Genomic DNA, 55,314 nt, shown 5'->3' on the forward strand with positions numbered 1-55,314 from the left:
GTCACCGATTGCCGGCGTCGCCCGTCAGACGGGCCAGAGCAGACAGTATCTTTTTCGATAATTTCAAGAGAAGTATTATGTTCTCCGAGGAGTCACGTCGATGTGAAGTCATCGCCTCCCCGGAGTCGGCCGGGGCGAGGGCCGGGGGCGCGACCGGAGGAGACCACTCATGACAGAAACGACAACTTCGAACGGAGCGGGCGGGACCACGGGAACGACACGCGTACGCGAACGGACGACCATCGAAATCGCGTCCCTCGTCGCGGACGCGAAGGGATGCGAACCGTGGGAACTGGAACCGCTGTCGCAGGTGACCGACCCGGACGCCATCGAGGAGTTGTTGAACGGCGACCGCGAGGTGGCGTTCGAAATCGCCTTCGACTACGAGGGCGGGCGCGTGACGGTCACCTCGGACGGCGACGTGGCGTACGAGGTACCCGCGTAGGGAGCGCAGTCGCCGGTTACGGCTTGACGAGGACTTTCACCGCCTCTCGTTCGTGCATCGCGCGGTAGCCCTCGGGCACGCCCTCGAGGTCCACCGTCTTCGTGAACACGGGCGAGGGGTCGAGCGTCCCCTGTAGCACGTCGGCCATCAGTTCCTCCGCGTAGGCGCGCACCGGAGCGACGCCGCCGCGGAGCGAGATGTTGTCGCCGAAGAAGTCGAACACGTCGAGGCCGCCCTCCATCCCGTGCGGGACGCCGACGTAACCGACGGTGCCGCCGGGACGGCAGACGCCCGTCGCCGTCTCCATCGCCGAGGCGGCGCCGACGCACTCCAGCACGTGGTTCACGCCGCCGTGCGTCATCTCGTTCACGCGTTCTATCGCCTCGTCACCGCGCGCCGTCACGAGGTCCGTCGCGCCGAACCGTTCCGCGATGTCGAGTCGGTCCTCGTGGTGGCCGATGGCGACGATGCGCTCCGCACCGAGTCGCCGCGCCGCGAGGACGCCGCAGAGGCCGACGGCACCGTCGCCGACGACGGCGCAGGTCGAACCGGCTTCGACGCCGGCGCTGACGGCGGCGTGGTGGCCCGTTCCCATCACGTCGGTCAGCGGCATCAACGCCTCCAGCGTGTCCTCGTCGTCCGCGTGTCGGTCGGGGACGCGGACGAGCGTTCCGTCGGCGTGGGGACAGCGGACGTACTCGCCCTGCCCGCCGCCGTTCTCGCCGCCCCACGAGTCGCCGTTGACGCAGGAGGTGTGGAGCCCCTTCCGACAGAACTCGCAGTAGCCGCAACTGATGGTGAACGGCGCGAACACCCGGTCGCCGGGGTCGACGGACCGAACGTCGTCGCCGACTTCCTCGACGATGCCCATCGGTTCGTGACCGACGCGAGAGCCCTCCTCGCGGTCGCTCTCGCCGCGGTAGAACCAGGGGTCGGAGCCGCAGACGGCGGTGTGCGTCACGCGGACGATGGCGTCCGTCGGCGAGGCGAGTTCGGGGTCGGGCACGGACTCGACGCGGACGTCTTCGGGACCGTAGTAGACTGCTGCGCGCATAGTCCATGTGGATGCGACGGGCGGAAAAAAGATTCTCGACGGCGGAGACCGCTTCGTACGGCCGACGGGGCGTCGTTGGCCGTCCGCGCTCAGAGCGCCGACTCGACGAACTGTTCGACGATTAGGTCCTCCGCCGTCCGCAGACGGTACTGGACGGTCGAACGCGGCACGTCCAGCACCGACGCCAACTCGGCGACGGTCACGTCGCGGGGACGGTCGTAGTACCCGTGTTCGACGGCCGCTTCGAGCACCTCCCAGTGGGCCGGTGACAACTGCGCGGCGACGCGCGAGTCCACGTCCCAGTTGCCGGCCCGCGAGAGGTGGGAGACTTCGAGTTCGAGGCCGTCGCGGAGGTTCGACTCGATGTCGTCGTACAGGTCGCCGATGGCCCGTTCCCCGGGGTAGAGGATGCGCCACCGGTACTCCCCCCGCGTCCGGCGAGACTCGAAGACGACGCCGTCGCCGAGGTGGTCGGTGACGTGGTGCGGGATGGAGTGACAGCGGTGTACCTCCCGCCGGTCGGTGTACACCGTCCGCGAGTTCGCCTTCCGGTCGAGGACGTGGTACGTGCGCGTCGTATCGCAGTTCACGACGTCGAAGCACTCGTTGCAGCGCCGTTCGTCCAGGAACACGTCGTCGAACGCGTCGAGGGCCTCGCGTTCGCCCTTCACGTGGTCGATGCGCCACATCCGGTCGTCCGTGGTGAAACACGTCGAGGAACGGGCCGACAGCGACGGATACTCGGAGAAGACGTCCATCAGGTCGTCGGCCCCCGGTTCGAAGGTGACGGTGAACTCGAACTCTCGCATCTACGCGACGGTCGAAGTCCATTCACTTTAGCGTATACTAATCGGCTCGGCAGAACTGCGGTGAAGCCGCGGTAAGACGTTTGGAGTCGCTTCACGAGAGTTGGCATCTGCTAACGACAGGTCGATATACGAGGGCCCGAAACGACGACTGTGAGTCAGAGGACACCCCGTTCGGAGACGCCGCACCGTCACGGAACCGTCGTTTCTCCGCAATCTCGGGAGGCGCGCAGATGAACGGCGACGTGACGCGATACGAGAGCGACCACCTCAAGGCGACGGCGGGGTACGGCGTCAGGAAGCGGAATATCCAACTCGTCTTCTTCGACGGGAAGTTCCCGCGGCGGGCGCACGCGGACGGATTGACAGTCGGGGAGCAGACCGTCGACGCCCTCGAACGCGTCGAAACCGCCGTCGTTCGGGCGGGCGTGGAGATGGACGACGTGCTTCGAACGACCGTCTACACCACCGACGCGGACCGCGTCGACGACATCGAGGCGGCGTACGAGCGCTACTTCGAGGAGCGCCGACCGGCGATGACCGTCGTCGGCGTCGCGGACCTGCCGGGCGACGCCGCCGTGCAGATAGAGGCGACGGCCGTCGAACGGTAAGAATTCTTACTATTCGAGCACCGACACTCGTCGGGAACGAGAAGCTTAGAGGGCCGTATCTCAATCACCCTATCGGCCGAACATATAACTGATTTCACACCTAGCTCCGGTATGGCTGATTCAGCCACCCCCGAAGACCGAATCGACGAGACGACGACGTGGCCGGACCTGGCGATCGGTCTGTACGACCGTCTGACCGGCCGCGGAGCGGAGATAGTGTACGAGTTCGAAGAGATGGAGGTGGACGTCCCGAGCGGGACGGGCGAAGACGCCGAGCACGCCCACTGGCGACTCGACGGGACCCTCCGCATCACGACCCGAGAGCGTGAGTGACAGCGAGACGGAGGCTCGGGCGCCGCTGACGGTCCAGACCGACCTGACGCTCAGCGTCGACGGCCGCCCCGTCGACGTCAGTTCGACGGGGGAGCGACTGTTCGTGGAGTTTCCGTCGCTCTCGGCCGCGGTGCGTGCGTTCGCTCGGTCGCCGCCGACGGCCCGCCGACGGCTCCACGAACTGCTGACGACGACGGACCTGACGGTCGAACTGCGCGTCCGCGACCGGACCGTCGCTCTCGTCGGGGCAGAGGCCCGCCCCGGCGGCCTCTCCAAGCGGGCGGGGGTCGCCCCGGTGGAACTCCGGGTCGGCGGCGTGTTCGGCGCGGTCGGACAGGAGCTTTCGGCGGCGGGACGGAGGCTCGGGAGACTGAACCGGCGGCTGCGCGGACGGTAGCCGGTTCCGGGATATGCCCAAATCGACGGAGCGAGTACCACCACACATGGACCAGCCGACCCGACGCCGCGAATCCGAAGAGTCGTGGATGCGTATCGTAGACAAGCTACTCGACGAAGAGGTGGAGAGTAGCGAGGAACTGCGGGTGACGGTCGACGACCTGGAGGTCGACGTCCCCCTGTCGTTCGGCGAGGACGCCCAGCGGGCCACGTGGCGCTTCGACGGGACCGTGAACGTCTCCGTCGACGGGAGGCGAGGCCCGCTGGCCGACTGGTTCGCGCTGTGGCTCCGCGACGCGCGCGAGCGCTCGTCCGACGACTCGAAGGCCTCCCGGTGAGCAGCGACGGGACCCGGCCGTCGACCCGCCGCGGTGTTTTTGCGGCCGCCATCCCTAGCCCGCTCGACGGAGTACGCCGCTCTCGCGGACGTGGACGACCGCCTCGCGGCCACGGACTCGAACACCGAGAAACGCGACCTACTGGCCGCGACGTTCCGCTGTTCGTCCTCGTCCTGTGGTACCTGCGTTCGCCGTCGTTTCAGGTCGCGTTCGACGCGTTCGCCGTCGTTTCAGGTCGCGTTCGACGCGTTCGCCGTCGCGCACGCGGGACTGCACCTCGCCCTGCGGAACCGGCCCGAGTTTCGCCCTGCGGAACCGGCCCGAGTTGTCGTTCGATAGCTGGTTCTCGTGGGTCTGGATACTGGGCGCGGCGGTTCTCGGCGCGCTTCACCTCGTCGCCGTGGCGCTGTGAGGGTCGCGTGCCGTTCTACCGCGAACGGGGGAAAGTCGGCCGGGTTACTCCACGCCGCCGACGCCGCTCTCGGCGTCCGGCAGGTCGTACGCCGTCGCGTCGAGACCGAGTTCCGTCAGCGCTTCGGCGAGGTGTTCGTCCTTGGCGTAGTCCGCGCCGTCCGCCTCGCGAATCTCCTGCGTCTTCGCCAGCACGTCCGCGCGTCTGTCGTCGGGGATGTCGTACTTGTCCGTCGAGAGTTCGATGACGAGGCCGTTGTTGTCGTGGGTGTACAGCGAGAAGAAGATGCCCCGGTCGAAGATGTTGTAGTTCCGCCCGTCGTCTTCGATGGCCTGCACTACCTCCTCGAACTCCTCGGGGTCGACGCTGAAACAGAGGTGGTGGACGGCGCCGACGCCGCCGCGTTGGCCCGTCCTGTTCGACTGCCGGTCGTCGCTGACGAAGAACGTCAGGATGCGGCCGTCGCCGGTGTCGAAGAACAGGTGCGTCTGGGAGGGGTCGTCGAGGTTCGGCTGTCGGAGAACGAGGCGCATCCCCAACAGGTCGCGGTAGAAGGCGACAGTGTCCTCCTCGTTGCTCCCCCAGATGGTCACGTGGTCGGTGCCGGTGGTGTGGAACGGACTGTCCGGATACTCGGCGGTGACTGGATTCTGGTCGCTCACGTCGCCACAGTACGGACGCAAATCGGATAAGTCGGGTAGTAACACCCGAGTCTCCCCGTGAGACGCCCGACATCGGGACGGCGCGGCGAGACGAAGCGCTTTTGCGTCGATACGGGAGTTCTCGACCGTGCGAAGATTGGCGAGGTTTCTGGTCGGCGTCCTCCTCGGCGGCGGCGCGTTCGCCGGCTACCTCGCGTCCGTCGGCGCCGGCGACGTGGCGGGCCGCGTCGCCGAACTCCCGCCGTGGGCCGTCGCCGCCGTCGTCCTGTTCGTGGTCGGCGAGGGCCTCGCGGACGGCATCGGCGTCTGGGCGTCGGTGAACCCCCTCGGGCGCGGCCTCTCGAAGCGCCAGAGCGTGCAGTTCGCGATGGCTGGGGACTTCTTCGACACGCTCAGCCCCGCCGGACCGGTGAGTTCCGAGCCCATCATGGCGCGGTTCATCGGCGTCACGACGGAGACGTCGTACGCCGACGCCCTCGCGGTCCGGGGCGTGGCGAAGTACGTGAAGTCGGGCGCTCAACTCCTGCTCTCGACGGTGCTGGCGCTCTCGATAACCGTCGGCGGGAGTTCGCCGCGGTTCGTCCTCGTCACCCTCGCCGGAGCCGTCGGCACCCTGCTCGTCGGCGGCCTCGTCGTCCTCCGGTTCCGGGCCGCCGTCTCCCGCGCCGCCGTCGCCGTCGCCGCGCCCGTCGTCGCGTGGGCGTCGTCGCTCTACCGGGACGACCCGCACGACAGAGCGGTCGTCGCGTCCGCGGTCGAACGGTTCTGGGCCCGCGTCCTCCTGTTCCGCGACCGACCGGGACTGGTCGCACTCGTCGCCGTCGGCGGCGTCGTCGAACAGGTGCTGACGGCGGCGGCCCTCTACGTCGCGCTCCTCGGAATCGGCTCCGGGACGGGGGCGGCCGTCGCCCTCCTCCCCATCGTCGCCGTCGTCCCCCTCCCGCAGGCGTCGAGCATCGTCCCGATTCCGGGGAGCATCGGGGCGTACGACGTGGTCCTCGGCGGCGCACTCACCCTCGTGACGGGGGCGGCACCCGCGGCGGCGGCCGCCGCCGTCCTCGTCGTCCGGACGGTCACGCTCCCGTTCGGCCTCTCCGTCGGCGGCCTCTCCGTCGCCTTTCTCCGCGGGTGGCGGCCGTAGCGTGACGCCGGGGTCGGCGGCGAGACCGAACCGGTCGCGTCTCCGGACGGTTCAGCGTCGTGGGTACCGGCGAATCGCTCGGTTGCGAAAACGCATTTCACGTCGCCGTGCGAACACGTTGCCATGGCACACGTCATCGTCGTCGGCGGAGGCGCCGCCGGACTGAGCGCCGCGCTGTTCACCCAGAAGAACGGGCTGGAGACCACCGTCTTCGACACGGACAAGACGTGGTTGCACAAGGCCCACCTGTTCAACTACCCCGGCATCGGTTCGCAGGACGGTACCGTGTTCCTGGAGACGCTCCAGCGACAGGCCGAGACGTTCGGCGTCGAACGCGTGAGCGCCGAGGTGTCGGACGTGTCCGAGTCGGGCGACGGGTTCACCGTGACGGCCGACGGCGAGGACCACGACGCCGACTACGTCGTCCTCGCGACGGGAGCGAACCGGGACCTGGCCGAGTCGCTGGGCTGCGACTTCGACGGTGACCTCGTCGACGTCGACGTGACGATGGAGACGAGCGTCGACGGCGCGTACGCCACGGGCGCGATGGTCCGCGCCGAGGAGTGGCAAGCGGTCATCAGCGCCGGCGACGGCGCCGCCGCCGCGCTCAACATCCTCTCGACGGAGAAGGGCGAGAACTACCACGACTTCGACGTGCCCGCCGACGCCGACGAGGCGTTCGGCGCGATGGCCGACGAGTCGTAGAGCGCAGAGGACAGACGGCCCCTCTGGCTACGGGTCGACCGGTTCGGAACTCGGGAGCGATATCGAGACGACGTTCCCCCGCGGCGTGTTCTCCTCGAATTCGAGTTCGCCGCCGAGCGAATCGACGCACCACTGCATGACCCAGAGACCGACTCCCGACCCGTGGTACGTGCTGCTGGCTTCGACTTCGGTTCCGAGCACGTCTATCTCGACGTCCGGAATCGGCGGCCCGTCGTCGGCAACGCGAATCACCCCGCAGCAGTCCGCCCGGTCCTCGGCCACCGACACGGTCACCTCGGGCGTGCGCCGGTCGTTGTGTTCGACCGCGTTCTCGATGGCGTGTTCGACGGCGTAAGTGACCCCCTCGTCGGCGATGACCGAGACGCTGGCCGCGCTACCGAGACGGATCGTCGCGTCGTCGTACTCGCGCCGCGCCCGTTCGACAGCCGATTCGACGACGTCGCGAAGGTCGGTCGGCGAACGTTTCGTCGCGTCGGGTTCGGCTATCTCCTCTATCTGGCGGACCGAGTCGCTGAGCGTTCCGACCTCGTTCGTTATCTCCACGACGGTCTCCAGTTCCGACTGAAGCGACTCGTCCTCGACGGCCGATCTGATGCGGTCGGCGTACCCCAGAAGGACGTTCATCTTGTTCCGGAGGTTGTGTCTGACGATACGGCTGAGTAACCGCAACCGGCGTTCTCGCGCCCGATACTCGGTTATGTCGTGGACCTCGGCGATGACGCCGTCGACGCCGTCGACGGAAGTCCCGTTGAGGTGGACCCGAATCCAGCGCAACTCGCCGTTCGAGCGCTCTATCTGCCACTCGAACGACTGCGAATCGCCGGCGGCAGCGGCTCGAACCTCGCGAAGTGCGCGCTCTTCGGAGAATTTCGTCGACGGCGGTGTGTACTCGCTCACCGTCGTTCCTCGGAGTTCGTCGGCGGTGTATCCGTAGAGTCGCTCTATCGGAGCGTTCACGTCCAGCACTGCCCCATTCTCGGGATGGCGGAACGTGATACCCACGTCCAGATTGTCGAATATCGGCGGGAGTCTCACGTGGTCGCGGGTATCCATGTGGTAACTTCCCGGGGCGAGCTCATATATCCATGAAATCCGGAACGAATTACCTGTACGCCAGTCGGGCGGTTTTCCGGATGGGCGCCGGTACTCACGGCGAGCGAACGTCGGTCCGCGAGGCGACGGGGGCCGGAGATGACGTCCCCGCAGAGAAGAGCGTACCCGCTCAGCCGAGGACGTAGCTCAGCATCGGGTACTTCTCGAGCAGCGTCTGGCCGCCCACGTCGTACTGCTCTATCTTGCTGTCCAGTCCGAGGATGCGCCCCGCGCCGAACGCCGCGACGGCGAGGAACACCAGCATGTACGCGAAGTCGCCGTTGATGAACCCGTGAGCGACGTCCCAGTTGCTGAAGTAGAACATCAGCATCATGAACGCGCCCCAGAACGCGGCGAGGCGGGTCACCGCGCCGGCGAGTAGCGCGAGGCCGATGGCGAGTTCACCCCACGGCACCGCGACGCTGAGGAACTCGGCGAACCACGGCGTGCTCCCCATCCACGCGAACACTCCCGAGAGGGGGCTGGCGGCCGGAACCGCGTTGTTCAGGTAGCCCGCCGCGCTGAACGGTTCGGCGGCCAGAATCTTCGTCCATCCCGAGTAGAAGAACGCGAATCCCATCATCAGTCGAAGCGCGAGGACGAACCACGCGCTGAGGCTGTGAGCCTTGCTGCTAATCGTGACACCTGCGACCGTACTCTCGAACTCGTTCACGCGCGACTGCATCTCGTTAGTTGCCATCGGAAGTCACCTTACACCTGAACCGTGTGCCGCGTACCACGTATAACGGACGCGTAATTCTCAGTTCTGGGGAATGTGCGTAAGTCGTACCCGAGCGCCGCGGGAACCGACGCGATCCGTCGGCGAGACGCGCTTTGGAGGCCAGCAGAGTCGCTCTCGAACGTTCGGAGACGAACGCGCCGCGGCGGTGTCGCTGCCGGTGCGGTTACCGTAACTATCGTTCCTGATATACTCGCAGGCGACGGTGGCCTCGACTGGACCCCGAGGACGGAGTCGCACACGACGGGCGGACCCCACGTCGACTCATCGGCTACGGGCGCCCGCGTCGGCGACGGGCGGGCGAGCCGTCCGGACGGCTCCTTCCCACGGTTACGGCGGTGTAACCGGGTTACATCGACGCTGTCGAAGGGCTATATGGGAGCGGGCCGTAGCGCTCGACGTGGCCCGTCGGCGACCGCAGGGACGGCCCTCCGACCGACGGCCCGACGGACCTAGTTCCATGTCTCACGCCGAACAAACCGCGCGAACGCTGGAGAACCTCCCCCCGAGTGCGAAGTTCGTCCACTTCGTCCTCGAACGGGAGTCGCACCTGACGCAAGGGGAACTGACCGACCGGACGCAACTCTCGACGCGGACCGTTCGGGACGCCCTCCGAAAACTGGAGGACGCGGACATCGTCCACGAGGACGTCTGTCTGAAGGACGCGAGGAAGCGCGTGTACTCGCTGGAACGGGCGGACTGAACCGGGTCCGGGAGAGGCGCGTCGAACACGGCGAGCGAACCGACTCGTTCTGACAGCACGGCTGCCGGTCGGGCGGTGCTTCGAGGCCGACGGGGCGACGCCGCACCCGTTCGGCTACTCGCTTCGCGGCGACCTGTCGGTCCGGTCGCGGAGCGTCTCGACAGTCTCGGGCGCGAACAGGTCCGGGGCGCGGCGAGCGGTCGGCCCGTCGTCGTCGGGCGCGAGGTCGAACGCCGCCTGCAGGAAGGCGAACGGCGCGCCCGCGGCCCACGCCTGCGGCGTGCAGGCGGCGGGGTACTCGACCGGGTCCCGGTCGTCGTCGAACCCGCAGTACAGTTCCGGGAGGCGTTCGTGCTCGAACCGCGTCGCGGCGTCTAAGACCCCTTCCGCGAGTCGTTCCGCGGCGTCGCCGTGTCCGTACCGCGACAGGCCGAGTGCGACGAGCGACGTGTCGTGGGGCCACACGCCGCCGGCGTGGTAGGACACCGGCGAGTAGCCGGCGTCGTTCGGACTCATCGTCCGGAGGCCCCACCCCGTCGACGACGGGCCGTCGACGAGCGTCTCGACGACGGCGTCGGCGCGGTCGGCCGGAATCGTCTCCGTCCACAGGCAGTGGCCGACGTTCGACGTGACGGCGTCGACGATTCGACCGTCTCCGTCCTTCGCGAGGCCGTAGTACGTCCGGTCGGGGAGCCAGAACTCCTCGTCGAACGCGCGTTCGATCGCTCGGGCGCGGTCGCGGTAGGCGTCGGCCGGCACGTGGGTCTCCACGTCCGCGTCCAGACCGTCGAGGAGGGCGGCGCCGCGGTCGAGCGCTCTCGCCGCGTAGCCCTGCACTTCGGCGACCGCCAGCGGACTGTCGGCGACGGTGCCGTCGGCGAACCGGATGCTGTCCGCCGTGTCCTTCCACGCGTGGTGGTCGAGGACGCCGTCGGTCTCGTAGTAGAGGAACGGGTCGTCGCCGGCGTCGCTGGTTCGATACGTCCACGCCAGCGCGTCGGCCAGCGCGTCCGCGAGTTCTTCCGCCAGCGCCTCGCTTCCCCGCCACCGGCACGTCTCGTCGAGGAGCGTCACCCACAGGGGCGTCGCGTCGACGGTGCCGAAGTAGGGCCGGTGCGGGATGCGGCGCCGGTCGGCGAGTTCGCCGTGGCGGACTTCGTGGAACACCTTTCCCGGTTCCTCCCCGCGTGACGGAACGTCCTCGCGGCCGCGGGTGGCCGCGAAGTACCGGAGCGTTCCGGCCGCGAGCGACGGCGCGACGGCGAGCGTCTGGTGGGCGGTGAGCAGGGCGTCGCGTCCGAACGGCGTGACGAACCACGGCGTCCCGGCCAGCGGAACCGGTCCGTGCTCCGTCTCCGTCGTGAGTGCGACGAGGTCGGACCGGGCCCGTTCGAAGACGGCGTCGTATCGGGCGGTCCCCGTCTCGACCCGCGGGACCGAGACCGGTTCCGTGCGGGCCGGGAGCGTCGCCGCCGCGCCGTCCGAGGACCCCGTCGCGGCGGGCGGCGTCGCGTCCGGTTCTGGCGCGGCGGAGGCCGTCGCCTCCGACTCCGACGCCGCTTCCGACGCCGACGCCGCCCCGTCGACGGCGGCGACGAAGGGGAGTTCGAACCGCCCCTGCGGCGGGACGCGGGCGGAGAAGACGGCCGCCGTCTCAGAGAGGCTCTCGGGCCGCCGTCCGAAGCGAAGTCGCGTCGCGCGGGTGACGGACTCGCCGTCGGCCGTCTCGTAGTCGTACCGGAGGACGACCGACCGGTCGTTCGCGGTCCGCCGAACGTCCCGGTCGATGTCGGTGCCGAGTCCGCGAACCTCGAACAGGTCCGCGAAGTCGGCGTCGAACCGGACGGTGAGCGTCACCGACCGGGACGCCGCGGCGTGGTTCTCCAGCACCACCGTCTCCGCGTAGCCTTCGGCCTCGTGGACCGACTGGCGTCGCTGGACGACGACTTCGCTGTGTTTCGGAACGTTCCGGTCTCGAATCTCGTTCACCGCCGGGCCCGCGGTGGCGAGCGTGACCGTCCGTTCGTTCGCGGCGTCCAGCGTCTCGCCGATGTGGGCCAACTCCGTCCCGGCGACGTCGACGGCGAGTTCCGAGAGGAAGCGCGTGTCCCGGTGGTACAGTCCTCCTTCCGGACCGAGTTCGTCCGGGGTCGTTCGCACGAAGAAGCTGTACCCGTCCACGAGCGTCTCTAGCGGCATCCGTCCGACACCTCGCCCGACTCGTTCGGCGGCGGACCGTGGGAACTGTGCATACGACGTGACTACGAATCGACCGGATTAACTCTTGCGGGGAACAACAACTCTGAGTAGTTGTTCTCCGTTAGGTTTATCATGAACTATCCTCAAATTTCCGGCATGTCGCACTCTGACCAACTGACGAGGCGGAACGTGCTCGCGGCGGGCGCGGCAGGACTGGCCGGCGGACTCGCCGGGTGTACCGGCACGTTCGGCGGTGGCGGCGGCGGCGGCGGTGGGTCAGTCGACTCGTTCAAGTACTGGAACATCCACAACGGCGACGACTTCCGAGGGCCGATCAACGAGATCGTCGCGAGTTACGAGGAGTCGAGCGGAACGACTGTGGAGGCGCGGTACATCGACAACGACGCCATCTCCGAGCAGATTTCCAGCGCGGTGGCGTCGGACACCCTCCCGACGGTGGGACTGCTCGCCATCCAGACGATACAGCGGTTGGGCGCCGACGGGTCGCTCTCGGCGGAGAGCGCCTCGCAGGTCATCGAGAACGTCGGGTCCGACGACTTCCGCGAGGGCCCGCTGAAGTTCATGAGCGACGGCGAGGGGGGCTACTACGGCATCCCCGCCGACGCGTGGGTCCAGGGCATCTGGTACCGCAAGAGCGCTTTCGAGGAGGAGGGACTGGAACCGCCGGTGACGTGGGACGCCATCCTCGAAGCGGCGGAGACGTTCCACGACCCGGACAACGACATGTACGGCATCGGGTTCGGGACGAAGGCGACGGCGTACGCGCGGCAGTGTTTCACCCAGTTCGCGCAGTCGAACGACGCGCGGGTGCTGGACGCGGATGCGAACGTCGTCTTCGACTCTCAGGAGATGATAGAGGCGCTCACCTTCCTCTCGGACCTCGGCGAGTTCGTCCCCGGAGCCGTCTCCTTCGAGGACACGCGGAACCTCTACGGGAACGAGCAGGAACACATGTTCATGTACTCCTCGTACCTCCTCCCGGACCTGCTCTCGGACGAGGGCGAGGAGATGGTGCAGAACACCGGCCTCGCGCCCGCGACGGAGAAGAAGCGCCGCAGCACGTACGGGCAGGTGCTGGGACACACCATCTTCGCGAAGTCGGACGCGAGACGGCAGGTCGGCGGCGACTTCGTGGAACACGTGATGAGCGACGAGCAGTACGTGAAGTGGTGTCACACGAACCCCGGCGGGACGATGCCCGTGCTGCAGTCCACCTCCGAGTCGGACGCCTACCTCGACAACGAGATTCTCTCGGCGTGGAGCGACACCATCGACCAGATATCGTCCGCGCTCGGGAACATGGACCGGTTCGACTTCGTGGACGGGACGCTCCTGCCGGAGTTCGGGACCATCTCCAGCAACTCGCTCGTCGCCGAGGCGGTCAACCGCGTCGTCGTGAAAGACCACGCGCCCGACACCGTGGCGAAAGAGCAGGCGGAGAAGATGCGTAACGCCCTCTCATGACGTCGGTCAGGGAGGCGACCACCTCCGTGTTCGACAGGTACGCGGAGAACCCGGTAGAGCGTCGCGAGGCGGTTCTCGGCGTCCTCCTCATCCTCCCGGCCGTCGTCCTCATCGGCGCGGTCATCCTCTACCCCATCGCCTACAACGTCTACCTGAGTTTCACCGAGGTTCCGCTGAACCCGAACCGCGCCCCACAGTGGGTCGGACTCGGGAACTACGTCGAGTTGCTCACGGCGGCGCGGTTCTGGTCGGCGTTCACGACGACGGTGGCGTTCACCGTCGGGAGTACCGTGCTCTCGACCGTCGTCGGTCTCGCCGTCGCACTCCTCTTCGACCGTGAGTTCCGCGGGCGCCGACTCGCCCGCGGCCTCGTCTTGCTCCCGCACGTCACGCCCATCATCGCCGTCGCGTTCGTCTGGCAGTTCATGCTCAGCCCGCTCTGGGGGTCGATTCCGAACCTACTCGCCGAGTGGGGACTGTACGGCACGCGCGTGGGACTGCTCGAACAGAGCGCGACGGCCCTGCCCGTCGTCGTCGTCTTCTCCGCGTGGCGGAACTTCCCGTTCGCCTTCCTGCTGTTCGTCGCGCGACTGCAAGCGATACCCGAGTCCATGTACGAAGCCGCACGCATCGACGGGGCCGGCGCGCTGGCACAGTTCAAAGACATCACGCTGCCGGAGTTGAAGGGCACCATCGCCATCGTGGTGCTGTTGCGCTTCATCTGGGAGTTCAACACGTTCGCGGAGGTGTGGCTCCTGACGAGGCAGGTCCTGACGCTGCCCATCTTCGCCTACCAGACGGCGTTCGCCAACTTCGAGCAGGGTCTCGGCGCCGCCATCTCTCTGCTGTTGTTCCTCGTGCAGGCGCTGTTCGTGCTCGGCTTCGTGACGCTGTTCGGGGAGGACAAGGTATGATATCGTTCGTCGGCGCCGTCGCCAGAGAGTCGATGACCGGCCTCAGACTGCTCCGCCGGCAGGTGAGTCGCGACACCCGCCTCCGCCGCGCCGGGTTCTACGCGAGCCTCGGACTCACCCTGCTCGTCGCCCTGTTCCCGTTCTACGTGATGCTGGCGACCAGCCTCACGCCCGACGACGCCATCTACGTGAACGACCCGGGACTGGTGCCGCAGGCCCTGACGCTGTCGCAGTACACGGTGCTGTTCTCCTCGGAGACGTTCGCGTTCACCTCCTACTTCTTCAACAGCGCCATCGTCGCCACGGTCACGGCCACGTTCTCGCTGTTCGTCGGCGTCATCGGCGCGTACAGCTTCACCCGCCTCGACTACCCCGGGAACACGGTGGTCCGACGCGGCGTCGTCGTCGTCTACATGCTGTCGGCGATAACCGTCGTCGTCCCGTTGTTCCAGCTCATCGCCCGCCTCGGACTGGTCGACACCCGACTGAGCCTGTTCATCACGTACACCGTGAGTACGCTCCCGCTGACGCTCTACATGCTGTGGAACTACTTCGAGAGCCTCCCCGTCGCCATCGAGGAGGCGGCGATGCTCGACGGCTACTCGCGCGTGGAGACCATCTTCCGCGTCGTCGTCCCCCTCTCGTTGCCCGTCCTCGTCGCGACGTTCCTGTTCGCGTTCAAGATAGCGTGGAACGAGTACATCTTCGCGTCGGTGTTCCTCAAGTCGCAGGCAAAACTCACCCTGCCCATCGGCATCGAACAGATGAACGCCAACTTCTCGAACGTCTGGGGGCAGATCATGGCCGCGTCGTTCCTGACGACGCTTCCCATCATCGTGATGTTCCTCTACCTGGAGAAGTACATGGTCGAGGGACTCACCGCGGGGGCGGTGGAGGGCTGACAGATGCACGAGACTGCCTCAGACGCCGAGACGACGGCGCGCGACGACGGCCCGTACGACGGAACCGTGGTCGGCGAGACGGGCGGCGAGACGGTCACGTTGTCGTCGCTGACGAAGCGGTTCGGCGACGAGACGGCGGTGGACGGCGTGTCGCTCCCCGTCGAGGCGGGCGAGTTGGTCGTCCTGCTCGGCCCGTCGGGGTGCGGGAAGACGACGACGCTCCGGATGATTGCGGGGTTAGAGAGCGTCACCGACGGCTCCGTCGCCATCGGCGACACGGACGTCTCCGAGGAACCGCCGCAGGACCGCGACGTGGCGATGGTGTTCCAGAACTACGCGCTGTACCCCCACAAGACCGTCCGCCAGAACATCCGCTTCCCGTTGCGGAAGACCGACCTCTCGGACGCCGAACAGACGGAGCGAATCGAGTCCACGGCGGCGTTGCTGGACATCACGGACCTCCTCGAGAAGGAACCGGCGGCGTTGAGCGGCGGTCAGCGACAACGCGTCGCCATCGGACGCGCCATCGCCCGGGAGCCGTCGGTGCTGTTGATGGACGAACCGCTGTCGAACCTCGACGCCAAACTCCGCGTGCGGACGCGGTCCGAACTCCGGAGCCTCCAGCAGCGACTCGGCATCACGACGGTCTACGTCACCCACGACCAGGAGGAAGCGATGAGCATCGCCGACCGCATCGCCATCATGAACGACGGCGAAATCGAGCAGGTCGGGACGCCCGAGGAGGTGTACGAAGACCCCACGTCCGCGTTCATCGCCGACTTCCTCGGCGACCCGTCGATGAACCTCCTCCCCACCGACGCCGCCCGGCGGTCGGCCGACGACGACGCACTCGACGCCGCTCTCGCCGCGGCCGTTCCCGACGAGGCGCGACGCGTCGGCGTCCGCCCTGAGAACCTCTACCTCGTGGACGACGCGGGGTCGGTCGTCGGCCCCGACGGCCCCGAGACGACCGCCGCCGTCCACGACTGCGAGGTGACCGTGGTCGAGCCCATCGGTCGCGCCTACGAACTCACGCTGTCGACGCCGTCCGGTCCCGTCGTCGTCCGGGCGCGGACCGTCCCGGACGAACTCCGGGGGGAACCCCGAATCGGCGTCACGTACGACCCGGACGCGCTGTACGCGTTCGACGAGGACGGAGGACGAATCAGATGAGCGACGACGCGAACGGCGGTGAGAACGCATGGTAGAACTCGTACTCGACGCGGTGACGAAGCGGTACGACGACGCACAGGGGACGGAGACGGCCGTCGACGACGTGTCGCTCTCCGTCGAAGACGAACTGCTCGTGTTGCTCGGCCCGTCGGGGTGCGGGAAGACGACGACGCTCCGCATGGTCGCCGGACTGGAGACGGTGACCGACGGCCGAATCGACATCGGGGGTCGCGACGTGACCGACCGGCACCCGAGCGACCGGTCGATAGCGATGGTGTTCCAGGACTACGGACTGTACACCATGATGTCCGTCGGGGAGAACATGGCCTACGGCCTGAAGCACTCGACCGACCTCTCGAAGGCCGAACGAGACGAGCGAGTCGAGTCGATGGCCGAGATGTTCGGCATCGAGGACCTGCTCGACCGCGACGTGACGGACCTCTCGGGCGGGCAGAAACAGCGCGTCGCCCTCGGCCGCGCGATGGTCCGCGAACCCGACGTGTTCCTGCTGGACGAACCGCTGGCGAGTCTGGACGCGAAGCTTCGCTCGCAGATGCGGACCGAACTCCAGCAGTTGCAGGAGGAGATGGACATCACGACGATGTACGTCACCCACGACCAGAAGGAGGCGATGACGATGGCCGACCGCGTCGCCGTGATGAACGACGGGGTGCTCAGACAGGTCGGCCCGCCCGAGGAGGTGTACGAGAACCCCGTCGACAGCTTCGTCGCCGACTTCCTCGGCAACCCGTCGATGAACCAGCTTCCGGCGACGGTCGACAGGCAGGGCGAGCGCTACGTCCTCAGGACGGACGTCGGCGACGGCCGCATCGCGTTCGCCTCGATTCCGCGCGAGGGGACCGACGCGGCCGACGGCGACCGAGTCACCGTCGGCGTCCGCCCGGAACATCTCAGACTGTCCGACCCCGAGACCGCCGACTTCGACGCGACGGTGTCCGTCACCGAGTACCAGGGGAGCGACAACTTCGTCCACGTCGACGTCGGCGAGGTGGAACTCACCGCCGTCGTCTCGCCGTCGGTCCGACCCGAACCGGGCGAGACGGTGCCGGTCACGGTACCGGCGTCCGCCGTCCACGTGTTCGACGGCGAGACTGGCGAGTCCCTGCGGACCTCGCGCGAGTCGGACCCCCGGTCGAAGACCGTCCGCTCCTGACCCGACGTGCGACCGGTGTCGTCTCGGTCAGTATCGACCCGGCGGGCGTCTCCCCGGAGGATGTCCAGTCGCTCGGACGTTCAGAGCGGTCGGCCGAACGTCCAGAGCGGTCGATTGAGCCTCAGAACGGCCGTCCGAACCCTCAGAACGGCCGGTCGACGGTCGCGCGGCGGAGTTCGAAGCTCCCGTCCTCGCGGGCGACTTCCGCGAACAGTTCCCAGTCGTCCTCGCGTCTGCGCACGTCGAGATACCGGCAGGTGCCGAACGTCGACAGTCCGGTTTGTCGGTCGGCGGCGGGCGAGGCGTAGAGCGGGCCGTCCGGGCAGGTGTCGGTGAACGTCTTCAGGTCCGTCGTCACGGCCATCCCCGTCCGAAGGTTCCACGTGCGCCCCTCGTCGGCCACGCCGCTCCCGTCGTAGAACACGAGCCACGCGGGCGCGTCGGGCGCGGGGACGACCGTCGAGACGCGCGTGTGGTGGTCGTGCCAGTACCCCCGTTCGAGGACTGGGTTGTTCGCGGCGCGCGTCCACGTCTCGCCGTCGACGCTGGTGGCGAGGTGCGCCTGTTCGGAGAGGCCGTCTGCCCCGGCGTAGAACATGTAGTAGCGGCCGCCGACGGTCAGTATCGTCGGGTCCTTGACGACGCCGGCGTCGGTCCCGCCGGGGGCGGGACGGAGGACGGGGCGAGCGGTCGTCGGGTCGACCGATTCGACCGAGGGCGCGTCGGCGCACTTGCGAATCGTCCAGTCGTTCCCGCCGCGGTCGACCGGCAGGTAGAGTTGGACGTCGCCGGTCCGCGGGTGCGTCACGAGCGACGGGCGTTCGATGCTGACGACGCCCAACTGCTCGGCCGTCACCGTCAGCACCGCCTCCCCGACGCCGTCGTCGTACGCGTAGACGGTGACGCGGTGCCCCCGTCGGTCCGGGTCGCGTTCGCGGACCGCGAGGTAGGCGTCGTCGCCGTGGTCGTACGCGCACGGGGCGCCGACCCAGTTCCCCTCGCCCGTCGCGTCGGGCGAGAGGAGCGTCTCCGCGTCGCCGAAGTCGACCGCCGGCGGTGTCGCGTGCATGAAACAAGACAACAACTCGCAGGGGTTATAATTTACTGCGGCGTCTACGGAGTCGTGACGATGCGCAGCGAACGAGGGGGACGACGAGGATGAACGAGCACGAACTGCTGCAGGAACTGGAGGACCTCGGGTTGACCGAGTACCAGTCGAGGACGTACCTCGCGGCCGTGCGCGCCGGAGAGGCGCGCCCGAGCGAACTGGTCGACGACTCCGGCGTCCCGCAGGGCCGAATCTACGGCGTCATCGACACGCTCGAAGAGATGGGTCTCGTGGAGGTGCGCGCGGGGCCGCAGGGCAAGGAGGTGAGCGCGCCGTCGCCGAAAGTCGTCCTCGACGACCTCAAGCGGCGGCGCATCGACGACCTGACCGAGACGGTGTCGTCCGTCGCGACCGGACTCGAAGAACTCCACCACCGCTCGGACGGAGAGCCGCGGAGTTTCGTCTCGATGGTCAAGCGCGACGAGACGGCGCTCCGACACGCCCGGCGGGCGATAGACGCGGCGGAGTACTGGCTGACCGTCTGCCTGCCCGACGAGCGCTACGTCGAACTCGAACCGCACCTCCTCGAAGCCGCGGACCGGGGCGTCACCGTCCGCGTGCTGTTCATCGGGACGGACCCCGACGAGGTGGGTCGGACGTTCCCGGACCGGTTCCACATCCGTCACCGCGCCGCCGCCGACACGTTCGTCGTCGCCGACCGGACGTACGGCATCTTCTCCAGCAAACACCCGGTTCAGGACCGACAGCCGTACATCATCACCCAGGAGCCGAACCTCGTCCTCCTGTTTCAGAACTACGGCGAGCAGGTGTGGCACGCTTCGCGAGTCGTCCAGACGTCGCCCTCGTTCCCGCGCCGGTACCTCGACCCGTGGCGAACGGTCATCGACCTCGGGGAGCGATTCGAGGCCGGCGAGGAGTTCTCGGCCGTCGTCGAGGGGCGGCGGACGGGACACCGCGAACGCGGGCGCTGGGCGGGCCCAATCGTCGAGTACGACGTGGGCGGGCCGGCGGACGTGGACTACACGAACTCGCCGCCGACGTACGCCACGCTGACCGTCGAGACGGACGACGAGACGGTGAAGGTCGGCGGTTGGAAGGCGACGTTCGAGGACGTGGCCGCGAGGGGAATCGAGGTGCGGACGGGCGACGACGAGTAGCGCGTCACGCCGGTCGGCGCGGACCGGCTCGGAGCAGTCGCAGGCGACCGGCGACCAGTCCCATCGCCGCCCCCGCGAAGTGCGCGACCAGCGCGCTCCCGGGTGCGCTGAACAGGACGGTCAAGGCGAGGGCCGCGAGGGCGACGGCGACGACGACGACGCGTGCCGGCAGTCGGAGTCGGTCGAGGACCGCGCTCGACGCCGGGTTGGCCGACAGCACGTACCCGACGAGTGCGAACGCCGCGCCACTCGACCCGAGCACCCCCGCCCGGACGCCGAACAGGCCGGCCGTCCAGACGTGCGCGAGACCAGCGAGCACGCCCGTGACGACGAAGAACGCGTGGAACCGGAGTCGCGTCGTCGTCAGCGAGACGAGCGACCCCGCCAGCAGGACGACGACGGCGTTCGAGAGGAGGTGCCCCGGGCCGGCGTGCGCGTAGACGCTGGTGACGAGCGTCCACGGCGGGAGGAGGACGGGCGGCGCGAGGGCGAACAGGCCGACGAGACCGACGACCGACGCCGCCCACGACAGGAGGGAAACGACGAGCATGGCCGCGAGCGTCTCCACCACGGGGTTGCGGCTGAGGGACCGCGAGCGCCGGTCTCGGCGGGGGTCGGACGCGAGCGACATGGGTTCGCTCCACTCTCGGGGGCGTCGGCGCAAAGAGCTTCGCACCTCCGACCCCCGGCGTTTTTCTTGATTGCTACCAACAATCACACATGTTCGAGATTCGGACCGACCCGCAGATAACGACCGGACGAACCGGCGGCGTGGTCACGGTCTCAGACATCCGCGCGATACACGGGCTGCCCGACCCCGCTTCGGACGACGCGCCCTCCGGCGCGGGCCTCACCGTCGCCGTGATGGACTCCGGCGTCGACGAGAGCCACGAGGTGTTCGACGGTATCGAGGTCGAACACCACAACTTCACCGGCGCGCCCGACGAACCGTACGACGACGTGGGGCACGGAACGGCCGTCGCCGGCCTCATCGCCCAACTGTCGCCCGGCATCGAGCGCATCGTCGACCTCCGCATCTTCGGAAAGAGCGGGAGCGGCAACAGCAAGCCGATATTCGACGCGTACGACTGGGCGCGGTCGCACGCCGACGAACTCGCCACCATCAACCTCTCGTGGGGGTCCAGCGAGCGGAATCGCGAAATCGACCACGAGCACACCCGCCTGATGAACGCCGGGGTGCAGGACGTCGTCTCGGCGGGGAACACCGGCGAGACGAGCGGCAGTCCGGCCACCGCGATGGACGCCTACGGAATCGGCGCCATGACCGAGGAGCGAGAGCTGACGCGGTTCAGCAGTTACAATCCCGGGGCCGTCGAGAACCCCGACACCGTGGCGCTGGGGAAGGACGTCCGCCTCCCGCGTGCGACGGACACCTCGCTGGGGACCGTTCTCGACGACGACTACGTGAAGGCCAGCGGGACGAGTTTCAGCGCCCCTATCGCCACCGCGGCGATGAACCTCTTCGTCGAGGTGCGGAAGCGAGCGTCGGAACTCCCCTTCGAGCGCACGGCGGTGGACATCCCGGGGACGCCGGAGGACGTCCACGGCTACATCCGCTACGACCGCGCGGTCGAGTCGGACGCCGCCGGTGCCGAGGTGGAACTGTTCGACCTGCCCTTCACCGACTACGAGGGCGTGGCGCTCCCGGCCGGGTGGGCGAACGGGGCGACCCGCGCGGTCCTCGAACGGGAGAGCGACCGGGAGACGGTGGTCCGGTTCGAGCGGTGATGGGACGCGACGGCGAGAATCGAGAGCGGAGGAGACAGCAGCACGTGAGAAATCGTATCGCTCGACGAAGATTCGAGCCGTCCGCGAGAGACGAGCCCGCTACGACGCGCCGGGAGTCCGCCCGAGGCCGCGGCGGCCCGACCGGGTCAGGAGGACGTGGTAGCTGAGGACGCCCACGGCGACGCCCGCGAGAGCGCCGAAGGGGATGCCGACGACCATCGACGGCCAGATGTACGGGTCGAGGAGCGCCGTCACTCCGAGACCGACGCCGACGAACGTGACGACGGCGGCGAGGACGCTCGCGAAGACGGGGACGGCGCGCGGCCGGGACTCCCCGTCGCCGGCGTCGACGCGCGCGGCGCGTTCGGCCCTGTCGGCCTCGACCACGGCACCCAGCGCGCCGCCGACGGCGGCGACGACGGTCCAGAGCGCGCCGGCCAAGAGGAGGCCGAGGACCGGGACGCCGCCGACGGTGCCGACGTCGAGGTTCGCCACGGCGACGCCCAGCGAGAGGATGCTCGCGACGACGGCGACGGCGAGGCCGACGATGCCGCCGACGAGCGCGCCGCGCCGAGTCCCCGCCCGTTCGAGGTAGCCCGCCACCCCGCCTCCGATGAGGGGCGCGACGAGCGAGACGAACGGGACGTAACTCGCAAGGAGTCCGACGAGGACGCCGAGGGAGACGTTACGACCGGTTCTACGAGTGAAGATGGTGCTCATGAGAGATAGTACGTCCGCTGTGGGCCACTCCTTGTCGATGGTTCTCGCACCGAGAGAGACGGGGTCGGCGGGACCCGCGTGGGTATGCGAAAGAAGCGAAAGAAGAGAACGCGGTCAGCGGGTCGGCGTCACCGAAGCCGACGCACCGCGAACAGTGCTGCTGCCAGCGCCGCCAAGACGGCCCCGGCGGCCCACGCGGAGACGCCGCCGACGCCGAACGGAATCGGCGAGGCGCTCGGCACCGACTCCGCCGACCCGTCGGCCGCGTCCGGCGTGGCCGCGGCCGCGTCGTCGGCGTTCTCCGGCGCGTCCGTCGCCGTCCCGTCCGCGGCGTCGGCCGCCGTGGCGCCGGTCGACTCGTCGGGCGCCGAATCTGCCCCACCGACCGTGTCGGCGGGCGTGGTGGTCGCGTCGGCGACGGTCACCGACGCCGACCGACTCTCGACGGGGTATCGCGACCCGTCCTCCGCGCCGAGCGCCGACACGGAGACGGAGACGTCCGTCGTTCCGGGGGCGGCGCCGGAGAGCGTCACCGCCGCGATGGTCACCGTCCCGGCGTCGTCGGTGTCCAACAGCGCCGCGTTCAGTCGGGCGCGCGAGCCGTTCGACGACACGTTCACGGTCTGTAGTCCGGGGTCACCGACGAGTTGCACGTCGGTGATGGTCGCGACGGACGGGTCCGAGAGGCCGACCACGAGGTCGTACGCGCCGACGCCGCCGTCGACGTTGTCGACGACGACGCGGACCGTAGTCGTCTCCGAGACGGCCACGCGGTCGTTCGACGCGTCCAACTGCACCGTCGTCGCACTCGCGGCGCCCGTCGTCGCGCCCACCGTCGCGGCCGAGACGGCCACGCAGAGGACGAACGCGACGGCGGCGACGCGTGCGAGGCCGCCGACCGTACCCCGAAGCGAGTTCAGCATCGTGGGACCTCCCCGGTCATGAGTTCAGGCGTCCTCGCTGTTCTGTGCGACCTCGTTGTAGTACAGCCACTGGACGTCGAGGATGTCGAAGGTCCCGTCGCCGTTGAAGTCGAAGGCTTCGGGGTTCGACACCGTCGTGTCGCTGTTCCGGTAGTAGAACAGCGTCTGGACGTCCAGCACGTCCACGACGCCGTCGCCGTTGACGTCCTCGTGGAGTCCGTCGTCGTCGCCGTCGGCGGCCGGACCGTCGGAGTCGCCGACGACCAGCGTCGTGACGGTCAGCGACGAGCCCTGAACGTCGTCCACGTCGTAGGCCGTCCCGGCCTCGGTGCCGAGCGTCGTCACGTCTATCGAGAGGTCGCTCTCGCCCTCGACGGCGCCCTGTACCGCGACGGTACCGAGCGTCACCGGGCCGGTGTCGTTCGTGTCGACCATGACGGTCTCGATGGTGACCGACGAGCCGTCCTCGGCCAGTTGCACGTCAGAGAGCCCGCCGCCCGCGAGTTCGACGCCGGCGATGCTCCCGACGCTGGGGTTCGAGAGCGACAGCGTGATGCTGTACGCCCCGACGCCGCCGTCGACCGGGTCGACCACGATGTCGTACGTCCCGTTCTGGTTCACGCCGAGGAGGTCCTGCGACGGCGAGAGGCTGACGTTCGTAGACGCCTGGCCGTCCGCCGGCGGTTCGGGGTCGGCCTCCGCTTCGACGGTCATCGTCGCGCTCGCGCTGTCGTTCTCCGTCGCGAGGACGACGGCGTACGCGCCGGACGAGAGCCCGGTCGTATCGACTGCGAAGCTGACCTGTTGGCTCGCACCGCCCGCGAGCGTCAGTTCCTCGCTCCCGACGGCCGACCCGTCTGCGGAGAGCGAGACCGTCTGCGTTCCCTGTTCGTCGCCGACGTTCTCGACCGTCGCGGTGACCGTCGCCGAGTCACCCTGCGTCACCGGCGACGGGACGGCCAGGTTCGTCACCTGGAAGTCCGCCGGGACGGGGTCGGGCGTCGGTTCCGAGACCGTGAGCTGTGCGGTCGCGGTGTCGTTGTCGGTCGCGACGCCGTGCGTGTACGTGCCGGCGGCGACGCCGGCGGTGTCGACCGCGAAGGAGACGGTCTGACTCGCGCCGCCCGCGAGCGTCACGCTCTCCGTCTGTGCGACGCTCCCGTCGAAGCTGAACGCGACGGTCTGCGTCGCCTGCTGGCCGCCGACGTTCTCGACCGTCGCCGAGACCGTCACCGAGTCGCCCTGCGTCGCCGTCGTCGGCGCGGTCAGGCCCGAGACCTGGAAGTCGGCCGGTGCGGGCGCTTCGGTGACGGTGACCGTCTGCGTCGCCGTCGTCGTCGCGCCGTCGTCGTCGGTCACGCTCACCTCGACCTCGTACTCGCCCGCCGCGGCGTACGCGTGCGTGACGGACTGGCCGGAGACGGTCGTGCCGTCGCCGAGGGTCCAGTCGTAGCCGGCGACCGAGCCGTCGGCGTCGGCGGCGGACGCCTCGAACGTCAGTTCGTCGCCCACCTGCGCGCTCGACGGACCGGTTATCGAGACGGTCGGCGGCGCGTTCGTCTCCGCGACGGTCAGCGTGGCGCTCCCGACTGACGAGAGCGTGTAGCCGGTGCCGCCCTCGTCGGACAGGAACAGCCCCAGGTCGAGGCCGCCCGCCTCCGACGGCGAGACGACGTCGATAGCTGTCGTCCCGGCCGCCTGACCCTCCAGCGTGACGGTGAGGACCGTGACCGAGCCGGCGTCCGCGGTGTCGTCGAACGCGTAGACGGCGCTCGCCGCGGAGCCGTCGGCCGCGACCGAGAGGTCCGTACTACCGGGGGAACTCCCCGCAGCGACGTCGACGATGGTCGCGACGCTCGGGTCGCTGAGTTGGACCCCGACCTGTCCGGACCCGACGCCGCCGTCGGCGTCGTCGAGGACGACTTCGACCGTCGTCGTCTCGCCGGGTGCGAGTTCTGATTGAGCGGGCGATACGCTGATACTCGTCGTCCCGGCCGCACTGACGACGCCACCGGCCATCGAGAGGACGGTGAGCGCCGCCAGCACGACCGCGAGCGTCCTGGTGGTCCAGTGAGTTGTGTTATCGGGCATTGTCTGTTGTCTGGGTGTCTCGGTCTCCTGCGATACCGCCGGTCGCCGCTCCGAGGGGAGAGACGAGACCGTCTGGAGTGGTCTCGGAGCGTCGTCGGAACGTCGGAGTCGACTGCGTCATGGAGTGATCAGCTCCCTCCGACCAGTTCGGTGAACAGCGCCTGTGCGTCCCCGACGTTGACCGTCCCGTCGCCGTTGACGTCGAACGCGTCGACGTTGGACTGAACGACCGGGTCGGTCAGGTTGGAGAACAGCGCCTGCGCGTCGCCGGTGTTGACCGTCCCGTCGCCGTTGACGTCCTCGTAGACGCCGTCGCCGTCGGGGTCGGTCGGCGCGTCGGTGGAGTCGCCCACCGGTCCCGGACCGGTCGCGGCCGCCTCGACGGTCAGCACGAACGTCTGCGAGACGCTCGCGTCGCCGTCGGCGGCGGTGACGGTCACGGTGTACGGGCCGTCGGCCGCCGCGCCGACGGGCGGCGCGAACGCGAGTTCGCCCGTGCCGTCGCCGGCGTCGGTCAGGGTGGTGAACCCGGCGGCGTCGCCGGCGTCGACCGACAGCGACACGTCGTCGCCGTCGGGGTCGGTGGCGTTCAGCGCAACGGTGAGCGACTCGTTCTCGGTGACCGTCTGGTTCGTCACCGCGTCGAGCGTCGGCGGCGCGTTCGCCTCGACTTCGACGACTTCGATGCCGTTCACCTGCGGGTTCTCGGTGACGTGACCGAACGAGACGTTCAGTTCGTCGTCGCTCGGCGTGACGACGAACGTCTGCGTGCCCGCGGTGTTGTCGCCGTACGTCTCGATGACGTCGAACTCCGTGAGGACCTGTTCGCCCTCGACGGCCACGTCGAAGACGCGGTCACCGACGGCGTCGGTCTGCGGGTAGCCGTCGTGGAAGTGCAGGCGCACCTCGTACGTCGTCCCCGACTGCACCGGGAACGACCACGCCATCTCCGGGCTCTCCGACGCGTCGTACCGCTCGGTCGCGAATATCGCCGTCGGCGTGCCGTTCGGCACGGACGCGTCGACACTCGCCGGCTGGTACTGACTGTCGGGCAGGTCACCGCCGGCGACGAGGTACTCGCTCGGCGCCGACTCGGTGTCGGCCGTCCAGTCGGTGCCGCCCTCGACGGCGATGGCGGGACCGCCGACGTTCACGCGGTAGAGCGCGTCGCCGGTCGGGTCGCCGCCGTCGTCGGGCGTGCCGGCGCTCTCGTCGTAGCGCAACACCACGACGTTCGACGCGAGTCCGGTCTCGCCCTCCGCGTCCGCGGCGGCGGCGATGAAGTAGTTCAGGCCGCCGGCGGCCGAGGAGTTCGTCAGTTCGACGGGTACCGTCGCGGTGCCGTCGGAACCGACGGTGACGGTGTACTCCTCGACGTCGAGGGCGTTGTTGGCCTCGAACGCCTCGACGTCGTAGCCGGCCGTGCCGTCGTAGTCGGGCACGCCGACGAGGTTGGTCTCTGCCTCCACTCGCAGGAGGGTCACCGTCGAACCGGGGTCGCCGGTGACGGTCACCGTCTGCTGTGCGTCGGCCACCGTCGCGGCCGTGTGAGCGTCCGAGAGCGTCGTCGCGTTCAGCGTGACGTTCTCGACGCCGACGCTCGGTGCGGCGGCGGTCGTCGCGTCGGCGACGGCCTGCGACCCGCCGGCGCTTCCGTCGCCGAACAGGCTCGTCTCGGCCGTCGCGCCGTCCGCGAACTGGACGGTCACGCTGGAGCCGGCGAGTTCCAGCCCCGAGATGGGACCGGCCTCACCGGACTGGACCGAGGACCCGCCCTTGATGCTGGTCGGGTCGTTGTCGATGGAGAAGGCGATGGACTCGCCCGGCTGGAAGGAGCCGAACTCGACGGTGAGCGTGCTGTAGCCGTCGGCGCCGTCGACGCCGTTCTCGGGGTCGGAGACGGTCGCCTGGACCGTCCCGCTCGTCCCGTCGTCGTCGACGGTGAAGCCCTTCGCGCCCTGGTCGCCGGCCGTGCCGTCGGGGTCGAAGACCACGTCGGGCAGGACCGCGGAACTCAGGTTCAGCGTGAGCGACTCGATGTCCTCGTCGCCGGTGTTCTCGACGACGAACGACCCGGAGTCGTACGTCGTCGCGCCGACGCCCTCGCCGGCGTCGACCTGAACGGTCGCCTCGCCGGCCGTCGGGCCGTCGTCGGCGACCTGTTCGACGCGCATCGCCGAGAGCTTCGCGTTGTCGGTGACGACCGAGAGGTCGACGTTCAGTTCGCCGTCGGTCACCTCGACCGTGTACGTCTGCTCGCTCGCGGTGAGCGGACCGACGTCGGCGTAGATGTCGTAGCTCGACAGCACCTGCTCGCCCTCGATGGAGGCGTCGAACAGGCGGTCGTTCTCGTTCGTGCCGTCGCTCGGACCCGAGGAGTCGGGCTGGTCGTTCGTCGAGACGCCCTGGTAGATTTCGGCGAACTGGAGCGTCACCACGTACGTCCCGTTCTCGACGGGGACGTCGTAGCCGAACGCCTCGCCGTACCGCTCGGTGTGGTACAGTTCGTCGTCGTCCGTGCCGTTTATCTCGGGGTCCGACGGCGTGCCGGCGGCCCCGACGGTGAACGTCTGTCCGCCGTCGAAGTTCGTGTCGGCCTGATAGACGGTGCCGTCGGTGGCGGTGTACGCGGGACCGCCCGCGTTGACCGCGAACACCGTCTCCGTGGTCGTCGCGTCGGTGTCCTCAACGGCGACCGTCACCGTGTCGGTGTCCGATGCGCCCGCCTCGTCGGTCACGGTCACCTCGAAGGTGAGCGTGGTGTCGCCGTCCACGTCGGGCGCGGTGAACGTCGGTTGGGCGCCGTCCTGCACGCTCAGTTGCGCGTCGGGACCGCCCGTCTGCGTCCACGAGTAGCCGAGTTGGTCGCCGTCGGCGTCGGTCGAACCGGTCGCGTCGAACGTCACCGTGGCGCCCTCCGAGACCGTCTGGTCGGCGCCGGCGTCGGCGACGGGCGCGGCGTTCGCGCCGATTTCGGTCACGGTCAACCGGTCCCACGACGCGGAGAACGTCTCGTCCGCGCCGTTGGCCGTGCTGATGAGGCCGACGGCCATACCCTGGTTCTCGTCGGCGTACCAGCTCTCGGGGACGGTGAGCGTCTGGTCGAGATAGACGCGTTCGCCGCCGTCGATGGCGTAACTGGCTATCGCCGTGTCGTTCGACGGGTAGACGTCGACGAACAGGTCGATGGTCTGCCCGCTTCCGAACACGTCGGGCTCGGAGACGATAACGGAGTCGCCGTTAGCGACCTGCCCGCCGGACTCCTTCAGGAACTGGACCCCGCCGTTGGGGTTGCCGTTCGCGTCCTGTGCGCCCGCGACCAGTTTGACGTAGTTGTCCTGGTCGCCGGTGCCGAGGTACATCCCGGCGGCCTGGTAGTTCTCGGGCGTCGTGTCGTTCGAGAACGGCGATTCGACCGTCCCGGAGACGGTGAACGGCGCGTCGCCGGTCGCGTTCACGCCGTACTGGAACGCGTACGCCTGCGAGTTCTTGTTCTCGTAGGCGTCGCCGAAGGGCGCGGCGTCCACCGAGATGCGCTCGGTTGCGCCGCCGGCGCGGACCTGCGAGGCGTTGTAGAGGTCCGCGTAGTCGGTGCCGTTCGTCATCAGGCCGGTGAAGCCGAGGCCGAACAGCGACTGCGGGTGCTGCCCCGCCTCGAACTGCCGGTCGACCGGTAGGTCGTTGTCGAGGCCGTTCTGCGCGTCGATGGCGAACGGATCCTCGCCGTCGGAGAGTCCGTCGTTGTCGTCGTCGGTGTCTATCGAGTCGGGCGAACCGTCGAAGTCCCTGTCCTCGGGCTGTGAGGCCTGCGAGCAGGGGTCCGTGCCGACCTGGTTCTCGTCGGCGTTGGTGTAGCCGTCGCCGTCGGCGTCACCGTCCGGGTCGTACTCCGAGGAGTCGGGGTCGTCCGCCGTGCAGACGCCGCCCGCCGCCCCGTCGTAGTCGTTCGGTTCGAAGACGGTTATCTGGTTGCTGCCGTAGGTGGCGGCCCACACCGTGCCGGGGAACACCGCGTCGTCGCCCTGTGCGTGGACGTCGAGCGGGTTGCTCCCGATGTTCTCGAACAGCGCTTCGGTGGACGTGGCCTCGGTCCCCTGCGCGTTCAGTTCGACGCGCTGGACGTCGCCGGAGTTCCACATCGCGAGGAGCAGGTCGCCCTGCATCGCGCCGCCGAAGTTCGACGCCGTGTAGACGTCCATCCCCTGCGCCGTCGCGCCGAACGTCTCGAGCGCGGCGCTCTCGGAGGAACCGTTCGTCGGCGAGATGAAGTCGCAGTTCACCGAGTCGTGGAGACCGCTCTCCACGGCCGCGCCGAACTGGCTGTTCGGGTTACCGCGGGTCGGGTTCGGGTGACCGGCGTAGTAGTCCTCGCCGTCGACGTGGTAGACGCCCGCGGCGGAGAACTCGTCCTGTTCGTTCTGCTCGTTGGTGCAGACGCCCTGCGGCCCCTCGTCCACGACGATGCCGCCCCAACCGGGGTTGGCGCTGTTGTCCGTCGCGTACAGTTTGCCGCTCTCCCCGAGAGCGATGTCGTAGGCGTTCCGGTAGCCCGGCGAGTAGACGTCGACCGGACTGTCGGCCGTCCACTTCGCCATGTTCGCGCCGTCCATCCCGCCGAACGGGCCGTCGGTCGGCGTCGCGTCCGGGTCCAGGGTCGGCAGGTCGTACAGGTACGTCGCGTCGGTGTTGGCGGCGTCCTTCTCGGCCATCGCGTCTATCTGGCCGAGGTCGATGGAGAGAATCGCCGCCGAGAGCGCGTACTCCGGCGTCAGCGCGAAGTTGTCCGAGGGCGCGCCCTTGTTCGTGTGGCCGCCCTGCGCGACGTACAGCGTGTCGTTCGCCGCGTCGTACTGGAGGCCGTTCGTCGCGTGGTTCTCCTCGGACCGCGGCAGGCCGCGGACGAGCATGTCGTGGTCCCACCCGCCGTCGCTCTGCTGAGTCAACCGCGAGACGACGCCGGAGTTGGTGTCCAGTCCGCTGTCGGTGTGGCCGCCGCCGGCCCCGATGCGGGGGTCGCTGGACGTGACGTAGACGACGGGCGTGTCGGCCGTCCCCTCGACGATGAGCCCCGTCACCTGCCTGTTGCCGACGCCCGGGTTGTACGACCCGTCGTCGTCGTGGTTCGGGATGTCCTGCACGGCGTCGATGACCTCGGAGTCGGTCACCGCGTAGTCGTTCGGGCCGTTGCGGGTGATCTCGAACGCCTTTATCTCGCCGGACTGCTGGGAGACGTAGAGGCGTCCGTCGGGGCCGAAGTCGAGCGACGTCGGGTTCCCGAGGTTCACGTCGAGTCCGCTCACGCCGAAGCCGACGGGGACGGAACTGGAGCCGTCGCCGGCGAGTTCGACCGTCAGCGGACTAGCCGTGTTGGGCGCGTCGTGGTCGACTTCGAGCGTCGCCGCCTTCGGCGTCGCGTCCGACGGCGTGAAGGTCACCTCGACGGCCACCGTCTCGCCGGGCGCGAGCGTCGTGCTGCCCGCGAAGTCGGCGGTGAACTCGTCCGCGTCCGCACCCGTCACGGAGACGTCGGAGACGGTGATGTCGGCGTCGCCCGACCCGCCGTCGTTCGAGAGCGTGACCGTCTGCGTCTCGCTGGCTCCCGCGACGACGGTGCCGAAGTCGAGTTCCTCCGGACCGCCGAGTTCGCCGGGCGACGGCGTCGCCTCGACGATCTCGATGGCGTTGACCTGCGGGTTCTCGGTCACGTGTGCGAAGTCGACGTCGACCGTTCCGTCGCTGGTGACGGTGAACGTCTCCATCCCCGCCGTCTGGTCGCCGTAGGCGGCGATGGGGTCGAAGTTCTCGACGGTCTGGCCCTCGACGCTGACGTCGAAGACGCGGTCGCCGGGCGCGCTCGTGCCGTCGAATCCGTCGTAGAAGTAGAGTCGGACCTCGACTTTCTGTCCGGACGGAACGTCGAACTCGTACTGCATCTCGTCTCCCTCCGGCGGGTCGTACCGCTCGGTGGTCCAGATGCCCGCGGGCGTCCCGGACGGAACTGTGCTGTCTATCGTACTCGGTGCCGGATTGCTGGCGGTGCTCCCGCCGGCGACCAGGTACTGGGTGTCGGACACCCAGTCCGGGCCGTCGGTCGCGGCGACTGCCCCGCCCGCGTTCGCGCGGTAGAGGACGTCACCCGGTGCCGCCGCGGCCGTGCCCGAGAAGGCGACGGTTCCGGCGAACACCGAGGTGACCATCAGCACCGCGACGAATACGGTCGTGATCCGTTTCGTGCGTCGTGTCATTGTATCATGTGTCGTGTCGTTCGTTGGTTCGTGGTCGATCGTCCCGCTCGCACCGCACCAGCCCCACAGTCGGCGTGCGAGAGTGCCGAGTCGGGTACGAGTCAGAGCGTGTCGGCATAGTATCAGTATTATTACAATACTCGTCCGGGGCGGGCCGATTCGGAATCGTAACGGTTCGTTGAGCGGATTATCGGCGTCGTAACCGAACGGATAGGCGCACCGAAACCGCTGATTCGGGGTCTCTCGGTGGCCGAGAGCGGCGAGAGAACTGTCGTCCGGCGCTCGAGAAACATATCGCTACGTCGAGAGGTTACGGTCGCGAGTGCGGCCGCTATCGAGTCGGATGGGCGACGAGAGCGAACCACCGAGTCAGGCGGGCCGGTGGAGCGACCGGACGGAGAGAGCGAAGAGCAGGGAGAACAGGAGGCCGAACGTCGTGGCGACGGGCAGGCGCGGCGACACCACGCCGAGGACGACGGCGGCGGCGACGGCGACGCCCGCACCCGAGAGGACGGCGGCGTACCGACTCCAGTCTCGCGCGGGGCCGTCGTGGGTCCGTTCCTCGAACCCGAAGTCGAGTTCGGCCGCCGCCTCGGTGAGTTCGATGCCCACCCAGCGCCGGTCGGCCCGGACGAGTCCGGCGTCGACCAGTTTGCCGAGGTGGTTCTGGTAGAGCGCCGTGTACGCGCTCTTTCGCTGTTCGGGCGTCACCTCTTCGACGGGCACGCCGTTCTCCACCGCGGCGACGTACTCGGCGAGTTCGCCGACCGATGCGGGAGCCGAGTGCTCGCGGAGGTACCGAAGCGCGTGCCGGCGACGCGAGTTTCCGAGCATCTCGTAGAGGTCGGCCTCCTCGATGCCGTCCGCAGCGTCGTCGTCGCGTTCGGGCGTCCGTTCGAGAGCCTGCGACATGGTAGATTCACCTCCGGGAGACAGCCCTTTTGTTATGTCAACAGTATCGAAATATACCTTCGAACGACGGTCAGCCCGCCTCGTCCCCTCGCGAGCCCCGTCGGCGAAACGGCCCGTTTAGCGGCGCTAAATCGGGAGGTTAGCGCCGGAAGCGGCCGGCTAGCGGGGGCGGTTCACGCGCCGGGGATGAAGTTCGTGACGTCCATCGTCTCGGCGACCATCCAGCAGACGAAGCCGAGATAGGTGACGAACAGGCCGTACGACTCCCGGTCCGACAGCGAGAGGTCCGTCCGGAGGACGGTGAACAGGAGCACCGTCGCGAGCGTGAGAAAGCCCATCGTCGGGACGGCGATGGCGAAGTCGATGGGTGCCGCGCCGACGATGAGGACGCCGAGTGGGATGGCGACGAGGAGGTCGAACGTGTTCGACCCGAGGACGTTGGCGAGACTGGTGACGCCGCGGTTGCCGCGCGCGGCGCGGACGCTGACGAGCGTATCGGGGAGACTCGTCGCCGCCGCCAGCACCGTGATACCCCACAGGAAGTCGGGTGCGTCGTAGACGTCGCCGACGAACTGGATGGCGTGAACCAACTGCTCGACGGCGACGAGGATGACGGCGAGACCCGCAAGCAGCGTCGCCCACTGTCGCAGGACGGCCACGTCCCCGGCCGGTTCGGCCTCGTAGTCGGCCGTGTCGGCGTACTGGATGAAGACGTAGAGGGCGTAGAGTGCGAGCGGCATCACCGCGAGAGGCCGCGTGACGGTCCCGGTCAGCGTCGCCTCGCCGGGGTAGTAGATGACCGCCATCGCGAACGTGATGACGACGACGGAGACGGCGATCATGTAGAACTGCGCCTCCTTGTAGACGAGCGTCCGACTCGCCTCCACGTCGTCGTCGGTCAGGATGCCCGACAGCGCCGGAATGACGAGGATGTTGAAGATTGCCGACCCGACGATGGCGCCGACGCCGAGGCCGAACGACCCCGAGAGCGCCGCGAACACGACGCTCGCCAGTTCCGGGAAACTGGACCCGACGGCCGCGACGATGGCCCCCTGGACGACGAGTGGCAGTCCGTAGTACCGCGACAGCGTCTCGCTCGCCCCTTCGAGCCAGCCGCTCCCGACGTAGACTGCCGCCGTCGCGAGGAGGATGACGACGACGTTGCCCGCGAGCGATTGGACCATTCGTTGCCCCCGTCTCGGCCGCGGGTGAAATTCGTTCGGATACGCGGTGCGACGCCGAAAGACAAGTGAGATTGTCTTAGTGCAATTCTATTGGGTAAGCTTTATCACCGACTCGCCGGACACGACATATTGCGGTCGATAGCAGCGACCCACGAGATGTGGAACTAACCGGCTGGAGGGTTCAGTAGTGACAACCATGGACTGTCCCGACTGCGGACACGGGCGAACGGGCGTCGTCGACACGCGGACGGGCGAGGACGGAACGACCGTCCGGCGCCGCCGCGAGTGCCGACGGTGTTCGTTCCGCTTCACGACGTACGAGCGACCCGAGTGGGAGACCCTCCAGGTGAAGAAACGCGACGGACGCATCGAACCGTTCGACCGGGAGAAACTCGCCGCGGGCATCGAACGGGCCGCGGAGAAACGGCCCGTGGACGCCGCGGCCGTCGAGTCACTCGTCGAGGAGATAGCGCGCGAACTCGCCGGGCGGGAGACGAGAATCGTCTCCTCGAGCCTCGTCGGCGAACTCGCCTCCGAGCGACTGCGGGAACTCGACTCGGTGGCGTACATCCGGTTCGTCTCGGTGTACGAGGCGTTCTCGGACCCCGAGGAGTTCCTCGACGAACTCGACCGGGTGCTCGACGACCGGTTGGACGACGCGGCCGGCGCGTCCGACCAGACTGACGACGATTCACCAGATGGCTAGCACACAGACGACGCAGACTGACGACGTACGGACGATTCTCGAACAGGCGCGGACGGGCTACGAAGCCGTCCTCACAGACGAGGTGGTGGACCGACTCGTCGACGAGGCGGAGCGGAACCTCTACGACGGGGCGTCGACGGACGAGGTGTACGAGGCGCTCGAAGGCGTGACGACGGCGCGAATCGAGCGCGACCCGGCGTACCAGTACGTCGCCGCCGACGTGCATCGGCGGCGCTACTTCCGACGGGTGACCGGGGAGCGACTCGGAGTGGCCGAGGAGGGAGACGGTGCCGACGGTGACGACACCGGCTACCTCTCCGCCGACGCCGACGCGACGTACCGCGACACGTTCGTGTCGAACCTCGAACGCGGCGTCGAGGCGGACCTGCTGGACGAACGCCTCCTCGACGGGCGGTTCGACCGCTCGGCACTCGCCGACGCCCTCGTCCCCGAACGCGACGAGACGTTCGACTACATCGCGATGTCCACGCTGACGCAGCGGTACTTCGTCGAGACGAACGACGGCGACCCCCTCGAACTGCCGCAGGCGTTCTGGATGCGGGTGGCGATGGGGCTGGCTATCGAGGAGGACGACCCGCAACGACGGGCGCTTGAATTCTACGACGTGCTCTCCCGCCTGCTGTTCACCCCCTCGACGCCGACGCTGTTCCACAGTGGGACGACCCACCCGCAACTGTCCTCCTGCTACCTCACCACCGTCGAAGACGACTTAGAGCACATCTTCGACTCGTACAAACACCACGCGCAACTGTCGAAGTGGAGCGGCGGCCTCGGCAACGACTGGACGAACCTCCGCGCGGAGGGCGCACTCATCGAGAGCACGGGCGTCGAGTCCACCGGGACGGTGCCGTTCCTGAAGATAAGCAACGACGTGACCGCGGCCATCAACCGCTCCGGGAAGCGGCGCGGCGCGGCCTGCGCCTACCTCGAAGCGTGGCACCTCGACTTCCCCGCGTTCCTCGACTTGCGGCGGAACACCGGCGACGAACGCCGCCGCACCCACGACATGAACACCGCCGCGTGGGTGCCCGACCTGTTCATGGAGCGAGTGGCGGACGACGCGGAGTGGACGCTGTTCTCCCCCGACGAGGTGCCCGAACTCCACGAGACGTACGGCGAGGAGTTCGCGGACCTGTACGAGGAGTACGAGGCGAAGGCCGAGGCGGGGGAACTCCGCCAGTCCGAGACGGTCGACGCCGCCGACCTCTGGCGGACGATGCTCACGCGCCTGTTCGAGACGGGCCACCCGTGGATAACGTTCAAGGACCCCTGCAACGTCCGGTCGCCGCAGGACCACGTGGGAACGGTTCACTCCTCGAACCTCTGCACGGAGATTACGCTGAACACGAGCAGCGACGAACACGCCGTCTGCAACCTCGGCAGCGTCAACCTCTCGAACCACGTCGCCGACGACGAGTTGGACAGGGACGCCCTCGCCGACACCATCGAGACGGCGATGCGGATGCTCGACAACGTCGTGGACCTCTGTTTCTACCCGACCGACGAGGCGGAGTACTCCAACATGCGGCACCGACCCATCGGTCTCGGCGTGATGGGCTTCCACGACGCGCTGATGCAGACGGGGACGCCGATGGCCTCCGAGGACGCAGTCGAGGCGGCGAACCGCTGGCAGGAGTTCGTCTCCTACCACGCCATCCTGAACAGTTCCCGGTTGGCGAGAGAGCGCGGTGCGTACGAGACGTTCGAGGGGAGCAAGTGGGACCGCGGCATCCTCCCGCACGACACGGTGGACCGCCTCGAAGCGGAACGGGGTCGCGAGATTCCGACCGACCGCTCGGAGACGATGGACTGGGACCGGGTGCGCGACCACGTCGACGCGCACGGGATGCGTAACTCGAACACGATGGCCGTCGCGCCGACGGCGACCATCTCCACCATCAACGGGACGACGCCCTCCATCGAACCCATCTACTCGAACCTCTACGTCAAGTCGAACATGAGCGGCGACTTCACCGTCGTCAACGAGCGGTTGGTCGCCGACCTCAAGGAACGAGACCTGTGGGACGACGAGATGGTCGACCGCATCAAGTTCCACGACGGGTCGATTCAGGAAGTCGCGGAGATTCCCGCGGCGACGCGCGAACTGTACCGGAGCGCGTTCGAGATAGACCCGCGACACCAACTCCGCCTGACCGCCCACCGCGGCCAGTGGATAGACCAGTCCGTCTCCCACAACGTGTTCTTCCCGAGTACGGACGGTTCGCTGCTGGACGACGTGTACAAGACGGCGTGGCGACTCGGCGTGAAGACGACGTACTATCTCCGGACGCTCGGCGCGTCGCAGATAGAGAAGTCCACGCTCGACATGGCCGAGTACGGCCGGACGCAACGCCGCGACGGCGTCGGCGCGTCCGAGGGGTCCGCCGCCGACGCGGACGAACGCGCCGACGCGGACGACGCAGACGGCGACGGTTCCTCGCTCGCCCGAGTCGAAGACCCGACCTGCGACGCCTGCCAGTGAGACGACCGACTCCCGACACAGACACCTCATGCCAATCCTGAACCACGACGCGGAACACGACCCGAACAAGATACTGCCCATCGACTACGACTGGGCGCGCCAGTACTACCGCGACGGCGTCGCCAACAACTGGGTGCCCGAGGAGATACCGATGCAGGAGGACGTCGCCCAGTGGAACGGCGACGCCCTGACCGACTCGGAGCGACGGTTGGTCGAGTGGAACCTCGGCTTCTTCTCCACCGCGGAGTCGCTGACGGCGAACAACATCGTCCTCGCCCTCTACGAGTACGTCACCGCCCCCGAGTGCCGCCAGTACCTGCTCCGACAGGCCTACGAGGAGGCCATCCACACGGACACGTTCATCTACTGCTGTGACTCGCTTGGGTTCGACCCCGAGTACATGTACGGCATGTACGACCGCGTCCCCGCGATTCAGGAGAAAGACGAGTTCGTCGTCGACCTGACGCGGAACCTCGACGACGCCGACTTCGCGGTCGAAGACACCGAGGACGTGCGTGACCTCCTGCGGGACCTGGTCGGCTTCTACGTCGTCATGGAGGGCGTGTTCTTCTACGCCGGGTTCGCCATGATGCTGGCGCTGAAGCGACAGAACAAGATGGTCGGCATCGGTCAGCAGTTCGAGTACATCATGCGCGACGAGTCCCTGCACGTGGGGTTCGGCGTGGACCTCATAAACCAGATTCGCGCGGAGAACCCCGGCGTCTGGACCGACGCGTTCGGCGCGGAGGTGCGTGACCTGATTGAGGAGGCGGTGGAGTTAGAGCAGTTGTACGCCCGCGAGGCGTGCCCCGACGACGTGCTGGGGATGAGTCCCGGCCAGTTCGCCGAGTACGTGGAACACGTCGCCGACCGGCGACTCGGGCAGTTGGACCTCGACCCCAGTTACGGGACGGACAACCCGTTCCCGTGGATGAGCGAGGCGGTCGACCTCAACAAGGAGAAGAACTTCTTCGAGACGCAGGTGACGGAGTACCAGAGCGGCGGGTCGCTGGACTGGTAGCCCGCCCGACCCTCACCGCGACTCGCCCAGTCGCAGGACGGCGTCGGCGAGGACGTCCACCGCGAGTTCGAGGCTCCGTTCGTCGACGTCGAACGTCGGCGTGTGGTGGCCGCCGGGATGGTCCGTTCCGACGACGGCGTACGCCGCGTTTCCGCCGTTCTCGTTCACCCGGCGCATCAGGAACGTGGCGTCCTCGCTCGCGCCGAAGTCGGCCGACGGAATCGTCGTCGTCACGCCGGGGTGCGCCCGCGCGGCCCGTTCGACGTGTTCGGCCGTCGCCGCGTCGCTGTCGGCCCGCGGCGCCTCGCCCGTGACGGCGATGTCGACGTCACAGCCGTGACGCTCGGCCGCGGTCCGAATCACCGTCGCGCACTCCTCGAACATGTACTCCATCAGGTCGGTGTCCTCGCCGCGGACCTCCGCCTCGAAGGCGGCCCGGTCGGCGACGACGTTCGTGTGCGCGGGCGCGCCACCGTCGACGTGGCCGACGTTGACCCGCGTCGCGCCGTCGCCGTGGCGGGGGACGGCGTACAGGTCCGACGCCGCCGACACCGCCGCCTGAATCGCGTTGTCGCCGGCCTCGGGGTTCTTCGCGGCGTGAGCGGGCGTCCCGGAGAACGTCGCGACGAACCGGCGAATCGCGAGGGGTTTGACGACGCCCGCGACGACGGTTCCCGTCGGCCTGTCGAGGCCGAGGTGGACGGCGAGGAGGTGGTCCACGTCGTCCACCTGCCCGCCCGCCGCGAGGGCCTTCGCGCCGCCGGCCACCTCCTCTGCGGGTTGGAAGAGGACTTTGAACGTCCCCGCGAAGTCGCTCTCGGCGACGGCTTCGAGGACGCCGAGGCCGATGGTCGCGTGGCCGTCGTGGCCGCAGGCGTGCATCACGCCGTCGTTGGTCGAGCGGAACCCCTCTGCGGCGGGGCGGTGCGACGGGTCGTCGGACTCGGTGACGGAGAGGGCATCGACGTCCACGCGGAGGGCCACGACGGGACCGTCGCCGCGTTCGAGGACGGCCACCGCGCCCGTGTGCCCGCCGCGCATCCGTTCGAGGACGTCCGCGCGCACGCCGTGGTCCTCGGCGCGCCGGAACCACTCGTCCAGTCGTTCCTCCGCCGGCACGGACAGTCGACTGTCCGGGTCGGTCACGTCTGGACCGTACCGCACCTCGTCGACGCCGATGCGTTCGACGGAGTCGACGACGCGAGCGGTCGTGACGAACTCGCACCACGCCGGTTCGGGGTAGCGGTGGAACGCCCGCCGAATCTCGCGCAACTCGTCTCGAATCCGCCCCGAGTCGGCGGCCGTCATTCCGACCCCCCGCCCTCCCCGCAGACCGCCGCTTCCAGTTTCGACGCGGCGAGGTTGCGCCCCGAAACCTGCAGTACCACCGTCTGCCCGGCGAGTTCGTCGCCGCGTTCGAGTGCCGCCGCGACGGCGGCACAGGCCGCCCCCTCCAGGAGGAGGTGTTCCTCCCGGAGCATCGTCTCGACGGCGTCCTCGATTCGGTCGTCGCTCACGAGGACCATCTCGGAGAGGCCCTCGCGCAGCATCTCGGTCGTGAGGGCGAACGGGACGCGCGACTGGAGGCCCTCGGCGTAGGTGTCCGCGTCCTCGCGCGGGCGGAGGTGCCCCTCGGCCCACGCGTGGTACATCGCACTCGCGTTCTCCGACTGCACGCCGACGACGTCGGCGTCCGCGATGTCGCCGACGGTCAGACAGTAGCCCGACGCGCTACTGCCGCCGCCGACGGGGCAGAACAGGGTGTCCACCTCGGGGACTCGTTCGACGACTTCGAGGCCGGCGGTGGCGACGCCCGCGACGAGTGCCGGTTCGTTCGCCGAGTGGACGTAGCGGTAGCCCTCCGTTCGCGCCCGCGCTTCGGCCCACTCGCGCGCGTCGTCGTAATCGCGGCCGTGCGGGTGTACCTCCGCACCGAACCGCTCCATCGCCGCCACCTTGTCGGGGTTCGGGTCGCCCGGGACGGCGACGACGACGGGGATGTCGAACTCCCGGCCCGCGTAGGCGACGGACTGGCCGTGGTTCCCCGTACTCGCCGCGACGAGGCCGGGGTCGTGAAATTCCTCGTCGAGTCGGGCGCAGAGGTTGACGCCGCCGCGGACCTTGAACGCGCCCGTCGGCAGCGTATCCTCGCGCTTGAGGTAGACGTCGGCGTCGAGTTCGGCCGAGAGGAACTCGCTGCGGACGAGGGGCGTCTCCGGCAGGTGTCGGCTGACGACCGAACGTGCCGCGTACACGTCCGAGAGCGTCGGCGGTTCGAGGTCGTGATACGAGAACACCGTCGTCTCGTCGGGCGACTCTACGGTGTCGTACGTTGTCATAGGCCACGTTGCAGGCTGACGGATATAAATCTCCGTGAGCCGGGTCGGGACGGCAGTACGAAGCGAAGTCCTCCGTCCTGAGAGAGGTTTGGCGCGAGGATGGAGTGTCATCTCAGTTAGAATTTCGCCCGGATACGCAGTTCAATTCTGTCGCAAAAAGTGTTTAATATCTGTTACGAGCAGTTGCCGTTGCAGATGTCGAACGAAAATACCGCAGACGACGGCGTCGAACGACGAAGCGTGATACAGACAGGAGCGCTCCTCTCGGCCGGCATCTTCGCCGGCTCGCAGGGAGTCGCCGCGAACGAGGACGACTCGACAGCGACACCGACGGCCGACGGTGCCTCGGAGGGAGAAACTGTCGGCTGCGGCGACACGATAACGGGAGAGTTGACCGAGGACGACGAGAGCGGGTTCCGCGGTGACGGACACTATCAGGACGCGTATCAGTTGTCCGTCGAGGACGACGCGTTCGTCTCGCTCACGCTCTCGACGAGTCAGCCCGAGGACCCCGAGGAGGGAACGAACGACCCGTACCTCTATCTCCTCGACTCGAACGGTTTCGTCCTCGCCGAGGACGACGACAGCGGCGGGGAGCTGAACTCGGCCATCAGCCGCGTTCGGCTGTCCGCCTCCGAGACGTACACCGTCCTCGCGACGACGTACGCCCCGGAAGACACCTTCTCGTACGAGTTGGGCGTCGACTGCATCCTCGCCCTCTCTGCGGAGAAGTGGCTCGGCTGCGGCGACACGCTGACGAAACCGCTGGAGAGCAGCGACGAGACGGGGTTCCGCGGGCCGAACTTCTACCACGACGTCATCGGCTTCGAGGGGTCGGCGGGCCAGAACGTGCGCATCTCGATGTCGTCGGCCGAGGGCGACACGTACGTCTACCTCGTCGCCCCGGACGGCGAAATCGTCGCTCAAGACGACGATAGCGGGGAGGGAACGAACTCGCTCGTCACGGCAACGCTCGACGCCGACGGCGACCACTACATCGTCGCGACGAGTTGGGCCCCCGAGACGACGTTCGAGTACGACATCTCGCTCGACTGTCCGCCCGAACGCGACCCCGAGGTCATCGAGTGCGGTCAGGAGGTGGCCGGCGAACTCGCGCGGGGAGACCGGACCGGCTTCCGCGGCGACGGGTTCTACAGCGACTTCTACGCGTTCGAGGGTACCGCCGGCGACTTCGTCTCGGTTCTGATGGGACCGCCGCGGTTCGAGTCGGGCGACGCCTACCTCTACCTCCTCGACCCGGACGGACGCATCATCGCCGAGGACGACGACGGCGGTATCGGCACGGACGCGCTCATCAACCGACGGCTCGGGGCGGACGGCGAGTACACCATCGTCGCGACGAGTTTCGGCTCGGGCGAACGGTTCCCGTACGAGCTGATTCTGGGTTGTCAGTCCACCGGAGCGCCGCCCTGCAACGAGACCATCGCGTGCAACACCACCGTCACGGGGACCCTCGAACCCGGCGACCAGAGCGGCTTCCGCGGACCGAACTACTTCCAGGACGTCCACTGCTTCGACGGCGAGAGCGGCGACGTCGTGACCGTCTCGCACTCCAGCGAGGCGTTCGCCGACCCGTATCTCTACCTCGTCGACCCGGACGGAACAGTCGTCGCCGAGGACGACGACAGCGGCGGCAACCTCGATTCGCTGATTCGGGAGTACGAACTCACCCAGTCGGGGACCTATCAGATCGTGGCTACCAGCTACGCCCGAGGGGCGTCGTTCGACTACAACCTGACGCTCCAGTGTCGGTGAACTGAGTCGTCGGCGGGGACAACCGCCCCGACGCCGACGTGACGTTCTTTCCGTCGTACTGACCGGGAAGAAAACCTGAAATTCGGTGGAAGACGGTCCATCTGCCGTGACTTCTTTGTGTACTTCGGGCGCAAGTTCACGTCATGAGCACCACGTCGGGAGTCGTCTCGTCGGCCAAGGCCGTGGGCGAAGCGTTCCGCGAGAAGAACGTCACCTTCCTCGCGGGGAGCATCGCCTACAACGCCTTCGTCTCCCTCGTTCCCATCCTGTTGTTCTTCGTCCTCGTCGTCGCGTTCTTCGGAACGGGATGGCAGGACCAGATTCTCTCGACCATCACGCAGAACGTCTCGCCGACCATCGGCGACTTCATCAAACGGATGTTCGCCACGCAGGCCGACAAGGTCACCGGCTCGTCCGTCGTCGGGTTCGCCGTCCTCGTATGGAGTGCGCTGAAGATATTCCGCGGCCTCGACACGGCGTTCTCCGAGATATACGAGGTGGAGGCCGACAACTCCATCGTCGACCAGATAAAAGACGGCGTCGTCGTCCTCGTCAGCCTGCTGCTCTCCATCGCGGCCATGATAGCCGCGACCAGCGTGTTCGGGGCGTTTCAGGGGATGATTCCCTACCTCGGCGCACTCCTGCCCTTCCTGCTCGCCCTCGGACTCGTCGTGGCGTTCTTCCCGATATACTACGTCTTCCCCGACGTGGACGTCTCCGCCCGGGAGATTCTCCCCGGCGTCGTCGTCGCGGCGGTGGGCTGGGCGCTCCTGCAGGGCCTGTTCCAGATATACGTCGCTCACTCGACGGCCGGCGGTACCGACATCGTCACCGGCATCATGCTGCTTCTCACCTGGCTCTACTTCACCGGCGTCGTCCTCCTCCTCGGCGCGGTCATCAACGCCGTCCGCGGCGGCTACACGAAGTATCAGCGAGCTTGAGAAGAGGGAGTTCGACGGCCGTTCGAGTGCGTCGCCGGCGTACCGATGCGGTGGCTACCGCGACATCGCCGACCGCGCGTCGTCGGTCGACTCGCGGTCGTACTTCCGCTCGAACTCGCCGATGAGTTGTCCCATCTCCGCGTACCAGTCGTTGAGCATGCGCTGCATGTTGGTGGCAATCTCGTCCGAGTCGGCCGGCGAGTAGACGTGGTAGTAGCCGCCTTGGTCGTAGTTCACCTGCTCCTTCTCGATGAAGCCGCTCTCGAGGAGACGTTGGACCGCCCGGTACGCGGTGGACCGTTCGCGGTCGACCGCGTCGGCCACCCCGTCCACGGTGAGGGGGTCGTCGGCTGTGACGAGGGCTCTGTAACACTCCTTGTCGAGTTGCTTCAGACCGTAGAAGCACTCGAGGAGCCCCTCACATTCGATGTCCGCCTCGAGTTGCTTGGACATTGAATCGGGCATCGTATGTTCGCTCCTACGACCGCGGCGGGTATAACGTTTGTGTAGGGAATTTACAATTCTGCAGGTAAACCAACGACGAACGGGTCGAGATGCCGCGGTACGGGCCCCCGTCACCCATCGGCGAGCGCTCGGTCTCTCGGTGTCGAATCCCGTACCACACACGCTCGACTATCCGCGAAATCACTCGCCCGCCGACGCGTCAGTTTCGACCCATCCGTTCGGTGCACCTTCGTGATTCCTCGCGTTACGTGGGGAGAAATCACAATATATTCCACGATACGAGACTCGTCACTCGCGAGACGAGTCGAGTTCTCCGATTCGTCGGAGTCGTGTTCGATGACGCGCGCGCATCGGAAGCGACGATTCGTCGAGCGAGGGCGCTCGAACCCCTCGTAGCCACTCGTAACTTACACATCACTATGGGTGAGTTACCGAGATACAGTATTGTACCATGATTGCAAAACTATTATAGCCTCTGACCGGATACAGAGTGATGTGAGGATTCCATGATACGCACAAGACTGCCTCAAGGTGTCGACCGATGTTAGGGCTCGAAGGTCTGAGCGGGAACATGCTGGCGGCGACCCTCATCGGGTTGGTGCTGGTAGAAGCGATCGTGCTGTACGTGGGGTACGGCATTCTCGAATCGGCGCTGGGGAAGCGCGTGACCGACCTCATCAGGGGTATCTAACGATGGAGATACTCGGAGTCGGCGTCGAGTTGCTGACGATGTTCGCCGGATTCGGACTGCTCATCGGAATCCTGTTCGGGTTCTTCGGGATGGGCGGTTCGTTCCTCGTCACGCCGGCGTTACTCGTGATGGGGTACGCACCGAACGTCGCCGTCGGGTCCGGCCTCGCGTTCGTGTTCGGTACCTCCGTCATCGCGACGCTCAAACACCGGGACCTCGGACAGGTGGACTACAAACTCGGTGTGCTGATGATAGCCGGGACGACCGCCGGCATCGAAGTCGGGAAGATAGGGTTGGAGTACCTCCAACACATCGGACTCGCGGGTAGCATCGTCAGCATCGCCTACGTGGGCCTGCTGGGTTCTATCGGCGTGTTCGTGACGTACAACGCGGTCAAGGGCGGCGGCGGCGGTATCTCGCACGACGCCGAGGACGCCGACGCCGACGCCGACGACATCCCCGACATCGCGAAGAAGATTCAGTCGTACCACGTCCCCCCGATGATCTCCCTCCGGGGCGGCATCACCGTCTCGCTGTGGATGGTCCTCCTGGTCGCGTTCGCGACGGGACTGCTCTCGGGCTTCCTCGGCGTGGGTGGCGGCTTCATCCGCATGCCCGCGCTGTTCTACCTCGTGGGCGTCCCCGTCCCCGTCGCGGTCGGGACGGACCTGTTCGAGATCGTGTTCTCGGGCGGTATCGGGTCGTTCCTGTACGCCCAGTCCGGCGCGGTGGACCTGTCCATCGTCGTGCCGCTACTGGCCGGGAGCGCTCTCGGTGCGAGACTCGGCGCCGGCGCGACGAGCCTCGTCGACGAGGACGACATCAAGGTCTACTTCGGCGTGATGCTGCTGCTCGGCGCGTTCGCCGTCGCCGTCCGGCAGGTCGGCGACTACGTCGGCATCGAAGTGTTCGACGTCGTCAGCCTCGCCATCATCCTCGGCGCGGCACTGCTGGTGAGTGGCGCAGTCGTCCTCAGCAGCATCCGCGAACTCCGCGCCGAGGCGGTCACCAGCGAACGGTCGACCGCCGACTGACCCACCGCGACGGTCGGTCACACGCGAACGAAAGCGCGGTCCCGGCGTTCGGGACCGACTGTGGCTACTTTTCTCGTCGTCGACCGCTCCTGCGTCGAGCGCTCGGACGGCCAAACGGCGTTACTCGATGCGCGGTGGCTCCTCGTCGGTTCGCCCCGGGAGTTCTAATTCTATCTCGAGTTCGGGTTCCCCGACGCCCTCGTAGTCGATTTCGAGTTCTACCGGTTCGCCGAACGCGAAGGGGAGTTCCCACTCGTCAGTCGAAATCGTGACCTCGTCGCCGTCGCGCAACTGTTCGCCGAGGGCCACGAGGAAGTCGCCCGCCTCGCGGGCGTCGAGTCGGAACTCCTCTTCGAAGTCGCGTCCGGAACGGATCACGGTACGGTCTTCGGTCGGTGAGTCGTCGTCCGTCATCGGTCGCGTTTAGGGAGGCCTAAATAATAATTGATGCGGCCCCGACTCGCGGGCGGACCGGACGCGGATTCCGCGCGTGCCCCGAGACGACTCACCGACGCACTCGACCGACCCTGTCCGGCCGGCACGAACTCCGGCCCCCCGTGCGGTGGGCGGCGGAGACGTCGACAGATGCACTTACCCGCGTCGGCCTCGAATCTCGACTCGAATGACAACCGACGTCGTAGTTCGCTGCGCCGACTGCGCGTACGCGGCCGCGTTCGACTCGCTTCGGGCCGCCCGGACGGCCCTCGACGACCACGAACGGGAGACGGGCCACTCGGTCGAGTGGAACATCGGACGCCTGTCCGGCGGCGTCGAACGCGCCGGCGCGGACGCCGGCGTCTGCGGACGCGAGGGCTGTGCGAATCCGGACTCGCCGTTGCTCGACCACGGCGGGAGCGACGACGCGTAACCCGTTCCGTCTGAACTCGCCGTTCCCGCGGCCATCGCCTCCTCGCTCCCGAGACGACCGGCGTGCCGGCGTCTGTCGGGTGCGGTCGTCACACGTGAACGAGTCTGACACAAGTCTCATGTGTCTCGATTGGAGAACGTCTGACCGCATGAGACATCTGGGACTCAAAGTACGGATGGCCGTCGTCGGTGCCATCCTCGCGGCGTTCTATCTCGTCGCAGTCGCCGCCGCGATGGTGACGTTCGGTCAGGGCGTCCTGCCCGTCGCCATCGTCGGCAGCGTCCTCCTCGTCGGCGTCCAGTACAAGGTCGGAAAGTGGATAGCGCTCCGGAGCGTCGGCGCCGAGGACCTGTCCGAACAGCGGTACCCGCAGGTCCACCGGATGGTCGAAGAACACTCCCGGGAGATGGGTATCGAGAAACCCGACCTGAAGATAGCCCGCATGGGCGTCCCGAACGCGTTCGCCGTCGGCCGGAAGGGTGCCGGCGTCGTCGTCGTCTCCGAGGAACTCCTCGGACTGCTCGACCGCGACGAACTCGAGGGCGTCCTCGCGCACGAACTCGCGCACATCGCCAACCGCGACGTCGTGACGATGCAACTCGGGCAGGGAATCGCCTCCATCGTCGCCATCGTCGCCCAGTACGCCGTACTGCTCACGGGCGACAGCGACCTCGCGGACTTCTTCCTCGCCATCGTCGTCGGCAACATCGTGCAGTTCTTCGTGATGCTGTTCGTCCTCGCCATCTCGCGGTACCGCGAGTACGTCGCCGACGCCGACGCCAAGCGCGCTATCGGGTCCGGCGACCCGCTCGCACGCGCCCTCGAGAAGATCCACGAGGGGAACCAGCGGACCCGCGAGTCGGCCCGGAGTTCCCGACGCGGCCGCGGCCGTGGGCGAGGCGACGGCGGCGTGGACCAGCAGGTGAGCGCGCTCTGCATCTCCAGCCCCGACAGGGGTCTCCTCCAGCGTATCGTGTCCACCCACCCGCCGATGGAGAAGCGCATCCAGCGGCTCCGCTCGTAGATGGCCGGCGTCCGCGAACTACTCGCCGTCGTCCTCGGTGCCGCGCTCGGCGTCGCGGCCCTCGCCGCTCCGCGGGCCGCGCTCAAACTGTCGGTGTTCGGCGGCCCGAGCCGTCGGCGGCGAGGCGACTACGGCGCCGACGCCGCCGTCTCCGAGCGTTCGGTGTGGGTCGTCCGCGCTCTGGGCGTCGTCTGTCTGTTGATTTCGGCGTCCATCGCCGCACAGACGTACCTCTGACGGGCCGTCGGACGCTCGAAGCGCTCGGACGGCCGTCGTCGAGGCTGCCGGCGCACGCGTTTTCTCGGATTCGAGTCGTATTCGTGAGCGCGCACGGACGAGAAGGGGAAAAGGGAAGCCGGTTCGGACGACGGTTCGTCGGGGGAAAGCGCGCCGGTCAGTCGGCGCTGGTCGCGGCCGGGTCCGCGGCGTCGCTGCGACTCCGCCACAGTCCCTGCACGTACGCGCCGACGAACATGCCGGCGAGCGCCCAGAGGATGGTGACGTTCCCGATGCCGAGGCTGGCGTAGGCCGCGCCGGGACAGATGCCCGACAGCCCCCAGCCGGCACCGAATATCGCGCCGCCGACGAGGACGTTCCGGTCGAACGACTTCAGGCGGCGCTCGAAGCTCCGCCCCGTTATCGGCGGGCGACCGAGCAGTTTGGGGCCGAGGAAGTACGCCAGTCCGGTGACGGCCGCGCCGCCGAACATGACGAACGGGAGCCCCAGGTCCTCGAACTGGAGGAAGTCCAGCACGACTTCCGGACGGGCCATGTGGCTGAACCCCAGACCGAAGCCGAATATCAGGCCGCCGACCAGTATCAGCGGCATGAACAGGGGATGTCTGTCCGCCATCAGGGGCTCACCCCCAGAGCCGCGACCAGTTGCGCCACGCCGATGGCGACGAGCAGGAACGTGACGACGCCCACCAGCGACGTTCGCGACGCGGAGCCGACGCCACAGACCCCGTGGCCGGACGTGCAGCCCTTCCCCACGCGGGTGCCGACGCCGACGAGGACGCCGCCGACGAACAGCCGCCACGGCTGAACGGACGTGGTCCACGCACCGTCCTGATAGAGGAGGGCGTACACGGCCGCCCCCATGATGATGCCGAACGTGAACACCAATCGCCAGTCTCGCGAGGCGACGTACTGCTTGAACCGCGACTGGTCGGAGACGTACGAGAGCGTCGACTCGAGGAACGTGCTCGCGCCGGCGCTGATACCCGTGCCCAGGTAGATGATACTGGCGCCGAGACCGACGAACAGGCCGCCGACGGCGTACCGGCTGATGCCGTTGGGGAAGAACTCCGACAGCAACTGGAGCGGGACTGGGTCTAGTACCATGGAGCGTCGTTAGTCACCGGCGAGCGACTCCTGACTGGCGGCGCAGTTGTTCGGGCCGAGTTCGAGGGTGAACGCCTCCTCGTCGTCGGCTTCCTGCTGTCCCAGGTTGGTCGCGATGATTGCCTCGTAGTTCGCCGGACGCGGCGGCATGTCCGCCAGAATCGTCTCCACGAACTCCGCTTCGTCCATCGACAGCGCGTCCATGCGCTCGACGAGAGCACCGACCGTCGCGGTGTAGGTGCCGTCCTCGGCGGGCACAGCGGCGTCGCTGAAGTGCGCGCCGCCGACGAGCGTGTCGTCGGGCAGGGTCAGCACGCGCGTCTGTAGCGAGTCGTACAGCATCCGCGCGGCCTCGGGCGCGCCGTCGTCGCCCTCTTCGAGGTCCGGGCGGGCGACACTCTCGATGAACAGCCCGTCACCCGTGGTGAGCAGGCTGTCGCCGAGCAGGTACGAGGTCATGCCGCTGGTGTGACCCGGCGTGTAGACCGTCTCGACGACGGCGTCGCCGACCTCGAACTCGTCGCCGTCCGCCGCCGTCTCCAGTTCGTCCGCGTACGTGACGCCGCGCGGGACGGACTCCGCGGGGATGACCCCGGTCACGCCCTCCGCGTCGAGTTCGCGCAGGCCGCTGATGTGGTCGGCGTGGATGTGCGTGTCGAACGCGTACGTCAGTTCGACGCCCAGTTCCTCCGCGTCCGCGAAGTAGCGGTCGGTGAACGCCCGGAGCGGGTCGACAATCGCGGCCTCGTCGTCCGAGACGAGCAGGTAGCCCAGACAGCCCGAGGAGGGACGCTGGTACTGGTAGACGGTGCCGGGTCCGTCGTACCCGGTGACCTCCTTCCGCTCGTAGATGCGCGCCCACCCGTTCATCCCCTCTTCGAGGTGGTTCACGTCGTAGTCGAGTTGGCTCAGCTTGCTCGCGACGTACTCGCTGGCGCCGCCCTTCGCGCACAGCACGGTGACTTCGCGGTCGTCGGGAATCTGTTCGAGAACGTCGTCGGCGATCTCGTCCTCGAAGAACTCGAAGTACGGGACGTTGACCGACTCGACGTTCGGCCCGTCTATCTTCCACTCCTCGTAATCGGACGCCATCCGCGCGTCGAGGAGCGTGACCTCCTCGCCGGCGTCGATACGACTCTTGAGTTCTTCGGGCACGATCGATTCGACGGCGACCTCCGGTTCGGGGAATTCGTCTGCCATCAAGATACCCAATGGACCCCTGTAAAATAAGTATTGTGCAATCAATCCAATACCGAACAACTTGGAGGCCCACCCTCACACGAGCGAGTGCGAGGACCCACTCTGAAGCCATTCTGCTCTCAGAGCACTACAGAGCCCTAAATTCGACACATTATCGCGATTCGATACCGCCGAGTTCACGCTTCGTCAACCCGTCAGCGAACCGTCGTACGGCTCGGTAGCGCGGCTTCGCCCCCACCAGAAGACACTATATTGTGCTATTCTCGCAATCAGATTCGCGCGGTCGCGACTCGCTCGTCGGAGCGGGTTCGAGGGGGGTCGTCGGTGGCGGCGGTCAGCGGTCCGAACGCTCCCGAAGGTCCTCGTCGAGGAGTTCGCCCTCGGTGTGCCACGTTCGGGGACGGCAGCAGACCACCGCCGCGACCACGTGGAGTCCGACGACGGCCGCGGTCACGACGAGACCGGACACCGACCCCACCGCCGCGCTCTCCGGCCACGGCGTCTCGCCGAAGGCCGTCACGCGCAACAGCCACGCGCCGTTGAGCACGGTGAACAGCGCGAAGTAGACGCGCCGGAGTCTGTGCGCGAGGGCCTCTTCGGTCGATATCTTCAGGACGGGCGTGCGGTAGTCCCGCGCGAGGCGTTCGCGCCACGCCGTCTCCTCCACCTCCATCTCCGGGTCGAGTCCGACGGCCCACACGTTCTGCTGGAGGTCACGCACCCGCGAACGCCACAGGTCGTACGCGCGGTATCGGCGCGCCTCGACGAACAGGAACATCACCACCGCGGCGTCGCCGACGAGCAACACGTAGTGCGGGTTCGACGCACTGGAGAACGCCCACGTGAGGACGGCGGCGATGAGTAGCACGACCCAGTTCGTGGTCTGGTCCAGTCGCTCGCGCCAGAACTTCATCCGATGAATCTCGCCGCGGTAGAGGTGTGCGAGCGCGGAACTCGGCCCCATGTCCTCGTCGAGGAGCCCCGCCCCGACGGACGACGCCGGGTCGGGGCCGTTCGAGGGCGCGTCGGGGTCTTCCCGGGTCATCTCGCCGTCCCGTCGTCGGCGGCGCAGTCGTTCGGAGCGGATTCGAGCGCGACCGCCTCCCCGTCGTCCCGCCTCGAACGGACGTCGAGAACGAACGCACCGTCGCCGCTCGCGATTCGCTCTCGGAGTCGCTCGGGCGAAATCGCCCCGGCCGAGTCGACGCCCGCAGATTGCGTTCCGTCCATCGTTACCCTCACCTACCCGGAGAAGCCGGATAACGCTTTGCATGGTAAGTCGTGTTTTCTGCAATACTAACTGGCGTCGAGAAAGCGTGAGAGTCGAATCAGGCCGTACGAAGGTCAGAATAGACTCGTCCCGTCCGACACTCGCACAGAGTAGTGTGCATTTTTGGAACTACTACCGACACACTTTTGTTTACCCCGCCGATATTGTACGACGAGTTCAACACCATGAACGACTTCGAGATTACCGAGACGCTCGACGTGAAAGGAGAAAACTGCCCGATGCCGGTCGTCAAGACCAAACAGTCCATCGACGAACTCGCCGCAGGCGACGTGCTGGAAGTCGTGGCGACTGACTCCGGCAGCATGAGCGACATCGCGGGATGGGCGGACACCACCGACGGCGTCGAACTGCTCGACCAGAGCGAGGGTGACGGCGTCTACAAGCACTACGTGCAGAAGGCCGAGTAGAACATGAGCACGGACAGCACACCGACGCCCAGCGACGACGGCGACCAGTCCCGCGCGGAACTGGCGGCGCGCGTCGCAGAACTGGAGGAGCGACTCGCCGACGTGGAGTCGGCGACGGAGGACGAGGGGCCGCCGAAGATGTCCATCATCGCCACGAAGGGGACGCTGGACATGGCGTACCCGCCGCTCATCCTCGCCAGCACCGCGGCCGCGTTCGGCTACGAGGTGACCGTGTTCCACACGTTCTGGGGGCTGGACATCCTCCACGAGGAGCGTTCGAGCAACCTGAAGCTGAGTTCGGTCGGGAACCCGAACATGCCGATGCCGAACGCCCTCGCCACGCTCCCCGGCATGGACCGCGTGACGACGGAGATGATGAAGAAGCGCATCCGCGACAACGACACCGCGTCCATCGAGGAACTCATCCAGACGTCGCTGGACCTCGGCGTCGAGTTCCAGGCCTGTCAGATGACCATCGAACTGATGGGGTACGACGAGGACGACTTCTTCTCGGGCGTCACGACGGGCGTCGGCGCGGCGACGGCCATCCAGGACATGGCCGACGCCGACATCCAGTTGATGATCTGAGGCCGCTTTCGGCCGCAGACCGCTCCGGGTGATTCCCCCCGGACCCCCTCCCCCAGCGGACGACCTACCGAAGCTAGTTCGGTAGAAACGTATTTTTGGTAGAAAGCGCTACTGAAGCTATGGCGACGTCCGTGAAGATGGACGAGGAGACGAAGTCGTACCTCGAACGCCTCCAGGCGGAGATTCGGCTGGAGACGGGGCGGCGGGTCACGCAACAGGACCTCCTGGCGCGACTGGTCGAAGACGCCTACGCGTCGAAGGAGGACCTGATCGAGTCGTTCAGAGCGTCTTCCGTCCCCGTCGACGAGGACGCGCGCACGCGCGTTCACGAGGGAATGGTCGACTCGGGGCGGTCCACCGACGAGGACGACATCGACGAGATTCTGTACGGATGAGCGTCTTCGTCGACACGGGCGTCTTCTTCGCGCACCACGACCGGTCGGCGAGTCGCCACGAGGACGCCCGGGCACTCGTGGACGCGATTCTCGACGGCGAGTACGGCCACCCGTACACGAGCGACTACGTCTACGACGAGACGGTCACGCTCACCAGACGCCGCACCGGGTCGTTCGAGGCGGCGAAGAATGTCGGGGACCGAATCCTCGGACGCGGCCGGTTTCCCGAGGTGTTCGAGACGGTGGTCGTCGACGGCGGTCTGTTCCGCCAGAGCGTCGCGGCGTTCGAACGGTACGACGACCAGGACCTGAGTTTCACCGACGCCGCGACGCTGGCGGTGTGCGACGCGCGCGGCGTCGACTGCGTCGCGAGTTTCGACGACGATTTCGACGGACTCGTCGAACGGGTCGAGTCCGCCTGAGCGAGTCAGTTCTCGAACGCGCCGACCGTCTCGCTCGCGTCCACGAGGTGGTTCACGCTCCCGTTCTCGCCCACGTCGGCCGGCCGTTCGATGGCCGCGCGGACGAAGTCGATGCCTCGCTCGACGGCCGTCGCCCGGTCGTCACCGCGCGCGAGGCGGGCGGCGATAGCGCTCGACAGCGTGCATCCCGACCCGTGCGTCGTCTCCGTGTCGACGCGGGGGGAGGCGAACACCGTCCGGTCGTCCGGCGTGGCGAGGACGTCCCGCACCTCGTCGCCGTCGGCGACGTGGCCGCCCTTGAACAGGACGGCGTCGACGCCCCACTCGAAGAACTGCGCCGCGGCAGCGTCACGCGCCGCCGCCGAGTCGGGCCACTCGCCCGTGAGCGCCTCCGTCTCGTCGGCGTTCGGCGTCACCAGCGTCGCCCGCGCGAACAGGTCGGTGTAGGCGTCGACGGCGTCGGCGTCGAGGAGTCTGTCACCCGACGTGGCGACCATCACGGGGTCGACGACGACCGGCCCCTCGTAGGCGTCGAGGCAGTCGGCGACGGTCCGCACGGCGTCGGCCGTCGCCAGCATCCCGAGTTTCACCGCACCGACGTCGAAGTCGTCGGTGACGGCGTCGAACTGCGCGCGAATCTCCTCGGTCGGGAGGACGTGCGTCGACTCCACGCCGCGGGTGTTCTGCGCCGTGACGGCGACGACGACGGACCCGCCGTAGACGCCGAGGCGGGTCATCGTCTTCAGGTCCGCCTGGATGCCCGCGCCGCCGCCGGAGTCGCTGGAGGCGACGGTCAGCGCGTACGGGAGCGACTGCGGGTCGGGGTCGGCCGTCGTCATCGCTCGTCCACCACCCGTTCGATGCGAGACGCGGCGTCCGGCAGGTCGACGCCGTCGAGTCCGGCCACCGCGTCGAGGAAGGCGACTTTGTAGCTCGCCGGGCCCGCGTAGTCGCCGAACCGGCCGTCGGCGGCCGCCTCGCCGGCGAGTCCGAACGCCAGCGTGCCCGCGAGGGCGGCCTCCCGAACGTCGTCGGTCGCGCCGGCGAAGGTGGCGAGCGTGACCCCGAGCATGCAACCGGTGCCGACGACCCGTCCCATCATCTCGTGGCCCGCGCGCACCTCGAACGCCTCGTCGGCCGTCGCGACCACGTCCGTCTCGCCGGAGGCGACGACGACGGCACCGGTCGTCCGGGCGCAGGCGACGGCCGTCTCCGCGATGTCGGCGTACTCGCCCACGGACTCGACGCCGCGGACCTCGGCGTCCGCGCCGACGAGGGCGCTTATCTCGCCGTAGTTGCCGTTGAGCACGTCCACGTCGAGGTCGGTGACGAGGCGGTCCGCGACCCGGTCTCGGGTCGGCGTCGCGCCGACGCCGACGGGGTCCACGACGAGGGGGACGCCGTTCTCGTTCGCCGACGCCCCCGCGGCGACCATCGCCGCCTCGCCGTCCTCGCTGACCGTCCCCATGTTGAGCAGGCAGGCCTGCGCGCCTGCGACCATGTCGCCGACCTCGCGTTCGTCGTCGGACATGACCGGCAGACCGCCCCAGTGAAGCGTCACGTTCGCCACGTCGCTCACGGTCACGTCGTTCGTGACCGAGTTGACGAGCGGTTGGACCGACCGGACGGCCGAGAGCGCCGCGTCGAGGTCCACGTCGGCCGTCATCGCGCGACCCGCCCCCGTCCCTCGTCGACCGCGCGGCGAAGTCGGCGCGTCGCCGCCGCCGGGTCGTCTGCGTCGGTGATGGCCGAGACGACGGCTACGCCCGACGCCCCCGCCTCGGCGACGGCGCGGGCGTTGTCGGCGGTGATGCCGCCGATGCCGACGACGGGGATGTCGACGGCGGCCGCGACGTCGGCCAGCCTCGCGGTGCCGATTTCGGCCTCGTCGTCGGCCACGTCCTTCGTCCCGGTGGCGAAGACGGCGCCGACCCCGAGGTAGTCCGCGCCGGCGCGTTCGGCCTCGCGGGCGGCCTCGGGCGTGGAGACGGACCGCCCGACTATCGCCTCCTCGCCGAGGTGGTCGCTGGCCACCGACACCGGGAGGTCCTCGTCGCCGAGGTGGACCCCGTCCGCGTCGACGGCCGCGGCGATGTCCACGCGGTCGTTCACGACGAACGCCACCCCGGCCTCTCGGGTGAGGTCGCGGAGTTCCAGACCGAGTTCGTATCGCTCGCGCGCCGTCGCGTGCTTCTCGCGCAACTGGACCACGTCGACGCCGCCGTCGATGGCGGCACGAACCACGTCCGCGGTTCCTCGCGCGCCGGAGCGGTCCCCCTGCGTCACCAGATACGTCCGCATGGGTATATTCATCGGTTGTATAGTCTGGTGTTTAGCGGCAAAACCCTGTCGGAACCCGGGGCCGCACGCGCGGTCAGTCGTCGAGGTACGCCCGAATCCGGTCGTCGTCGATGGCGTCCAGCAGTCGGTCGGCGCCCAGTGACGCCACGAGGCGGTCCGTCCCCGCCTCGGTTCGGCGGGCTATCTCCGACTCGGTGGCGTACTTGGCCATCCGTTCGTCGATGTACGCCTCGCGCACGCGTTCGACGTGCGCGGGGTCGTACTCGTCGCCGTCGGGCGAGAGGTGCGCGTCGAAGTGGTCGCGCCACGGGTCCCTGCCGCGCCACTCGTCGGTCAGGGAGGCGTCCCGCCGCACCCAGTCGTAGTACGTCGCCACGGCGTCCCAGTAGCCGTCGTCTCTGCGTGCGTCCGCGACCAGGCGGCCGCCGACGCGCGCGCCGTGCCCCGCGGCGACGATAGCCTGGTCGTCCACGCCCGAGAGGGGGCCGGCGACGTACAGTCCCTCGAGAGGCGTCGCCCCCTCCGCGTCCGGGTACGACGGGTCGAGTTCCGTTCCGCCGTGGCCGTCGGGTTCGAGCATCTCCTCGTCCAGTCCGGCGAGGTAGCCGACGTCGTACTTCGTCGCCGCGACGACGCGCGGGGT

Annotated in this window: 56 protein-coding genes (1 of these 56 cut by a window edge); 29 read left to right on the plus strand and 27 right to left on the minus strand. The window is 68.0% G+C overall.

What is annotated here, in order from left to right; genetic code table 11:
* Positions 1-169: 169 nt before the first annotated feature.
* Positions 170-445, plus strand: a complete 276-nt coding sequence (locus BM310_RS17580; RefSeq protein ID WP_089810212.1) for a HalOD1 output domain-containing protein — start codon at positions 170-172, stop codon at positions 443-445.
* A 16-nt stretch (positions 446-461) separates the two neighbouring features.
* Here the strand turns inward: BM310_RS17580 and BM310_RS17585 are convergent, their stop codons facing one another.
* Together BM310_RS17585 and BM310_RS17590 are read right to left on the minus strand one after the other, a co-directional pair.
* A complete protein-coding gene (locus tag BM310_RS17585) occupies positions 462-1,499 on the minus strand; it encodes a zinc-dependent alcohol dehydrogenase family protein (protein WP_089810214.1) in 1,038 nt (345 codons plus the stop codon).
* Positions 1,500-1,588: 89 nt separating this feature from the next.
* Positions 1,589-2,308, minus strand: a complete 720-nt coding sequence (locus BM310_RS17590) for a helix-turn-helix domain-containing protein (protein ID WP_089810216.1) — start codon at positions 2,306-2,308, stop codon at positions 1,589-1,591.
* A 230-nt stretch (positions 2,309-2,538) separates the two neighbouring features.
* Here BM310_RS17590 and BM310_RS17595 point away from each other — a divergent pair, with 230 nt between their 5' ends.
* The 4 genes from BM310_RS17595 to BM310_RS17610 all read left to right on the plus strand — a co-directional run bounded on the left by BM310_RS17595 (position 2,539) and on the right by BM310_RS17610 (position 3,983).
* On the plus strand, positions 2,539-2,916 hold the full coding sequence (locus tag BM310_RS17595; protein ID WP_089810218.1) for a RidA family protein: 378 nt from the start codon (positions 2,539-2,541) through the stop codon (positions 2,914-2,916).
* 111 nt (positions 2,917-3,027) lie between these two features.
* Positions 3,028-3,249, plus strand: coding sequence for a hypothetical protein (locus tag BM310_RS17600; protein WP_089810220.1), 222 nt, complete (start codon positions 3,028-3,030; stop codon positions 3,247-3,249).
* Positions 3,242-3,646 (plus strand): hypothetical protein, encoded by a 405-nt coding sequence (locus tag BM310_RS17605; RefSeq protein WP_089810222.1) that lies wholly within the window; start codon positions 3,242-3,244, stop codon positions 3,644-3,646. The genes BM310_RS17600 and BM310_RS17605 overlap by 8 nt, the downstream gene beginning before the upstream one ends.
* 46 nt (positions 3,647-3,692) lie before the next feature.
* A complete protein-coding gene (locus tag BM310_RS17610) occupies positions 3,693-3,983 on the plus strand; it encodes a hypothetical protein (protein ID WP_089810224.1) in 291 nt (96 codons plus the stop codon).
* A 456-nt stretch (positions 3,984-4,439) separates the two neighbouring features.
* Here the strand turns inward: BM310_RS17610 and BM310_RS17620 are convergent, their stop codons facing one another.
* Positions 4,440-5,057 carry a VOC family protein gene (locus BM310_RS17620; protein ID WP_089810228.1) on the minus strand — a complete coding sequence of 206 codons (618 nt, stop codon included), beginning with the start codon at positions 5,055-5,057 and terminating at the stop codon, positions 4,440-4,442.
* 127 nt (positions 5,058-5,184) lie between these two features.
* On the opposite strand from BM310_RS17620, the gene BM310_RS17625 reads away from it, so the two are divergent.
* Positions 5,185-6,198, plus strand: coding sequence for a lysylphosphatidylglycerol synthase domain-containing protein (locus tag BM310_RS17625; RefSeq protein WP_089810230.1), 1,014 nt, complete (start codon positions 5,185-5,187; stop codon positions 6,196-6,198).
* A 123-nt stretch (positions 6,199-6,321) separates the two neighbouring features.
* On the plus strand, positions 6,322-6,903 hold the full coding sequence (locus tag BM310_RS17630) for an FAD-dependent oxidoreductase (protein ID WP_089810232.1): 582 nt from the start codon (positions 6,322-6,324) through the stop codon (positions 6,901-6,903).
* Between the two features lie 27 nt (positions 6,904-6,930).
* Here BM310_RS17630 and BM310_RS17635 read toward each other — a convergent pair whose 3' ends face one another.
* Together BM310_RS17635 and BM310_RS17640 are read right to left on the minus strand one after the other, a co-directional pair.
* Positions 6,931-7,977: a PAS domain-containing sensor histidine kinase gene (locus BM310_RS17635; protein WP_089810234.1), complete on the minus strand. Its 1,047-nt coding sequence runs from the start codon at positions 7,975-7,977 to the stop codon at positions 6,931-6,933.
* Positions 7,978-8,146: 169 nt separating this feature from the next.
* A complete protein-coding gene (locus BM310_RS17640; protein WP_089810236.1) occupies positions 8,147-8,716 on the minus strand; it encodes a DoxX family protein in 570 nt (189 codons plus the stop codon).
* Between the two features lie 499 nt (positions 8,717-9,215).
* Here BM310_RS17640 and BM310_RS17645 point away from each other — a divergent pair, with 499 nt between their 5' ends.
* Entirely contained in the window at positions 9,216-9,458 is a 243-nt protein-coding gene (locus BM310_RS17645) for a winged helix-turn-helix domain-containing protein (protein WP_089810238.1), read from the plus strand.
* A 114-nt stretch (positions 9,459-9,572) separates the two neighbouring features.
* Here the strand turns inward: BM310_RS17645 and BM310_RS17650 are convergent, their stop codons facing one another.
* Complete coding sequence (locus BM310_RS17650) at positions 9,573-11,657, minus strand: amylo-alpha-1,6-glucosidase (RefSeq protein ID WP_089810240.1); 2,085 nt, start codon at positions 11,655-11,657, stop codon at positions 9,573-9,575.
* Between the two features lie 156 nt (positions 11,658-11,813).
* On the opposite strand from BM310_RS17650, the gene BM310_RS17655 reads away from it, so the two are divergent.
* The 5 genes from BM310_RS17655 to BM310_RS17675 are packed head-to-tail and all read left to right on the plus strand — an operon-like array spanning position 11,814 to position 17,305.
* A complete protein-coding gene (locus BM310_RS17655) occupies positions 11,814-13,142 on the plus strand; it encodes an ABC transporter substrate-binding protein (RefSeq protein WP_177232691.1) in 1,329 nt (442 codons plus the stop codon).
* Positions 13,139-14,056, plus strand: coding sequence for a carbohydrate ABC transporter permease (locus tag BM310_RS17660; protein ID WP_089810244.1), 918 nt, complete (start codon positions 13,139-13,141; stop codon positions 14,054-14,056). Before BM310_RS17655 ends, BM310_RS17660 begins: the two co-directional genes overlap by 4 nt.
* A complete protein-coding gene (locus tag BM310_RS17665; RefSeq protein WP_245778541.1) occupies positions 14,053-14,958 on the plus strand; it encodes a carbohydrate ABC transporter permease in 906 nt (301 codons plus the stop codon). The genes BM310_RS17660 and BM310_RS17665 overlap by 4 nt, the downstream gene beginning before the upstream one ends.
* Before the next feature lie 3 nt (positions 14,959-14,961).
* Positions 14,962-16,131 (plus strand): ABC transporter ATP-binding protein, encoded by a 1,170-nt coding sequence (locus BM310_RS17670; RefSeq protein ID WP_089810246.1) that lies wholly within the window; start codon positions 14,962-14,964, stop codon positions 16,129-16,131.
* A gap of 28 nt (positions 16,132-16,159) precedes the next feature.
* On the plus strand, positions 16,160-17,305 hold the full coding sequence (locus BM310_RS17675) for an ABC transporter ATP-binding protein (RefSeq protein WP_089810248.1): 1,146 nt from the start codon (positions 16,160-16,162) through the stop codon (positions 17,303-17,305).
* Positions 17,306-17,447: 142 nt separating this feature from the next.
* Here BM310_RS17675 and BM310_RS17680 read toward each other — a convergent pair whose 3' ends face one another.
* Positions 17,448-18,374: a glycoside hydrolase family protein gene (locus BM310_RS17680; protein WP_089810250.1), complete on the minus strand. Its 927-nt coding sequence runs from the start codon at positions 18,372-18,374 to the stop codon at positions 17,448-17,450.
* Between the two features lie 89 nt (positions 18,375-18,463).
* Here BM310_RS17680 and BM310_RS17685 point away from each other — a divergent pair, with 89 nt between their 5' ends.
* Positions 18,464-19,531: a TrmB family transcriptional regulator gene (locus BM310_RS17685; RefSeq protein ID WP_089810252.1), complete on the plus strand. Its 1,068-nt coding sequence runs from the start codon at positions 18,464-18,466 to the stop codon at positions 19,529-19,531.
* Positions 19,532-19,535: 4 nt separating this feature from the next.
* Here BM310_RS17685 and BM310_RS17690 read toward each other — a convergent pair whose 3' ends face one another.
* Positions 19,536-20,081 carry a rhomboid family intramembrane serine protease gene (locus BM310_RS17690; protein ID WP_394328073.1) on the minus strand — a complete coding sequence of 182 codons (546 nt, stop codon included), beginning with the start codon at positions 20,079-20,081 and terminating at the stop codon, positions 19,536-19,538.
* Between the two features lie 170 nt (positions 20,082-20,251).
* Between BM310_RS17690 and BM310_RS17695 the strand changes: the two genes are divergently transcribed.
* Positions 20,252-21,280 carry a S8 family serine peptidase gene (locus tag BM310_RS17695; RefSeq protein ID WP_089810255.1) on the plus strand — a complete coding sequence of 343 codons (1,029 nt, stop codon included), beginning with the start codon at positions 20,252-20,254 and terminating at the stop codon, positions 21,278-21,280.
* Positions 21,281-21,379: 99 nt separating this feature from the next.
* On the opposite strand, the gene BM310_RS17700 is transcribed toward BM310_RS17695, so the two are convergent.
* From BM310_RS17700 to BM310_RS17725, 6 genes are all read right to left on the minus strand, one after another.
* Positions 21,380-22,000 (minus strand): DUF5518 domain-containing protein, encoded by a 621-nt coding sequence (locus BM310_RS17700; protein WP_089810257.1) that lies wholly within the window; start codon positions 21,998-22,000, stop codon positions 21,380-21,382.
* A gap of 128 nt (positions 22,001-22,128) precedes the next feature.
* A complete protein-coding gene (locus BM310_RS17705; protein WP_089810259.1) occupies positions 22,129-22,923 on the minus strand; it encodes a hypothetical protein in 795 nt (264 codons plus the stop codon).
* A 24-nt stretch (positions 22,924-22,947) separates the two neighbouring features.
* Positions 22,948-25,014 (minus strand): PKD domain-containing protein, encoded by a 2,067-nt coding sequence (locus BM310_RS17710; protein ID WP_143105187.1) that lies wholly within the window; start codon positions 25,012-25,014, stop codon positions 22,948-22,950.
* Between the two features lie 128 nt (positions 25,015-25,142).
* Positions 25,143-31,259, minus strand: coding sequence for a malectin domain-containing carbohydrate-binding protein (locus BM310_RS17715; RefSeq protein WP_089810262.1), 6,117 nt, complete (start codon positions 31,257-31,259; stop codon positions 25,143-25,145).
* 369 nt (positions 31,260-31,628) lie between these two features.
* On the minus strand, positions 31,629-32,171 hold the full coding sequence (locus BM310_RS17720) for a winged helix-turn-helix domain-containing protein (protein WP_089810264.1): 543 nt from the start codon (positions 32,169-32,171) through the stop codon (positions 31,629-31,631).
* 173 nt (positions 32,172-32,344) lie between these two features.
* On the minus strand, positions 32,345-33,355 hold the full coding sequence (locus tag BM310_RS17725; RefSeq protein ID WP_089810266.1) for a sodium:calcium antiporter: 1,011 nt from the start codon (positions 33,353-33,355) through the stop codon (positions 32,345-32,347).
* Positions 33,356-33,551: 196 nt separating this feature from the next.
* On the opposite strand from BM310_RS17725, the gene nrdR reads away from it, so the two are divergent.
* Genes nrdR through BM310_RS17740 form a run of 3 tightly spaced genes read left to right on the plus strand, consistent with a single transcriptional unit; the run spans position 33,552 to position 37,585 of the window.
* Entirely contained in the window at positions 33,552-34,061 is a 510-nt protein-coding gene (gene nrdR, locus BM310_RS17730) for a transcriptional regulator NrdR (protein ID WP_089810268.1), read from the plus strand.
* Positions 34,054-36,564 (plus strand): ribonucleoside-diphosphate reductase subunit alpha, encoded by a 2,511-nt coding sequence (locus BM310_RS17735; protein WP_089810271.1) that lies wholly within the window; start codon positions 34,054-34,056, stop codon positions 36,562-36,564. The genes nrdR and BM310_RS17735 overlap by 8 nt, the downstream gene beginning before the upstream one ends.
* A 28-nt stretch (positions 36,565-36,592) precedes the next feature.
* Entirely contained in the window at positions 36,593-37,585 is a 993-nt protein-coding gene (locus BM310_RS17740; protein ID WP_089810274.1) for a ribonucleotide-diphosphate reductase subunit beta, read from the plus strand.
* A 12-nt stretch (positions 37,586-37,597) separates the two neighbouring features.
* Here BM310_RS17740 and BM310_RS17745 read toward each other — a convergent pair whose 3' ends face one another.
* Both BM310_RS17745 and BM310_RS17750 read right to left on the minus strand, forming a co-directional pair.
* Positions 37,598-38,893: an amidohydrolase gene (locus BM310_RS17745; protein ID WP_089810276.1), complete on the minus strand. Its 1,296-nt coding sequence runs from the start codon at positions 38,891-38,893 to the stop codon at positions 37,598-37,600.
* The gene (locus tag BM310_RS17750) at positions 38,890-39,924 is read right to left on the minus strand and encodes a threonine ammonia-lyase (protein ID WP_089810277.1); all 1,035 of its coding nucleotides are present in this window, start codon (positions 39,922-39,924) and stop codon (positions 38,890-38,892) included. Before BM310_RS17750 ends, BM310_RS17745 begins: the two co-directional genes overlap by 4 nt.
* A 195-nt stretch (positions 39,925-40,119) precedes the next feature.
* On the opposite strand from BM310_RS17750, the gene BM310_RS17755 reads away from it, so the two are divergent.
* A complete protein-coding gene (locus BM310_RS17755; RefSeq protein ID WP_089810279.1) occupies positions 40,120-41,700 on the plus strand; it encodes a PPC domain-containing protein in 1,581 nt (526 codons plus the stop codon).
* A gap of 143 nt (positions 41,701-41,843) precedes the next feature.
* Complete coding sequence (locus BM310_RS17760; protein WP_089810281.1) at positions 41,844-42,641, plus strand: YihY/virulence factor BrkB family protein; 798 nt, start codon at positions 41,844-41,846, stop codon at positions 42,639-42,641.
* Between the two features lie 54 nt (positions 42,642-42,695).
* On the opposite strand, the gene BM310_RS17765 is transcribed toward BM310_RS17760, so the two are convergent.
* The gene (locus BM310_RS17765) at positions 42,696-43,106 is read right to left on the minus strand and encodes a helix-turn-helix domain-containing protein (RefSeq protein WP_089810283.1); all 411 of its coding nucleotides are present in this window, start codon (positions 43,104-43,106) and stop codon (positions 42,696-42,698) included.
* 541 nt (positions 43,107-43,647) lie between these two features.
* Between BM310_RS17765 and BM310_RS21550 the strand changes: the two genes are divergently transcribed.
* Both BM310_RS21550 and BM310_RS17770 read left to right on the plus strand, forming a co-directional pair.
* Complete coding sequence (locus BM310_RS21550) at positions 43,648-43,797, plus strand: DUF7512 family protein (RefSeq protein WP_177232692.1); 150 nt, start codon at positions 43,648-43,650, stop codon at positions 43,795-43,797.
* A gap of 2 nt (positions 43,798-43,799) precedes the next feature.
* Positions 43,800-44,831, plus strand: a complete 1,032-nt coding sequence (locus tag BM310_RS17770; RefSeq protein WP_089810285.1) for a sulfite exporter TauE/SafE family protein — start codon at positions 43,800-43,802, stop codon at positions 44,829-44,831.
* Positions 44,832-44,951: 120 nt separating this feature from the next.
* Here the strand turns inward: BM310_RS17770 and BM310_RS17775 are convergent, their stop codons facing one another.
* Positions 44,952-45,245 carry an amphi-Trp domain-containing protein gene (locus tag BM310_RS17775; RefSeq protein ID WP_089810287.1) on the minus strand — a complete coding sequence of 98 codons (294 nt, stop codon included), beginning with the start codon at positions 45,243-45,245 and terminating at the stop codon, positions 44,952-44,954.
* A 208-nt stretch (positions 45,246-45,453) separates the two neighbouring features.
* On the opposite strand from BM310_RS17775, the gene BM310_RS17780 reads away from it, so the two are divergent.
* From BM310_RS17780 to BM310_RS17790, 3 genes are all read left to right on the plus strand, one after another.
* Positions 45,454-45,699, plus strand: a complete 246-nt coding sequence (locus BM310_RS17780; RefSeq protein WP_089810289.1) for a DUF7542 family protein — start codon at positions 45,454-45,456, stop codon at positions 45,697-45,699.
* Positions 45,700-45,874: 175 nt separating this feature from the next.
* Complete coding sequence (locus tag BM310_RS17785; RefSeq protein ID WP_089810291.1) at positions 45,875-46,723, plus strand: M48 family metallopeptidase; 849 nt, start codon at positions 45,875-45,877, stop codon at positions 46,721-46,723.
* Positions 46,724-46,960: a hypothetical protein gene (locus tag BM310_RS17790; RefSeq protein WP_089810293.1), complete on the plus strand. Its 237-nt coding sequence runs from the start codon at positions 46,724-46,726 to the stop codon at positions 46,958-46,960. It begins immediately after the preceding gene.
* Between the two features lie 157 nt (positions 46,961-47,117).
* Here the strand turns inward: BM310_RS17790 and BM310_RS17795 are convergent, their stop codons facing one another.
* The 5 genes from BM310_RS17795 to BM310_RS17815 all read right to left on the minus strand — a co-directional run bounded on the left by BM310_RS17795 (position 47,118) and on the right by BM310_RS17815 (position 50,497).
* Positions 47,118-47,576, minus strand: a complete 459-nt coding sequence (locus tag BM310_RS17795) for a YeeE/YedE family protein (RefSeq protein WP_089810295.1) — start codon at positions 47,574-47,576, stop codon at positions 47,118-47,120.
* On the minus strand, positions 47,576-48,067 hold the full coding sequence (locus tag BM310_RS17800; RefSeq protein ID WP_089810297.1) for a YeeE/YedE family protein: 492 nt from the start codon (positions 48,065-48,067) through the stop codon (positions 47,576-47,578). Before BM310_RS17800 ends, BM310_RS17795 begins: the two co-directional genes overlap by 1 nt.
* 9 nt (positions 48,068-48,076) lie before the next feature.
* Positions 48,077-49,270, minus strand: a complete 1,194-nt coding sequence (locus BM310_RS17805; protein WP_089810299.1) for an MBL fold metallo-hydrolase — start codon at positions 49,268-49,270, stop codon at positions 48,077-48,079.
* Positions 49,271-49,601: 331 nt separating this feature from the next.
* A complete protein-coding gene (locus BM310_RS17810) occupies positions 49,602-50,312 on the minus strand; it encodes a DUF2270 domain-containing protein (protein ID WP_089810301.1) in 711 nt (236 codons plus the stop codon).
* Positions 50,309-50,497 (minus strand): hypothetical protein, encoded by a 189-nt coding sequence (locus BM310_RS17815; protein WP_089810303.1) that lies wholly within the window; start codon positions 50,495-50,497, stop codon positions 50,309-50,311. Before BM310_RS17815 ends, BM310_RS17810 begins: the two co-directional genes overlap by 4 nt.
* Before the next feature lie 225 nt (positions 50,498-50,722).
* Here BM310_RS17815 and BM310_RS17820 point away from each other — a divergent pair, with 225 nt between their 5' ends.
* The 4 genes from BM310_RS17820 (at position 50,723) to BM310_RS17835 (ending at position 52,370) form a co-directional block, all read left to right on the plus strand.
* Positions 50,723-50,965: a sulfurtransferase TusA family protein gene (locus tag BM310_RS17820; RefSeq protein WP_089810444.1), complete on the plus strand. Its 243-nt coding sequence runs from the start codon at positions 50,723-50,725 to the stop codon at positions 50,963-50,965.
* A 3-nt stretch (positions 50,966-50,968) separates the two neighbouring features.
* Positions 50,969-51,553 carry a DsrE/DsrF/DrsH-like family protein gene (locus tag BM310_RS17825; protein ID WP_089810305.1) on the plus strand — a complete coding sequence of 195 codons (585 nt, stop codon included), beginning with the start codon at positions 50,969-50,971 and terminating at the stop codon, positions 51,551-51,553.
* A gap of 119 nt (positions 51,554-51,672) precedes the next feature.
* Entirely contained in the window at positions 51,673-51,948 is a 276-nt protein-coding gene (locus BM310_RS17830; protein WP_089810307.1) for a hypothetical protein, read from the plus strand.
* Positions 51,945-52,370, plus strand: coding sequence for a type II toxin-antitoxin system VapC family toxin (locus BM310_RS17835; RefSeq protein ID WP_089810310.1), 426 nt, complete (start codon positions 51,945-51,947; stop codon positions 52,368-52,370). The genes BM310_RS17830 and BM310_RS17835 overlap by 4 nt, the downstream gene beginning before the upstream one ends.
* A gap of 5 nt (positions 52,371-52,375) precedes the next feature.
* Here the strand turns inward: BM310_RS17835 and thiD are convergent, their stop codons facing one another.
* From thiD to BM310_RS17855, 4 genes are all read right to left on the minus strand, one after another.
* The gene (gene thiD, locus BM310_RS17840) at positions 52,376-53,209 is read right to left on the minus strand and encodes a bifunctional hydroxymethylpyrimidine kinase/phosphomethylpyrimidine kinase (protein ID WP_089810313.1); all 834 of its coding nucleotides are present in this window, start codon (positions 53,207-53,209) and stop codon (positions 52,376-52,378) included.
* Positions 53,206-54,036: a hydroxyethylthiazole kinase gene (gene thiM, locus BM310_RS17845; RefSeq protein ID WP_089810315.1), complete on the minus strand. Its 831-nt coding sequence runs from the start codon at positions 54,034-54,036 to the stop codon at positions 53,206-53,208. The genes thiD and thiM overlap by 4 nt, the downstream gene beginning before the upstream one ends.
* The gene (thiE, locus tag BM310_RS17850) at positions 54,033-54,683 is read right to left on the minus strand and encodes a thiamine phosphate synthase (RefSeq protein WP_089810316.1); all 651 of its coding nucleotides are present in this window, start codon (positions 54,681-54,683) and stop codon (positions 54,033-54,035) included. Before thiE ends, thiM begins: the two co-directional genes overlap by 4 nt.
* Before the next feature lie 61 nt (positions 54,684-54,744).
* On the minus strand, positions 54,745-55,314 hold the 3' portion of the coding sequence (locus tag BM310_RS17855) for an FAD-dependent oxidoreductase (RefSeq protein WP_089810318.1). The gene runs 336 nt beyond the window's last position; 570 of the gene's 906 nt are visible here — the last part of the coding sequence; its start codon lies beyond the right edge, outside the window — the gene reads right to left on this strand; its stop codon occupies positions 54,745-54,747.

Origin of the sequence: Halogeometricum rufum (assembly GCF_900112175.1) — an archaeon.
Classification (GTDB): Archaea; Halobacteriota; Halobacteria; order Halobacteriales; family Haloferacaceae; genus Halogeometricum; species Halogeometricum rufum.

Bases quoted from the DNA above. Each gene is read 5' to 3' on its own strand.
- BM310_RS17580 (WP_089810212.1), top strand. From the start codon at position 170: ATGACAGAAACGACAACTTCGAACGGAGCGGGCGGGACCACGGGAACG.
- BM310_RS17590 (WP_089810216.1), bottom strand. From the start codon at position 2,308: ATGCGAGAGTTCGAGTTCACCGTCACCTTCGAACCGGGGGCCGACGAC.
- BM310_RS17690 (WP_394328073.1), bottom strand. From the start codon at position 20,081: ATGCTCGTCGTTTCCCTCCTGTCGTGGGCGGCGTCGGTCGTCGGTCTC.
- BM310_RS17750 (WP_089810277.1), bottom strand. From the start codon at position 39,924: ATGACAACGTACGACACCGTAGAGTCGCCCGACGAGACGACGGTGTTC.
- BM310_RS17760 (WP_089810281.1), top strand. From the start codon at position 41,844: ATGAGCACCACGTCGGGAGTCGTCTCGTCGGCCAAGGCCGTGGGCGAA.
- BM310_RS17725 (WP_089810266.1), bottom strand. From the start codon at position 33,355: ATGGTCCAATCGCTCGCGGGCAACGTCGTCGTCATCCTCCTCGCGACG.
- BM310_RS17785 (WP_089810291.1), top strand. From the start codon at position 45,875: ATGGCCGTCGTCGGTGCCATCCTCGCGGCGTTCTATCTCGTCGCAGTC.
- BM310_RS17670 (WP_089810246.1), top strand. From the start codon at position 14,962: ATGCACGAGACTGCCTCAGACGCCGAGACGACGGCGCGCGACGACGGC.
- BM310_RS17645 (WP_089810238.1), top strand. From the start codon at position 9,216: ATGTCTCACGCCGAACAAACCGCGCGAACGCTGGAGAACCTCCCCCCG.
- BM310_RS17735 (WP_089810271.1), top strand. From the start codon at position 34,054: ATGGCTAGCACACAGACGACGCAGACTGACGACGTACGGACGATTCTC.
- BM310_RS17660 (WP_089810244.1), top strand. From the start codon at position 13,139: ATGACGTCGGTCAGGGAGGCGACCACCTCCGTGTTCGACAGGTACGCG.
- BM310_RS17765 (WP_089810283.1), bottom strand. From the start codon at position 43,106: ATGCCCGATTCAATGTCCAAGCAACTCGAGGCGGACATCGAATGTGAG.
- BM310_RS17835 (WP_089810310.1), top strand. From the start codon at position 51,945: ATGAGCGTCTTCGTCGACACGGGCGTCTTCTTCGCGCACCACGACCGG.
- BM310_RS17745 (WP_089810276.1), bottom strand. From the start codon at position 38,893: ATGACGGCCGCCGACTCGGGGCGGATTCGAGACGAGTTGCGCGAGATT.
- BM310_RS17665 (WP_245778541.1), top strand. From the start codon at position 14,053: ATGATATCGTTCGTCGGCGCCGTCGCCAGAGAGTCGATGACCGGCCTC.
- BM310_RS17610 (WP_089810224.1), top strand. From the start codon at position 3,693: ATGGACCAGCCGACCCGACGCCGCGAATCCGAAGAGTCGTGGATGCGT.
- BM310_RS17635 (WP_089810234.1), bottom strand. From the start codon at position 7,977: ATGGATACCCGCGACCACGTGAGACTCCCGCCGATATTCGACAATCTG.
- BM310_RS17775 (WP_089810287.1), bottom strand. From the start codon at position 45,245: ATGACGGACGACGACTCACCGACCGAAGACCGTACCGTGATCCGTTCC.
- BM310_RS17640 (WP_089810236.1), bottom strand. From the start codon at position 8,716: ATGGCAACTAACGAGATGCAGTCGCGCGTGAACGAGTTCGAGAGTACG.
- BM310_RS17820 (WP_089810444.1), top strand. From the start codon at position 50,723: ATGAACGACTTCGAGATTACCGAGACGCTCGACGTGAAAGGAGAAAAC.
- nrdR (WP_089810268.1), top strand. From the start codon at position 33,552: ATGGACTGTCCCGACTGCGGACACGGGCGAACGGGCGTCGTCGACACG.
- thiD (WP_089810313.1), bottom strand. From the start codon at position 53,209: ATGACGACGGCCGACCCCGACCCGCAGTCGCTCCCGTACGCGCTGACC.
- BM310_RS17685 (WP_089810252.1), top strand. From the start codon at position 18,464: ATGAACGAGCACGAACTGCTGCAGGAACTGGAGGACCTCGGGTTGACC.
- BM310_RS17740 (WP_089810274.1), top strand. From the start codon at position 36,593: ATGCCAATCCTGAACCACGACGCGGAACACGACCCGAACAAGATACTG.
- BM310_RS17655 (WP_177232691.1), top strand. From the start codon at position 11,814: ATGTCGCACTCTGACCAACTGACGAGGCGGAACGTGCTCGCGGCGGGC.
- BM310_RS17770 (WP_089810285.1), top strand. From the start codon at position 43,800: ATGGAGATACTCGGAGTCGGCGTCGAGTTGCTGACGATGTTCGCCGGA.
- thiE (WP_089810316.1), bottom strand. From the start codon at position 54,683: ATGAATATACCCATGCGGACGTATCTGGTGACGCAGGGGGACCGCTCC.
- thiM (WP_089810315.1), bottom strand. From the start codon at position 54,036: ATGACGGCCGACGTGGACCTCGACGCGGCGCTCTCGGCCGTCCGGTCG.
- BM310_RS17675 (WP_089810248.1), top strand. From the start codon at position 16,160: ATGGTAGAACTCGTACTCGACGCGGTGACGAAGCGGTACGACGACGCA.
- BM310_RS17810 (WP_089810301.1), bottom strand. From the start codon at position 50,312: ATGACCCGGGAAGACCCCGACGCGCCCTCGAACGGCCCCGACCCGGCG.
- BM310_RS17595 (WP_089810218.1), top strand. From the start codon at position 2,539: ATGAACGGCGACGTGACGCGATACGAGAGCGACCACCTCAAGGCGACG.
- BM310_RS17695 (WP_089810255.1), top strand. From the start codon at position 20,252: ATGTTCGAGATTCGGACCGACCCGCAGATAACGACCGGACGAACCGGC.
- BM310_RS17710 (WP_143105187.1), bottom strand. From the start codon at position 25,014: ATGCCCGATAACACAACTCACTGGACCACCAGGACGCTCGCGGTCGTG.
- BM310_RS17650 (WP_089810240.1), bottom strand. From the start codon at position 11,657: ATGCCGCTAGAGACGCTCGTGGACGGGTACAGCTTCTTCGTGCGAACG.
- BM310_RS17800 (WP_089810297.1), bottom strand. From the start codon at position 48,067: ATGGTACTAGACCCAGTCCCGCTCCAGTTGCTGTCGGAGTTCTTCCCC.
- BM310_RS17630 (WP_089810232.1), top strand. From the start codon at position 6,322: ATGGCACACGTCATCGTCGTCGGCGGAGGCGCCGCCGGACTGAGCGCC.
- BM310_RS17795 (WP_089810295.1), bottom strand. From the start codon at position 47,576: ATGGCGGACAGACATCCCCTGTTCATGCCGCTGATACTGGTCGGCGGC.
- BM310_RS17585 (WP_089810214.1), bottom strand. From the start codon at position 1,499: ATGCGCGCAGCAGTCTACTACGGTCCCGAAGACGTCCGCGTCGAGTCC.
- BM310_RS17705 (WP_089810259.1), bottom strand. From the start codon at position 22,923: ATGCTGAACTCGCTTCGGGGTACGGTCGGCGGCCTCGCACGCGTCGCC.
- BM310_RS17780 (WP_089810289.1), top strand. From the start codon at position 45,454: ATGACAACCGACGTCGTAGTTCGCTGCGCCGACTGCGCGTACGCGGCC.
- BM310_RS17755 (WP_089810279.1), top strand. From the start codon at position 40,120: ATGTCGAACGAAAATACCGCAGACGACGGCGTCGAACGACGAAGCGTG.
- BM310_RS17815 (WP_089810303.1), bottom strand. From the start codon at position 50,497: ATGGACGGAACGCAATCTGCGGGCGTCGACTCGGCCGGGGCGATTTCG.
- BM310_RS17700 (WP_089810257.1), bottom strand. From the start codon at position 22,000: ATGAGCACCATCTTCACTCGTAGAACCGGTCGTAACGTCTCCCTCGGC.
- BM310_RS17720 (WP_089810264.1), bottom strand. From the start codon at position 32,171: ATGTCGCAGGCTCTCGAACGGACGCCCGAACGCGACGACGACGCTGCG.
- BM310_RS17825 (WP_089810305.1), top strand. From the start codon at position 50,969: ATGAGCACGGACAGCACACCGACGCCCAGCGACGACGGCGACCAGTCC.
- BM310_RS21550 (WP_177232692.1), top strand. From the start codon at position 43,648: ATGTTAGGGCTCGAAGGTCTGAGCGGGAACATGCTGGCGGCGACCCTC.
- BM310_RS17680 (WP_089810250.1), bottom strand. From the start codon at position 18,374: ATGCACGCGACACCGCCGGCGGTCGACTTCGGCGACGCGGAGACGCTC.
- BM310_RS17715 (WP_089810262.1), bottom strand. From the start codon at position 31,259: ATGACACGACGCACGAAACGGATCACGACCGTATTCGTCGCGGTGCTG.
- BM310_RS17830 (WP_089810307.1), top strand. From the start codon at position 51,673: ATGGCGACGTCCGTGAAGATGGACGAGGAGACGAAGTCGTACCTCGAA.
- BM310_RS17600 (WP_089810220.1), top strand. From the start codon at position 3,028: ATGGCTGATTCAGCCACCCCCGAAGACCGAATCGACGAGACGACGACG.
- BM310_RS17790 (WP_089810293.1), top strand. From the start codon at position 46,724: ATGGCCGGCGTCCGCGAACTACTCGCCGTCGTCCTCGGTGCCGCGCTC.